General features: G+C 73.3%; 44 protein-coding genes (1 of these 44 running past the window's edge). 20 read left to right on the top strand and 24 right to left on the bottom strand.

Annotation, left to right across the window (positions count from 1 at the left end):
• A protein-coding gene (locus tag AC07DW_RS16645) for a site-2 protease family protein (RefSeq protein WP_478858379.1) crosses the window boundary here: on the bottom strand, nt 1–740 show its 5' portion. Its footprint begins 67 nt before the window's first position; 740 of the gene's 807 nt are visible here — the first part of the coding sequence; it begins with the start codon at nt 738–740; its stop codon lies beyond the left edge, outside the window.
• Nucleotides 741–832: 92 nt separating this feature from the next.
• Between AC07DW_RS16645 and AC07DW_RS16640 the strand changes: the two genes are divergently transcribed.
• A complete protein-coding gene (locus AC07DW_RS16640) occupies nt 833–4,225 on the top strand; it encodes an AfsR/SARP family transcriptional regulator (protein WP_478858378.1) in 3,393 nt (1,130 codons plus the stop codon).
• A gap of 3 nt (nt 4,226–4,228) precedes the next feature.
• Here AC07DW_RS16640 and AC07DW_RS16635 read toward each other — a convergent pair whose 3' ends face one another.
• The 4 genes from AC07DW_RS16635 to panB form a co-directional block, all read right to left on the bottom strand.
• Nucleotides 4,229–5,038: an ABC transporter permease gene (locus AC07DW_RS16635; protein WP_478858377.1), complete on the bottom strand. Its 810-nt coding sequence runs from the start codon at nt 5,036–5,038 to the stop codon at nt 4,229–4,231.
• Nucleotides 5,035–6,033 (bottom strand): ATP-binding cassette domain-containing protein, encoded by a 999-nt coding sequence (locus AC07DW_RS16630; protein ID WP_478858376.1) that lies wholly within the window; start codon nt 6,031–6,033, stop codon nt 5,035–5,037. Before AC07DW_RS16630 ends, AC07DW_RS16635 begins: the two co-directional genes overlap by 4 nt.
• Nucleotides 6,034–6,106: 73 nt before the next feature.
• A complete protein-coding gene (locus AC07DW_RS16625) occupies nt 6,107–6,484 on the bottom strand; it encodes a cupin domain-containing protein (RefSeq protein ID WP_478858375.1) in 378 nt (125 codons plus the stop codon).
• Nucleotides 6,485–6,656: 172 nt separating this feature from the next.
• Nucleotides 6,657–7,520 (bottom strand): 3-methyl-2-oxobutanoate hydroxymethyltransferase, encoded by an 864-nt coding sequence (panB, locus tag AC07DW_RS16620; RefSeq protein ID WP_478858374.1) that lies wholly within the window; start codon nt 7,518–7,520, stop codon nt 6,657–6,659.
• 291 nt (nt 7,521–7,811) lie between these two features.
• Here panB and AC07DW_RS16615 point away from each other — a divergent pair, with 291 nt between their 5' ends.
• Entirely contained in the window at nt 7,812–8,837 is a 1,026-nt protein-coding gene (locus AC07DW_RS16615; protein ID WP_478858373.1) for an endonuclease/exonuclease/phosphatase family protein, read from the top strand.
• A 116-nt stretch (nt 8,838–8,953) separates the two neighbouring features.
• Nucleotides 8,954–10,180 (top strand): MFS transporter, encoded by a 1,227-nt coding sequence (locus tag AC07DW_RS16610; protein WP_478858372.1) that lies wholly within the window; start codon nt 8,954–8,956, stop codon nt 10,178–10,180.
• Here AC07DW_RS16610 and AC07DW_RS16605 read toward each other — a convergent pair.
• Nucleotides 10,146–11,906 (bottom strand): NAD+ synthase, encoded by a 1,761-nt coding sequence (locus AC07DW_RS16605; protein WP_478858371.1) that lies wholly within the window; start codon nt 11,904–11,906, stop codon nt 10,146–10,148. The two genes, AC07DW_RS16610 and AC07DW_RS16605, sit on opposite strands and share 35 nt — an antisense overlap.
• Nucleotides 11,907–12,010: 104 nt before the next feature.
• On the opposite strand from AC07DW_RS16605, the gene AC07DW_RS16600 reads away from it, so the two are divergent.
• Nucleotides 12,011–12,847, top strand: coding sequence for an alpha/beta fold hydrolase (locus tag AC07DW_RS16600; protein WP_478858370.1), 837 nt, complete (start codon nt 12,011–12,013; stop codon nt 12,845–12,847).
• Nucleotides 12,848–12,939: 92 nt separating this feature from the next.
• Here AC07DW_RS16600 and AC07DW_RS16595 read toward each other — a convergent pair whose 3' ends face one another.
• The 5 genes from AC07DW_RS16595 to AC07DW_RS16575 form a co-directional block, all read right to left on the bottom strand.
• A complete protein-coding gene (locus AC07DW_RS16595; protein WP_336318290.1) occupies nt 12,940–13,362 on the bottom strand; it encodes a CBS domain-containing protein in 423 nt (140 codons plus the stop codon).
• 154 nt (nt 13,363–13,516) lie between these two features.
• On the bottom strand, nt 13,517–14,149 hold the full coding sequence (locus tag AC07DW_RS16590; RefSeq protein WP_478858369.1) for a DUF305 domain-containing protein: 633 nt from the start codon (nt 14,147–14,149) through the stop codon (nt 13,517–13,519).
• Nucleotides 14,146–14,796: a DUF3105 domain-containing protein gene (locus AC07DW_RS16585; protein ID WP_478858368.1), complete on the bottom strand. Its 651-nt coding sequence runs from the start codon at nt 14,794–14,796 to the stop codon at nt 14,146–14,148. The genes AC07DW_RS16590 and AC07DW_RS16585 overlap by 4 nt, the downstream gene beginning before the upstream one ends.
• A gap of 64 nt (nt 14,797–14,860) precedes the next feature.
• Nucleotides 14,861–15,304: a hypothetical protein gene (locus tag AC07DW_RS16580; protein WP_478858367.1), complete on the bottom strand. Its 444-nt coding sequence runs from the start codon at nt 15,302–15,304 to the stop codon at nt 14,861–14,863.
• A gap of 31 nt (nt 15,305–15,335) precedes the next feature.
• Nucleotides 15,336–16,415, bottom strand: a complete 1,080-nt coding sequence (locus tag AC07DW_RS16575) for a PP2C family protein-serine/threonine phosphatase (RefSeq protein ID WP_478858366.1) — start codon at nt 16,413–16,415, stop codon at nt 15,336–15,338.
• Between the two features lie 119 nt (nt 16,416–16,534).
• Here AC07DW_RS16575 and AC07DW_RS16570 point away from each other — a divergent pair, with 119 nt between their 5' ends.
• Nucleotides 16,535–17,896 (top strand): glutamine synthetase family protein, encoded by a 1,362-nt coding sequence (locus AC07DW_RS16570; protein ID WP_064070183.1) that lies wholly within the window; start codon nt 16,535–16,537, stop codon nt 17,894–17,896.
• Between the two features lie 94 nt (nt 17,897–17,990).
• Here AC07DW_RS16570 and AC07DW_RS16565 read toward each other — a convergent pair whose 3' ends face one another.
• The 3 genes from AC07DW_RS16565 to AC07DW_RS16555 all read right to left on the bottom strand — a co-directional run bounded on the left by AC07DW_RS16565 (nt 17,991) and on the right by AC07DW_RS16555 (nt 19,914).
• A complete protein-coding gene (locus AC07DW_RS16565) occupies nt 17,991–18,776 on the bottom strand; it encodes an alpha/beta fold hydrolase (protein WP_478858365.1) in 786 nt (261 codons plus the stop codon).
• A gap of 71 nt (nt 18,777–18,847) precedes the next feature.
• Entirely contained in the window at nt 18,848–19,249 is a 402-nt protein-coding gene (locus AC07DW_RS16560; RefSeq protein ID WP_478858364.1) for a DUF4234 domain-containing protein, read from the bottom strand.
• A gap of 68 nt (nt 19,250–19,317) precedes the next feature.
• Nucleotides 19,318–19,914: a helix-turn-helix domain-containing protein gene (locus AC07DW_RS16555; protein ID WP_478858363.1), complete on the bottom strand. Its 597-nt coding sequence runs from the start codon at nt 19,912–19,914 to the stop codon at nt 19,318–19,320.
• Between the two features lie 99 nt (nt 19,915–20,013).
• Between AC07DW_RS16555 and AC07DW_RS16550 the strand changes: the two genes are divergently transcribed.
• The gene (locus AC07DW_RS16550; protein ID WP_478858362.1) at nt 20,014–21,435 is read left to right on the top strand and encodes an MFS transporter; all 1,422 of its coding nucleotides are present in this window, start codon (nt 20,014–20,016) and stop codon (nt 21,433–21,435) included.
• Between the two features lie 11 nt (nt 21,436–21,446).
• Complete coding sequence (locus tag AC07DW_RS16545) at nt 21,447–21,971, top strand: DinB family protein (RefSeq protein WP_478858361.1); 525 nt, start codon at nt 21,447–21,449, stop codon at nt 21,969–21,971.
• 85 nt (nt 21,972–22,056) lie between these two features.
• Here the strand turns inward: AC07DW_RS16545 and AC07DW_RS16540 are convergent, their stop codons facing one another.
• The gene (locus AC07DW_RS16540) at nt 22,057–22,488 is read right to left on the bottom strand and encodes a VOC family protein (RefSeq protein WP_478858360.1); all 432 of its coding nucleotides are present in this window, start codon (nt 22,486–22,488) and stop codon (nt 22,057–22,059) included.
• Between the two features lie 68 nt (nt 22,489–22,556).
• Nucleotides 22,557–24,560, bottom strand: a complete 2,004-nt coding sequence (locus tag AC07DW_RS16535; protein WP_478858359.1) for a PIG-L family deacetylase — start codon at nt 24,558–24,560, stop codon at nt 22,557–22,559.
• A gap of 321 nt (nt 24,561–24,881) precedes the next feature.
• Here AC07DW_RS16535 and AC07DW_RS16530 point away from each other — a divergent pair, with 321 nt between their 5' ends.
• Nucleotides 24,882–27,866, top strand: a complete 2,985-nt coding sequence (locus AC07DW_RS16530) for a bifunctional [glutamine synthetase] adenylyltransferase/[glutamine synthetase]-adenylyl-L-tyrosine phosphorylase (protein WP_478858358.1) — start codon at nt 24,882–24,884, stop codon at nt 27,864–27,866.
• A 97-nt stretch (nt 27,867–27,963) separates the two neighbouring features.
• On the opposite strand, the gene AC07DW_RS16525 is transcribed toward AC07DW_RS16530, so the two are convergent.
• Genes AC07DW_RS16525 through AC07DW_RS16515 form a run of 3 tightly spaced genes read right to left on the bottom strand, consistent with a single transcriptional unit; the run spans nt 27,964 to nt 31,885 of the window.
• Nucleotides 27,964–28,872 (bottom strand): phosphatase PAP2 family protein, encoded by a 909-nt coding sequence (locus AC07DW_RS16525; protein ID WP_478858357.1) that lies wholly within the window; start codon nt 28,870–28,872, stop codon nt 27,964–27,966.
• Nucleotides 28,873–28,908: 36 nt separating this feature from the next.
• Nucleotides 28,909–29,979 (bottom strand): LacI family DNA-binding transcriptional regulator, encoded by a 1,071-nt coding sequence (locus AC07DW_RS16520; RefSeq protein ID WP_478858356.1) that lies wholly within the window; start codon nt 29,977–29,979, stop codon nt 28,909–28,911.
• A 25-nt stretch (nt 29,980–30,004) separates the two neighbouring features.
• Entirely contained in the window at nt 30,005–31,885 is a 1,881-nt protein-coding gene (locus AC07DW_RS16515; protein WP_478858355.1) for a glycoside hydrolase family 13 protein, read from the bottom strand.
• A gap of 349 nt (nt 31,886–32,234) precedes the next feature.
• On the opposite strand from AC07DW_RS16515, the gene AC07DW_RS16510 reads away from it, so the two are divergent.
• The 8 genes from AC07DW_RS16510 to AC07DW_RS16475 all read left to right on the top strand — a co-directional run bounded on the left by AC07DW_RS16510 (nt 32,235) and on the right by AC07DW_RS16475 (nt 46,478).
• Nucleotides 32,235–33,509 (top strand): extracellular solute-binding protein, encoded by a 1,275-nt coding sequence (locus tag AC07DW_RS16510; RefSeq protein ID WP_478858354.1) that lies wholly within the window; start codon nt 32,235–32,237, stop codon nt 33,507–33,509.
• Between the two features lie 24 nt (nt 33,510–33,533).
• Nucleotides 33,534–34,559, top strand: coding sequence for a carbohydrate ABC transporter permease (locus tag AC07DW_RS16505; RefSeq protein ID WP_478858353.1), 1,026 nt, complete (start codon nt 33,534–33,536; stop codon nt 34,557–34,559).
• A complete protein-coding gene (locus AC07DW_RS16500; RefSeq protein ID WP_478858352.1) occupies nt 34,556–35,425 on the top strand; it encodes a sugar ABC transporter permease in 870 nt (289 codons plus the stop codon). The genes AC07DW_RS16505 and AC07DW_RS16500 overlap by 4 nt, the downstream gene beginning before the upstream one ends.
• Nucleotides 35,426–35,600: 175 nt before the next feature.
• Nucleotides 35,601–37,253: a glycoside hydrolase family 13 protein gene (locus tag AC07DW_RS16495; RefSeq protein ID WP_478858351.1), complete on the top strand. Its 1,653-nt coding sequence runs from the start codon at nt 35,601–35,603 to the stop codon at nt 37,251–37,253.
• A complete protein-coding gene (locus AC07DW_RS16490; RefSeq protein WP_478858350.1) occupies nt 37,241–38,323 on the top strand; it encodes a LacI family DNA-binding transcriptional regulator in 1,083 nt (360 codons plus the stop codon). The genes AC07DW_RS16495 and AC07DW_RS16490 overlap by 13 nt, the downstream gene beginning before the upstream one ends.
• 452 nt (nt 38,324–38,775) lie before the next feature.
• A complete protein-coding gene (locus AC07DW_RS16485) occupies nt 38,776–40,479 on the top strand; it encodes a carbohydrate-binding module family 20 domain-containing protein (RefSeq protein WP_478858349.1) in 1,704 nt (567 codons plus the stop codon).
• A 168-nt stretch (nt 40,480–40,647) separates the two neighbouring features.
• Entirely contained in the window at nt 40,648–46,011 is a 5,364-nt protein-coding gene (gene pulA, locus AC07DW_RS16480) for a pullulanase-type alpha-1,6-glucosidase (protein WP_478858348.1), read from the top strand.
• A gap of 116 nt (nt 46,012–46,127) precedes the next feature.
• Entirely contained in the window at nt 46,128–46,478 is a 351-nt protein-coding gene (locus tag AC07DW_RS16475) for a 5-carboxymethyl-2-hydroxymuconate Delta-isomerase (protein ID WP_478858347.1), read from the top strand.
• Nucleotides 46,479–46,500: 22 nt separating this feature from the next.
• Here AC07DW_RS16475 and AC07DW_RS16470 read toward each other — a convergent pair whose 3' ends face one another.
• Nucleotides 46,501–47,223, bottom strand: a complete 723-nt coding sequence (locus AC07DW_RS16470) for a TetR/AcrR family transcriptional regulator (protein WP_478858346.1) — start codon at nt 47,221–47,223, stop codon at nt 46,501–46,503.
• A 73-nt stretch (nt 47,224–47,296) separates the two neighbouring features.
• Between AC07DW_RS16470 and AC07DW_RS16465 the strand changes: the two genes are divergently transcribed.
• Nucleotides 47,297–47,590, top strand: a complete 294-nt coding sequence (locus tag AC07DW_RS16465; protein ID WP_478858345.1) for a hypothetical protein — start codon at nt 47,297–47,299, stop codon at nt 47,588–47,590.
• Between the two features lie 72 nt (nt 47,591–47,662).
• Complete coding sequence (locus tag AC07DW_RS16460; RefSeq protein WP_478858344.1) at nt 47,663–48,139, top strand: hypothetical protein; 477 nt, start codon at nt 47,663–47,665, stop codon at nt 48,137–48,139.
• 96 nt (nt 48,140–48,235) lie between these two features.
• Here AC07DW_RS16460 and AC07DW_RS16455 read toward each other — a convergent pair whose 3' ends face one another.
• Both AC07DW_RS16455 and AC07DW_RS16450 read right to left on the bottom strand, forming a co-directional pair.
• Nucleotides 48,236–50,197 carry a hypothetical protein gene (locus AC07DW_RS16455; RefSeq protein ID WP_478858467.1) on the bottom strand — a complete coding sequence of 654 codons (1,962 nt, stop codon included), beginning with the start codon at nt 50,195–50,197 and terminating at the stop codon, nt 48,236–48,238.
• 21 nt (nt 50,198–50,218) lie between these two features.
• The gene (locus AC07DW_RS16450; RefSeq protein WP_478858343.1) at nt 50,219–53,293 is read right to left on the bottom strand and encodes an alpha-N-acetylglucosaminidase; all 3,075 of its coding nucleotides are present in this window, start codon (nt 53,291–53,293) and stop codon (nt 50,219–50,221) included.
• A gap of 103 nt (nt 53,294–53,396) precedes the next feature.
• Here AC07DW_RS16450 and AC07DW_RS16445 point away from each other — a divergent pair, with 103 nt between their 5' ends.
• Nucleotides 53,397–53,873: a hypothetical protein gene (locus AC07DW_RS16445; protein ID WP_478858342.1), complete on the top strand. Its 477-nt coding sequence runs from the start codon at nt 53,397–53,399 to the stop codon at nt 53,871–53,873.
• Between the two features lie 127 nt (nt 53,874–54,000).
• On the opposite strand, the gene AC07DW_RS16440 is transcribed toward AC07DW_RS16445, so the two are convergent.
• Nucleotides 54,001–55,548 carry a DUF1996 domain-containing protein gene (locus AC07DW_RS16440; RefSeq protein ID WP_478858341.1) on the bottom strand — a complete coding sequence of 516 codons (1,548 nt, stop codon included), beginning with the start codon at nt 55,546–55,548 and terminating at the stop codon, nt 54,001–54,003.
• A 128-nt stretch (nt 55,549–55,676) separates the two neighbouring features.
• Nucleotides 55,677–56,663: an NAD-dependent epimerase/dehydratase family protein gene (locus AC07DW_RS16435; RefSeq protein ID WP_478858340.1), complete on the bottom strand. Its 987-nt coding sequence runs from the start codon at nt 56,661–56,663 to the stop codon at nt 55,677–55,679.
• A 194-nt stretch (nt 56,664–56,857) separates the two neighbouring features.
• Between AC07DW_RS16435 and AC07DW_RS16430 the strand changes: the two genes are divergently transcribed.
• Entirely contained in the window at nt 56,858–57,478 is a 621-nt protein-coding gene (locus tag AC07DW_RS16430; protein WP_478858339.1) for a hypothetical protein, read from the top strand.
• The last annotated feature ends 193 nt before the right edge of the window (nt 57,479–57,671 follow it).

Raw genomic sequence — 57,671 nt, 5'->3', positions numbered from 1 at the left:
CAGTACGTCTCGGCGTCCTGCACCCCCAGCGCGTGGAGCACCGAGTCGACCAGCCCGAAGAAGGCGTGGTTGACCTCCGGGACGAACAGCAGCGCGAACACCGCGAGCAGCCCGAACGGGGCGAACGGCTCCACCTGGCGGCGCACCTTGTACGACAGCCACGGCTCGACCACGCCGTAACCGTCCAGGCCCGGCACCGGGAGGAAGTTCAGGATCGCGGCCGTCACCTGGAGCAGCGCCAGGAACGCCAGGGCGAACCGGAAGCCGAACGGCACGCCGTCCAGCGCGTCCAGCCAGAACGGGGCGGTGCACACGACGGCGAACAGGACGTTCGTCAGCGGCCCGGCCGCCGAGACCAGGCTGTGCTTCCACCGGCCCCGGATGCGGTCGCGCTCGATGAACACGGCACCGCCGGGCAGGCCGATGCCGCCCATGATCACGAACACCACCGGGAGCACGATGCTCAGCAGCGCGTGCGTGTACTTCAGCGGGTTGAGGGTCAGGTAGCCCTTCGCGCCGATGCTGATGTCGCCGCCGTGCAGGGCGGTACGGGCGTGCGCGTACTCGTGGAGGCAGAGCGACACGATCCACCCGGACGTCACGAACAGGAAGACGGCGAGGCCCAGGTCGGCCGAGAAGCCCGTCCACACCGCCCATCCGGTGACCGCCATGACGGCGGCGATCCCGAGGAAGACGGGACTGATCCTCCGGTCGGCGGTGCGGGAGGTGGCGGTGGCCATGGGCTGGGCTCCTGGTGGGTCGGGCGGGCGGGTGCGGACCGGTCGACCGTACCGGACGCGGCGTGAGCGGCGGGGGGAAGGAGAATGGGGCGGTGCGCATCTCCGTACTCGGTCCCACGCAGGTCCACCGCGCGGACGGCTCCGCCGTACCGGTGGGCGGGGCGCGGCTGCGCGCGCTGCTCACCGTGCTGGCGCTGCGCGCCGGGCGGACCGTGCCGACCGGGCTCCTGATCGACGAGGTGTGGCGGGGTACCCCGCCCGCCGACGCCCACGCCGCCCTGCAGGCCCTGGTGGGCCGGCTGCGCCGGGCGCTCGGGCCGGACGCGGTGGTGTCGGCGCCCGGCGGCTACCGGCTCGGCGCCGGCGCCGACGACGTGGACCTGCACCGCTTCGCACGGCTCGCCACCGAGGGCGCGCGGGCCCGGGAGAAGGGCGACCCGGCCGCGGCGGTGACCGCCCTGGACGGCGCCCTGGCGCTGTGGCGGGGCGCGCCGCTCGCTGACCTGCCCGACCGGGCGGCCGAGGCGGCCCGCTGGGAGGCCCGGCGCCTGGAGGCCCGCCGGGACCGGCTCACCGCCCTGTTGGACCTGGGCCGCCCGCAGGAGACGCTGCCGGAACTGGCGGCCCTGTGCGGAGAGTCACCGCTGGACGAGCAGCTCCAGGCGCTGCGCGTGCGCGCCCTGCGGGCGGCCGGCCGCGCGGCCGAGGCGCTCGCGGCGTACGAGGCGGTACGCCGGCACCTCGCCACCCGGCTCGGTACCGACCCGGGCCCCGAGCTGCGGTCCCTCCACGCCGAACTGCTCGCCGGAGCGTCCCTCCCGGTTTCCGCGCCCGCCGCGCGCCCGGCCCCCGCGCCCGCCGCCCCCGCCCCCGCGCCCGCCGCCCCCGGGCACGGGAACGCCTGGACCGGGACCGGGGCCGGGAACGCCGGGGCCGGGACCCGGGCGAGGCCGGCGCGGCCCGGCAACCTGCGCGCGCGACTGACCAGCTTCGTGGGGCGGGAGGAGGACATCGGGACCGTTCTCGACGACCTCGCACGGGCCCGGCTGGTGACGCTCCTCGGACCCGGCGGCGCGGGCAAGACCCGGCTGTCGCAGGAGGCCGCCGAACGCGGCTGCGAGGCGTGGCCCGACGGCGTCTGGCTGGCCGAGCTCGCCCCGGTCGACGACCCCGACGCCGTACCGGACGCCGTGCTCACCGCCCTCGGGGCGCGCCAGACCGTCATGCGCGGCGCGGGCGCCGAGGAGCTGCGGGCGGCCGAACGGCACGGGGAGGACGCCGACGCCCTGGTACGGCTCGCCGAGCACTGCTCCGGGCGCCGCATGCTGCTGCTGCTCGACAACTGCGAGCACGTCGTGGCCGCCGCCGCCGCGCTCGCCGAGCGGCTCCTGGGGGAGTGCCCCGGGCTCACGGTCCTGGCCACCAGCCGCGAACCCCTCGGCGTCCCCGGCGAGACGGTACGCCCCGTCGACCCGCTGCCCGACCCGATGGCGCTGCGGCTGCTCGCCGAGCGCGGCGCGGCGGCCCGGCCGGACTTCGACGTGGCCGCCGACCCCGGGGCGTGCGCCGAGATCTGCCGCCGCCTCGACGGCCTGCCCCTGGCCATCGAGCTGGCCGCCGCCCGCCTCCGTACCCTCACCCCGCGGCAGATCGCCGACCGGCTCGACGACCGCTTCCGGCTCCTCACCAGCGGCAGCCGCACCGTGCTGCCGCGCCAGCAGACGCTGCGGGCGGTCGTCGACTGGTCGTGGGACCTGCTCGACGGGCCCGAGCGGGCGGTGCTGCGACGGCTGTCGGTGTTCTCCGGCGGCTGCGACCTGGACGCCGCCGAGGCCGTCTGCGGCGGACCGGAGACCCCCGACGTCCTGGACGCCCTCGCCTCCCTGGTCGACAAGTCGCTCGTCGTCGCCGCCCCCACCCCCGACGGCGACATGCGCTACCGGCTCCTCGAGACGGTCGGCGAGTACGCCGCCGAGCGCCTCGACGAGGCCGGGGACCGGCCGGGCGCCGAACGCCGCCACCTCGTCCACTACCGCGAGCTCGCCCGTACCGGCGACCCCGAGCTGCGCGGCCCCGGCCAGCGCGCCGCGCTCGCCCGCTTCCAGCTGGAGTACGAGAACCTCCGCACCGCGCTGCGCCGCGCCGTCGCCGCCCGCGACGAGCAGGAGGCGCTGTGCCTCGTGCTGTCGCTCGTCTGGTACTGGAGCATGCGCGACCTGCGCACCGACGCCCTGCACTGGGCCGACGCCGCTGCCGCGCTCGGCCCCGACCCGTTCGCCCCGCCCGTCGTCCCCGCCCCTCCGCTCACCGAGCGCTGCACCGACGCCCCGCCACCGATGAGCGACGACCAGCTCATGGAGGCCCGCCGCGGGGTGCGCCTGGTGCAACTGGCCAGCATGGACCACCGGACGGCCAGCTGGACGAGCCCGGAGGGCCTGGAGCTGGCGCGCCGGATCAGGAGCGCCTACCGCCCGGGACTGCCGCAGACGTGCCGCATGCCCGGCACCCTGTGGTGGTACGCCGTGCTGCTCACCGGCGACGCCGACGACCTGCGCGGCCTGCTGGACGACACCGTCGAGGCGTGCCGGGAATACGGCTACGAGTGGGAGCTGGCCAATGTCCTGCAGATGAGGGCCAACGTGCTGGCCAACCGGAGCGAGTGGGCGGGGGACGCGAGCCGCGACGCCGACGAGAGCCTGAAGGTCTTCCGCCGCCTCGGCGACACCTGGGGCGCGGCCGAGGCGCTGTCCGCGCGCGGTGAGGCCCGCGAACGCCAGGGGGACTGCACGGGTGCCGCCGAGGACTACGCGGCGGCCGTCGAGCACGCCGAACGCCTCGGCGCCCAGGCCCAGATGGCGCTGCTGCGCGTCCGGTACGCCGAGGCCCTGAACCAGACCGGCCGGGGCGTGGAGGGCGAGCGGATCCTTCGCGAGGTACTCGCGCGGGGCCGCGCCGCCGGCCACGAGGCGGTGCCCGCGGCCCGGCTGTTCCTCGCCCTCTGGCTGGGCCGCACCGGCCGAACCGGCGAGGCCCGAGAGCAACTCGACGAGCTGTCCGAGGAGTTCCGCCCCGGCGCCCTGTCCCTCTTCCAGGGCTTCACGCACGGTGTCCACGCCTGGCTCGACACCCTGGACGGCCACTACGGCGCGGCCCTCGCCCGGGTGAGACGGGCCCTGGCGCACTCCCAGGAGCCGCTGTCGAGGATGATCGCCCCGCACATGCCCGCGATCCACCTGGTCACCGCCGCCCGCGCGCTGGTCGGCCCCGGCTGCCCGGACGGGGCGCGCACGGCGGCGCTCCTGCTGGGGGCGCACGCCGCCGCGTTGCCGACCGGGTACGTACGGACCCCGATGGAGCGGGAGAGTTTGAGGGACGCCGAGGCGGCTGCCCGCGCGGCCCTGGGGGACACCGCCTTCGACGCCGGGTGGGCCGAGGGCGGCGCCCTCACCGTCGAGGAGGCCGCGGCCCTGCTGGACGGGCGGTGACGGTCAGGTCTTCCTGCGGAACCGGGCCACCGCGAGCGGCGCGGTGACGAGCGTGATGCCCGCCGCCCAGGCCAGCGTCATCCACACCGAGTGGGCGACCGGCCCGCCGTTGATCAGGTTGCGGGCGGCGTCGGCCAGGTTGGACAGCGGGTTGTAGTCGGTGAACGTCTTCAGCCAGCCGGGCATCGACGTCGGCGGGGCGAAGATCGAGGAACCGAACTGCAGCGGCATCAGCACGAGCATGGCGACCCCCTGGACGGCCTGCGCGGTCTTCATGGTGAGTCCCAGCAGGATGAAGATCCACATCAGGGAGGCGCCGAAGACCACCGACAGACCGACCGCCGCCAGCAGGTCCAGCACCGAGGTCTTGATCTCCATGCCGAGCAGGAAGCCCATGCCGAGCAGGATCGTGGTGGCGATCAGCATCCGGCCGACCTCGACGACGATCTTCGCGAGGAGGACGGACGACCGGGCGATCGGCATCGTCCGGAACCGGTCCATCACGCCCTTCTTGAAGTCGTCGTTGACGCCGGTCCCGACGGCCATGGCGATGTTGATGCCCATCATCGCCATCAGGCCCGGGGTGACGTAGTTGACGTAGTCCTCCTGGTTGCCCCTGCCGGCGATGGCGCCGCCGAAGACGTACACGAACAGCAGGATGAAGATGACCGGCATCAGGACCGCGTCGAACATCGACTCCGGATCCTGCTTGATCTGGAGGGCGTTGCGGCGCACCAGGGCGCCGATGTGGCGGGCGTTGGCCCGCGGGCCGATGCGCCCCTCGGAGGGCGCCGTCGTCGTCACCGTGCTCATGCGGCGACCTCCTCGGGGATCGTGTCGGAACCGGCGGAGGACGTCCTCTCGCCGGTGATGGCCAGGAACACCTCGTCCAGGCTGGGCAGGTGGGTGTCGATGTGCGCGATGCCGAAGCCCCGCGCGGCCAGCACCCCGACGACGGCGGTGAGTTGCTCGTCGCTGAGGATCGGTACGTTCAGCAGACCCTCGTCCGGGACGACCGTCGCCCCCGCGGGGCCGGTCAGTCCGCTGTCGTCCAGCGCCCGGGCCATCGCGGGCAGGTGGCCGGGATCGACCGGCCGGACCCTGAGGGTGCGGCCGCCGACCTTCGCCTTGAGCTCGTCGACGCGGCCGCCGGCGATGACGCGCCCCCGGTCGATCACGGTGAGCTCGTGCGCCAGCCGCTCGGCCTCCTCCATGTACTGGGTGGTGAGCAGGACGGTCACGCCCTCGGTGACCATCCGCTGGACCTCGTCCCAGACCTCGTTGCGGGTCCGCGGGTCCAGACCGGTGGTCGGCTCGTCCAGGTAGAGGACGGCGGGGCGGCCGATCATGGAGGCGGCCAGGTCGAGGCGGCGGCGCATACCGCCGGAGTACGTCATGGCTGCGCGCTTGGCCGCCTCGGTCAGCGAGAACCGCTCCAGCATCTCGTCGGCGCGGCGCCGCGCGTCCTCGCGGGACAGGTCGAGCAGCCGCCCGATCATGTACAGGTTCTCCCAGCCGGACAGCTTCTCGTCGACGGAGGCGTACTGTCCGGTGAGCCCTATGGTGCGGCGCAGTTGGCGGGGCTGGCGTACGACGTCGTAGCCGGCCACCGTGGCGGTCCCGGCGTCCGGGACGATCAGGGTGGACAGGCAGCGGACCAGGGTGGTCTTGCCGGCGCCGTTCGGGCCGAGCACGCCGAGGACGGTGCCCTGGCGTACGTCGAGGTCCACCCCGTCCACTGCCTTGGTGGCGCCGTAGTGCTTGACGAGGCCTCGTACCTCGACGGCGTTGGTGTCGGATCGTGTCATGCCCTCATGGCACCAGCCGCCACCGACATCTCACCGACACCGGGCGGGGGACCGCCGACGGATCGCCTACGGGTCAGGAGGAGGACCCGGCGGGTACGGCGTAGTTGCCGAAGCCGACCCAGTCGACGACGACGCACGGCTCGTCGCCGATGACCCAGGCGTCGTGGCCGGGCTCGACGGCGAAGAAGTCACCGGGGCCTGCCTCGTCCTCCGTGCCGTCGTTCATGACGATCTTCAGTCGGCCGCTGATGACGTAGCAGGCGTGTGACGCCTCGCAGCTGTCGGTGCCGGCGATGGGCTTGACGTGCTTGGTCCACTGCCAGCCCGGCTCGAAGACGGCCCGGCCGACCGGGCCCTTGTCCGTGTTGACCAGGTCGAGCCGGCCCGTGCCGTCCTCGAACGGCCGGGTCTCGTCCGCGGAGTCGAAGTTCTTGCGCACGATTCCGGGCATGTCTACCGCCTCCCGGCGGGGTGCGAGCGGGATCCCCGAGTCCACTTCCAGCGTACGCCCGGCTCCCCGCGCCGACAGCCCGCACACGGGCGGGTCGCCCTTGCCTGCGGCCGGAACGCCGACGGCCCGCCGATGGGGGATGTCGGCGGGCCGTCGTCCGTACCGGGAGTGGCTAGTGGAAGGTGTGCTCCTCCTGCGGGAACGTTCCGCCGACCACCTCGCCGGCGAACGCGCGCGCCGCGTCACCGAGCGTCTGCCGCAGGTCGGCGTACTGCTTGGTGAACCGCGGCACCTTGCCGCCGGTCAGGCCGGCCATGTCGGTCCACACGAGGACCTGCGCGTCGGTGTCGGGCCCCGCGCCGATGCCGATGGTCGGGATGTGCAGGGACCGGGTGACCTCGGCGGCCAGTTCGGCCGGGACGAGCTCCAGCACCACCGCGAAGGCACCCGCGTCCTGCGCGGCCTTGGCGTCGCGCAGCAGCCGGTGCGCGGCCTCGTCGCCGCGGCCCTGCACCCGGTAGCCCATGGTGTTGACGGACTGCGGGGTGAGGCCCAGGTGCGACATCACCGGGATGCCGGCCTGGACCAGCGTCTCGGTCTGCGGCAGCGAGCGCTCGCCGCCCTCCAGCTTGATCGCGCCGACGCCCGCCTCCTTGACCAGACGGGTGGCCGAGCGCAGGGCCTGCACGGGGCCCTCCTGGTACGAGCCGAACGGCAGGTCGCCGACGACCAGGGCACGCCTGGTGCCCCGTACGACGGCGGCGGACAGCAGGGTCATCTCGTCCATCGTGACGGGCACGGTGGTGTCGTAGCCGAGGTGGCAGTTGCCCATCGAGTCGCCGACCAGGATCACCGGGATACCGGCCTCGTCGAAGACGGAGGCGGTCATCGCGTCGTAGGCGGTGAGCATCGGCCACTTCTCGCCGCGCTCCTTGGCGGCGGCGAGGTCGAGCACGGTGATGCGGCGGGTTCCCTTGCCGCCGTACAGCGCCTTGGCGCTGTCGGCGGGCTGCTTCGGGGCAGCCTGAAGCGTCATTGAAACGGCTCCTTCGTCATCTCGAGGCGCCCTCACGGCGTCCCCGGACCACGTCCATGGTGGCACTTCGTGCCGTGTGGGGGGAAGTGGGGCGGCGGCCATCTCCGGCGGCGCGGCGGCCGGGCCCGTTTGTGCGCGTTCTGTCACAGCTCGCGCTCCGGCCGCAACCCCCGGAACCCGCGGCGGCGCCTCTTCGTCCTCGTGGCAGTACGGCCGTCCCGTGATCCCCTAGGGTCGGACGGGGCGGGACGTACGACGGAGCACGACGAGCAAGGCAGTGAGGACGGCGGCATGGCGCGGGTGGACGTGACGGAGACGGGGAACGGCGGCGCGCGGGAGCAACGGCGCACCGGATCCCGGGTCCGGTCGGTGCTCGACCGCTGGCGCCACGATCCCGGTGTCTGGCGCCGGGGCACGTTCCTCGCGGTCTGCGCCGTGCTCCTCGCGCTGCTGATGGTCTTCCACGCCCAGATCCCGAACAAGATCGGCAACCTGGGCAGCCTGACGGAGACGTTCCTGCCGTGGCTCGGGGTCTTCGTCCCGGTGATCGCCGTGGCCGCGGTGGTGCGGCGTTCGGCCACCGCGCTGATCGCCGCCCTGCTGCCGGGGGTGCTGTGGCTCCACTTCTTCGGCGGGCTGGCCACCGACAAGTCGGGCGCCGGCGGCGACCTCATGGTCGTCTCGCACAACGTCAACGCCGACAACCCCGACCCCGAGGGCACCGCCCGCCGGATCGCCGGGTCCGGGGCGGACGTCGTGGCCCTGGAGGAGCTCAAGCCCGGCATGGTCCCGGTGTACGAGCAGGCGCTCGCCGACACGTACCCGTACCACTCCGTCCAGGGCACGGTGGGCCTGTGGAGCAAGCACCCGATGGCCGACAGCCGCCCCGTGGACATCCGGCTGGGCTGGACGCGGGCGATGCGCGCCACCGTCACCGCGCCGCAGGGCGAGGTCGCCGTCTACGTCGCCCACCTGCCGTCCGTGCGGGTCAAGCTGAACGCGGGGTTCACCGCCAACCAGCGCGACGACAGCGCCGACGCGCTGGGCGAGGCGATCGTCCGCGAGAAGCTGGGCAGGGTGATCCTGCTCGGGGACCTCAACGGCACGATGAACGACCGGTCGCTGAACGCCGTCACCTCCCAGATGCGTTCCACGCAGGGCGCAGCCGGGGACGGCATGGGCTTCAGCTGGCCGGCCGCCTTCCCGCTGGCGCGGATCGACCAGATCATGGTGAAGGGCGTCGAGCCGGTGGCGTCGTGGACGCTCCCGGCGACGGACAGCGACCACCTGCCGATCGCGGCGCGCGTCACGCTCTGACCACCGGCCTCCGACACGGGGCGGCAATGCCGCGTTCACTTCGGGGAACAAACGGCGTGAGAGCATTTGTTCCGATAGGGAACTTAATCGCCTCGCGTCACGAAAGGCACCGCTCCATGCCCCTGGCGTTGCTCGCCCTGGCCATAGCCGCCTTCGGCATCGGCACCACCGAGTTCGTGATGATGGGCCTGCTGCCCAACGTCGCGGACGACCTGCACACCTCCGTCCCCACCGCCGGGTACCTGGTCTCGGCGTACGCGATCGGCGTCGTCGTCGGCGCCCCGCTGCTCACCGCCCTCGGCTCCCGGATCCCGCGCAAGCGGATGCTCCTGCTGCTGATGGCGCTGTTCACCGTCGGCAACCTCGCCTCCGCCCTCGCGCCCGGCTTCGGCACCCTCCTCGGCGCGCGCGTCCTGGCCGGGCTGCCGCACGGCGCGTTCTTCGGCGTCGGCGCGGTCGTCGCCGCCCGCCTGGTGCGCGAGGGCCGGCAGGCGCGCGCGGTCGCCACGATGTTTCTCGGCCTGACCGTCGCCAACATCGTGGGCGTACCCGCCGCGACCCTGCTCGGCCAGCACCTCGGCTGGCGCGCCACCTTCCTGGTCGTCACGGCGATCGGCCTGGCCGCCATGGCCGCGCTCGCCCGGCTCGTCCCGCACGTACCCGTCGACGAGCGCCAGAGCCTGGGCCGCGAGCTGCGGGCGCTGGGCGACCGGCAGGTGCTGCTGGGGCTGCTGACGGCCGTCTTCGGCTTCGCGGGCGTCTTCGCCGTCTACTCGTACCTCGCCTCGATGACCACCGAGGTCATGGGCTTCGGCGAGTCGGCCGTCACCCTGGTCCTCGCCCTCTTCGGCATCGGGATGACCCTCGGCGCCCTCGTGGCCGGCCCGCTCACCGACCGGGCCCTGCGGCCCACGCTGTACGGGTCGCTCGCCGCGCTCGCGCTCGTCCTGGTCGCGTTCCGCCTCACCATGCACATCCCGTGGGCCGCCCCGGTCCTGGTCGTCCTGCTCGGCGCGGTCGGCTTCATGACCACCACCCCGCTCCAGATGCTGGTCATGGACAAGGCCCGGCACGCCCCCACCCTGGCGTCCGCCTCCAACCACTCGGCGTTCAACCTCGCCAACGCGGGCGGCGCCTGGCTCGGCGGCACGGCCATCGCCGCCGGCTGGGGCTGGACCTCGCCGACGCTGGTCGGCGCGGCCCTGGCGGTGGCCGGCCTGGCGATCGCCGTCACGGCCGGGCTCCTGGACCGTACGGCGAAGGGGGCCTCCCGCGTCGTCGCGGGAAGCCCCCTCACCGGGCCGGGTGTCAGTTCGCCGTCGTCTCGCGCCAGCGGTTCGTGATCGGCAGGCGCCGGTCCTTGCCGAAGCCCTTGGCCGAGATCTTGGTGCCCGGCGGGTACTGGCGCCGCTTGTACTCCGCCGTGTCCACCAGCCGCAGCGTCCGCGTCACCAGCTCCTCGTCGAACCCGGCGGCGACGATCGCGTCCTTCCCCTGGTCGCGGTCGACGTACAGCTCCAGGATCCGGTCCAGGACGTCGTAGTCCGGCAGCGAGTCGGTGTCGACCTGGCCGGGGCGCAGCTCGGCGCTCGGCGGCTTGGAGATGGAGCTCTCCGGGATCGGCGGGGTCTGGCCCCGCTCCTCGGCCGCCCGGTTGCGCCACCGCGCGAGGCGGAAGACCGTCGTCTTGTACACGTCCTTGATCGGCCCGTACGCGCCGACCGAGTCGCCGTACAGCGTCGAGTAGCCCACCGCCAGCTCGGACTTGTTGCCCGGCGCGAGCACGATGTGGCCCTCCTGGTTGGAGATCGCCATCAGCATCGTGCCGCGCAACCGCGACTGGAGGTTCTCCTCCGCGAGCCCCGTCAGACCCAGCGAGCCCATGTACGCGTCGAACATCGGCTCGATCGGCACGGTACGGAAGTTCAGCCCCGTGCGGCGGGCCAGCTCCGCCGCGTCGCCCTTGGAGTGGTCGGAGCTGTACTTGGACGGCATCGACACGCCGTACACGTTCCGCGCGCCCAGCGCGTCACAGGCGATCGCCGCGACCAGCGCCGAGTCGATACCGCCGGACAGACCGATCAGCACCGAGCGGAAACCGTTCTTCGCGGCGTACGCGCGCAGCCCCACCACCAGCGCGGTGTAGACCTCCTCGTCGTCGTCCAGCCGCTCCGCGTACCCGCCGGTCAGCTCCGGCTCGTACGCCGGCAGCGGCTCCTCCGACAGGACCACCCGGTGGATGGTCAGCCCGTCGTCGACCACGCCCGTCGGCGCGTCGGCGGAGGCGGCCGGCAGGTCGAGGTCCAGCACCACGCTGCCCTCGGCGAACTGCGGCGCCCGCGCGACGACCTCACCGTCCTTGTCCACCACGATCGAGTCGCCGTCGAAGACCAGCTCGTCCTGACCGCCGATCATCGCCAGGTAGGCCAGGGTGCACCCGGCCTCCTGGGCGCGCTTGCGCACCAGCTCCAGGCGGACGTCGTCCTTGTTCCGCTCGTACGGCGAGGCGTTGATCGACACCAGCAGGCCCGCGTGCGCGCTGCGGGCGGCCGGGACGCGGCCCCCCTCCTGCCACAGGTCCTCGCAGATGGCGAGCGCGACATCCACCCCGCGGACCCGGACGACCGGCAGCGTGTCACCGGGCACGAAGTACCGGAACTCGTCGAAGACCCCGTAGTTCGGCAGGTGGTGCTTGGCGAACGACAGCACCACCTCACCGCCGTACAGCACCGCGGCGGCGTTGCGCGGCGCGCCGGCGGGCTGGCCGTACCGGGGCTGGGCCTTCTCCGAGCGGTCCAGGTAGCCGACGATCACCGGGAGCTGACCGAAGCCCTCCTCGGCGAGGCGCGCGGCCAGCGCCCGCAGCGCGTCGCGGGACGCCTCGACGAAGGACGACCGCAGGGCCAGGTCCTCGACGGGGTAGCCGGTCAGCACCATCTCGGGGAACGCGACCAGGTGCGCTCCCTGCTCGGCGGAGTGCCGGGTCCAGTGGACGACCGCCTCGGCGTTCGCGGCGAGATCGCCGACGGTCGAGTCGATCTGATTCAGGGCGAGACGTAGTTGAGGCACCCGGCCAGTGTAATCGTCAGAGCGACGCGATGCCCCTGAGGTGTGCCGCACACCGGTCGTGACAGGCTGGCGCCCCGAGGACCGCGACGGCGAGGGGAACACGGATGGGCTTCGCGCGGCCGGACTTCGTACGCGTCGGGACGGTCCCCCACCACGTGGTCGTCGAGGGCGACGGCCCGGTGTGCGTACTCAGCGCCGGGCTCGCCATGAGCTGGTTCGACTGGGACCCCGTCGTCCCGCTGCTGGCCCCGCACCGCACGGTCGTCCGCTTCGACCGGCCCGGCCACGGCCTGAGCGGCCCCGCCGCCGCGGCGCCGACCGCGGCCGGCGAGGCGCACCGGATCGCGGGCCTCCTCGACGCGCTCGGGCTCCACGGGCCCGCGACCGTCGTCGGGCACTCCATCGCCGGGTTCCACGCCGAGGCGTTCGCCCGGCTCCACCCGGAGCGCGCCGCCGGTGTCGTCCTGGCCGACGCGTCCGTCGAGGAGGGCGCCAGGCCGCCCGCCGCCCCCGCCGTCCGCACCGCCCTCGCGCACGCCGCCGCCGCCGCGCTCCGCGCCACCGGGGCGCCCGCCGCGCTCGGTCCGCTCACCCGCCGCGCCGCGGTCCGCCTCTCCCGCCCGGGGTGCGCCCCGGACCCCGCCCCCGCCGCGCTGGTGCGCCGCTGCTACGCGACCTCCCGGGTACTGCGGGGCGCCCTCCTGGAGAACGCCCACTACCTGGCCGTCGCCGCCGGACTCCTCGCCCTCCGCGAGCGCCGGCCCCTCCCGCGGGGCCTCCCGGTCACCGTGCTCGCCGCGCCCGCGTCCCGGCGGTGGACGGACCGCCAGCGGGCCCTCGCCGACCTGCTCGGCGGCCGGTTCCGATCCGTCCCCGGCACCGGCCACCTGATGATGCTGGACGCCCCGGAGGCCCTCGCCGCCGCGATCCTGGACCCGTAGGCGCCCGGGGGCGGGCGCGGTGCACCCGGTACGCGCGAGGGGCGCGACGCGGCGTACGCGTCACGCCCCCGGCACACCGGAAGAAGCGGCGGTCAGCGCCGGTGCTCGTAGACCTTCTCCGCCCAGCCGGCGACCTGCGCGTCCGACAGGTGGCGGGCCAGGTCGGCCTCGCTGATCATGCCGACCAGCCGCTTGTTCTCGATGACCGGGATCCGGCGGATCCGGTGGTTCTTCATCTCGCGCAGCACTTCCTCCACGTCCGCGTTCGCTTCGATCCAGCGCGGCGTGCCCTTCGCCATGTCACCCGCCGTGACCCGCGACGGGTCGTGGCCCTGGGCCACACAGCCGACGACGATGTCGCGGTCGGTGAGGATGCCGCAGAGACGTTCGTTCTCGTCCGCGATGGGCAGCGCGCCCACATCGAGGTCGCGCATCATCTGCGCGGCACGGTCGAGGGTCTCGTGTGCGGGGAGCCACTCGGCTCCGGGGTGCATGATGTCCTTGGCGGTGGTCATGGGGTTCGTTGCCTCCGGAAACGCCATAGAGCGCCGTACGTCGGTCCCCGAGCGCCTCCATTCTCATCGCGCCCCCGCCACCCCGCGACCGCTGCACCCCCGTACGGCCGCCCGGGACGTCCCGGGCGGCCGTACGCGGCACCGGCGGTGACCGCTACGGCGTGGCGCCGCGCGCCTTCAGCAGGTCGGCCATCAGCAGGATCTCCGACTCCTGGGCGTCGACCATCCCCTGCGCCAGGTCCCGCTGCACACCGGGCCGGCAGGCGTCGACGCAGCCCCGCGCCATGTGCACCCCGCCCCTGTGGTGCTCGGTCATCAGGCGCAGGTACAGGACCTCCGCCTGCCGCCCGTCCGCCGCCCGCAGCCGGTCCAGCTGGGCCGCCGTGGCCATGCCCGGCATCAGCGCGCCGGAGTGGCCCGAGCCGTGGGACGGCATGCCCATCCAGGCCATCGGCTCGATGCCCGGCGCCACCTTCGGCAGGCCCCACATGTCCAGCCAGCCCAGCATCATGCCGCGCTGGTTGGCCTGGGTGTTGGCGATGTCGTACGCCAGCCGGCGCACCTCCTCGTCCTTCGTGCGGTCCCGCACGATGAACGACATCTCCACCGCCTGCTGATGGTGAACCGACATGTCCCGCGCGAACCCGGCGTCCGCGGAGTCCACCGCAGGCGCGGAGGCGGCGCCACCGGCCGCCTCCCCGGGGCCCGCCGACGCGACGGTCGCCGCCCCGGCGAAGAGCAGCGCGAGCACCACCGCGGTGACCGCCGCCCACTGCGTACGCGTCACTGCGCGGCCAGCCCGTTGGTGCACGCCGCGCCCGGCTCGGGCGTCTGCGGACCCTGCACGTACTTGCTGAAGAAGGCGTCCACCCGCGGGTCGTCGGCCCCGTCGACGGTGACCTGCTTGCCCCAGGCGCTCAGCATGATGGCGCCCGACTGCTCCTTGACCGGGCTCATGAAGGAGTACGAGGTCTTGCCGACCTTCTCCTCCAGCTTCTTCACGTCACCGGCGGGAGCCTTGTCGTTGTACGTCACCCACACCGCGCCGTGCTCCAGCGAGTGCACCGCGTTCCGCTCGGGAACCGGCTTCTTGTAGACGTTCCGGTCGCAGTTCAGCCACACCTGGTCGTGGTCACCGCCGACCGGGGGCTTCATCGGGTACGTCACGGGCTTGGTCACGTGGTTGCGGCCCAGCTTCTTGGCGTCCCAGGACTTCTCGTCCGTGATGGGCGCCTTGGCCGCCGCCTGCCGCTGCTCCTGCTCCTTGTTCTCCTTGTTCAGCACGTATCCGCCGAAGCCCACGAGGCCGGCGACGACGAGGGCGCTGACGGAGATGGTGATGACGCGGTTGCGGCGCTCGCGCGCCTGCTCCGCGCGCCGCATCTGCTCTATTCGGGCACGGCGGTCGGCGGTGGACGATCGGTTGGCAGCCATGGTGGTCTTCCTTCGTGGGGGAGCGGAGGTGGTGTGGTCGCTTCTCGGAACTGCGGCGGGCCGCCTAGGTCCGCAGCACCTGGAGGACGTGGAGGTCCGGCGCGCGCGGTCGCGGCGCGGCGGTGGCGGGCGGGCCGGCCCGGTGGTGCGGTGCCACCCGCGCGAGGTCGCCCGCCTGGGGCGGCGGGTCGAGGGGCGGGGCGGTGAGGACGGCGGGGGTCAGGTACGGGAAGAGCCCGCAGTCGCCCCGGTCGTACGGACACACGTACGCGGTGACCATGTGCCCGGCGGCTGTGTGCCCGGCCACCACGTGCCTCTCGACCGGGGGCCCGGCCACCATGTGCCCGTCAGCCGTGTGCCCGGCCGCCACCGCCCGCGGGTGGCCGCCGTCCCGGGCGTCCCCGGCGCCGTGCGGGGCGAGGCATACGAAGAGCACGGCGAGCAGCGTCGCCACGGCGCCGACCAGCGCCGTGGGACGCGCGATGCGTATGAGCCCGTGGCCCCCCATGGGCGCTGATGGTAATGGGCGGACCGCCCGGTCAGCCACGGTCGTCGGACGTACTGAGCGCCAGCAGCGCCACGTCGTCGGCGACCTCGCCCGCGTACGACGACATGTCGCGCCACACCGCCCGCACCAGCTCCACCGGCGAGACGGGCCGCGTCCCCGCCCGCAACCGGTCCACCAGCGGGTAGAAGGTGCCCGCCGCGTCCCGTGCCTCGGTCACCCCGTCCGTGTGCGCGAGCAGCAGGTCCGCCGGCCGCAACGGCACCGTCACCGCCTCCGGCGCCCGGAACTCCATCAGCCCCAGCCCCAGCGGAGCACCCGGCACCAGCCGCACCTCCCGCGCCCCGTCGCCGTCCACCACCAGCGGCGCCGGGTGGCCGCAGCTGAGCACCCGCACCACCGCGCCGCCCGGCGGGAACTCCACCAGCACCGCCGTCGCGAACACCTCCGTCTCCCCGCGCCCCGCGGAATCCACCACCAGGCGCCGGTCCAGCCGCGCCGCCACCCCGGCCAGCTCCGGCTCGTCGAGCACCGCCTCCCGGAACGTCCCCAGCAGCGCCGACACCGTCCCGACCGCCGCCAGGCCGTGCCCCTTCACATCGGCGACGATCGCCCGCACCCCGAACGGCCCGTCCTGTACGTCGTACAGATCGCCGCCCACCAGCGTGCCGCGCTCCGCCGCCCGGTACAGCGCCCCGCACCGCACCGGCCCCACCCGCTCCGGCATCGGCGGCAGCACGGCCAGCTGGGCCGCCTCCGCGACCGTGCGCACCGACACGAGCTGCGCGTCCCGCCGTACCCGCACCCCCGCCAGCACGACGCTGACCGCCCCGATCAGCCCGAACGCCAGCAGGTCGCCGTAGGTGACGTCGTCGGCCCGGATCGAGGGCATCAGGAGCAGCACGAACATGGTGCCCGCCACCATGGCGGTGCCGAACATGCCGTACAGGAGCGTCGTCAGCGGCGGCACCACGGCGAACGCGAAGCCGAGCTGCACGCTGCGGGGCGTGGTCAGCTGCACGACGACCAACAGCGCCATCGTCAGCCACGGCAGCAGGCGCAGCCAGACCGGTGGTTCGCCGGCGCCGGGCAGCTGCTGTGTGCCACGGTCCATGGCACCAGTCTGCGAGGCCTCCGTTACCTGCGCCACAGAGCTCCAGGCACTATGGGTTCGCAACGTGCACGAAACCGTGTGGTGGCATGCTGGCCTGATCAGCGAGGATGGGTGTGGAAATGGACAAGCAGCAGGAATTCGTACTCCGTACGCTCGAGGAGCGCGACATCCGGTTCGTGCGCCTGTGGTTCACGGACGTGCTCGGCTTCCTGAAGTCCGTCGCCGTGGCCCCCGCCGAGCTCGAGCAGGCCTTCGACGAGGGCATCGGCTTCGACGGCTCGGCGATCGAGGGCTTCGCCCGGGTGTACGAGTCGGACATGATCGCCAAGCCCGACCCGGGCACCTTCCAGATCCTGCCGTGGCGCGCGGAGGCGCCGGGGACCGCCCGGATGTTCTGCGACATCCTCATGCCCGACGGCTCGCCGTCCTTCGCGGACCCCCGCTACGTCCTCAAGCGGATCCTCGCCAAGACCTCCGACCTCGGGTTCACCTTCTACACCCACCCCGAGATCGAGTTCTTCCTGCTGAAGGACAAGCCGCTGGACGGCTCCCGCCCCACCCCGGCGGACAACTCCGGCTACTTCGACCACACCCCGCAGAACGTCGGCATGGACTTCCGCCGCCAGGCGATCACCATGCTCGAGTCGATGGGCATCTCGGTCGAGTTCAGCCACCACGAGGGCGCCCCCGGCCAGCAGGAGATCGACCTCCGCTACGCCGACGCCCTGTCGACCGCCGACAACATCATGACGTTCCGCCTGGTCATGAAGCAGGTCGCGCTGGAACAGGGCGTGCAGGCCACCTTCATGCCGAAGCCGTTCTCGGAGTACCCCGGCTCCGGCATGCACACCCACCTCTCCCTCTTCGAGGGCGACCGCAACGCCTTCTACGAGTCGGGTGCCGAGTACCAGCTGTCGAAGGTGGGGCGTTCCTTCATCGCGGGCCTGCTGCGCCACGCGGCGGAGATCTCGGCCGTCACCAACCAGTGGGTCAACTCCTACAAGCGCATCTGGGGCGGCTCCACCCGCACCGCCGGCTCGGGCGGCGAGGCCCCGTCGTACATCTGCTGGGGCCACAACAACCGCTCCGCCCTGATCCGCGTCCCCATGTACAAGCCGGGCAAGACCGGCTCGGCCCGCGTGGAGGTCCGTTCCATCGACTCGGGCGCCAACCCGTACCTGACGTACGCGGTCCTGCTGGCGGCCGGTCTGAAGGGCATCGAGGAGGGCTACGAACTCCCCGCCGGCGCGGACGACGACGTGTGGGCCCTGTCCGACGCGGAACGCCGCGCCATGGGCATCGAGCCGCTCCCCCAGAACCTGGGCGAGGCGATCTCCCTGATGGAGCGCAGCGAACTGGTCGCCGAGACCCTCGGCGAGCACGTCTTCGACTTCTTCCTCCGCAACAAGAAGCAGGAGTGGGAGGAGTACCGCTCCGAGGTCACCGCCTTCGAGCTGCGGAAGAACCTGCCGGTGCTGTAAGCGCAGGTCAGCGCCGGTCCCGCCGCCGCACACCACTCCGGGCCGACGGTCACCGACCGCCGGCCCGGAGCCGTCTCAGCCGCCCGGGGCCGTGTCAGCGGGCGAGGAACGGGGCGAGGACCGCCAGCAGTTCGGTGGGCGCGTCCAGCGGAATGAGGTGGGCCGACGAGCCGAACTCGACCAGGGCGGCACCGGGGATCCCGGCGGCGTACCGGCGGGCGATGTCCTGGAAGTCGGCGATGTCGAGCCGGCCGGTCCCCACCAGTACGGGGACGGCGATCGAGGCGAGGTCGCCGGTCGCGGGGCCCTGGGAGTGCCCGCCCACGACGCCCTGGTTCTCCAGCGACGTCCGCAGCGGGCCGCGCAGCTGGTCGGCCAGGGACGCGTCGACGTCCTCCCAGCCGCGCGCCGGTCCGCGCAGCCACATGTCCAGGTTCACGCGCACGGCCTCGTCGAGGTCGCCCGCGGCCAGCGCCGCGGTCTCGGCCGCGTCGTACGCGATCATCTCGGCGGACCAGGGGTACCTCGGCCACGGCGGGGACAGCACCACCAGGGAGTGCACCCGCTCCGGGTGGGTGAGCGTGAGGTCCACGGCCACCCGGCCGCCCCAGGAGGCGCCGACCAGCCGGACGCGCTCGTGGCCGAGGTGGTCCAGCAGGCGGCACAGGTCGTCGGTCTCGCGGAACGGGCCCGCCGGCAGGGCGGACTCGCCGAAGCCGCGCAGGTCGTACCGGACGACCGTGTGCCGTTGCGCGAGCGCGGGCACCACCGCGTCCCACATCCGGTGGTCGGCGACGCCGGCGTGCACCAGGACCAGGGGCGGTCCGTCGCCGGTGACGGTGTACGAGAGGTGGCCGAGAGCGTCGGCGAGAAGAGGCATCCGGCAGATACTGGCAGGCCGGCCCGGCCGGTGGCCACCGGATTGACCAGGACCGCGCTCCTGGGAAGCGGTCAGACGGCCAGCGGGACGTCGTCACCCTCCGCGCGGTGGCCGTACAGGGCCCAGACGCGGTTCAACTCCTGCTGGTAGTACAGCGGGTGCAGACTGAGGACGAACACGAGGACGAGGCCGATCCACGGGTTGCAGGTCGGCTGCATCCCGGCCGCCCGCTGCATCCGCGCGATGCGCTCACCCGTGTTGTACACCGAGACGAACGGCGGCACGATCAGGATCCAGCCCAGGGCGATGGCCACCACCGCCATGCCCGGGCTGACGTCGATGCGCCGGTCGAAGTCGCGCGCCTCGCGGTTCACCTTGTAGTACCAGACCAGGTGGTAGATCCCCAGGGTGATCAGCGGCCAGACCAGCCACACGAGGAAGATGTTCCGGGTCCTGCCGACGCGGCCGGTCATGCGGCACCTCCGCTGTGTCCTGCGTCCGTCCTCCGTCCAGTGCAGCACGGCGGGCTCCGGGGCGCGCGTCAGGCGGAATCCGGGGCGGACGGCTTCGCGCGGACGACGGCCTGGTCGCCCCGGGGCCCGAACAGGTGCAGGATCTCCACCGCGTCGGTGTCCGCCGGACCGAACCAGTGCGGCTGTGCGGTGTCGAACTCGGCCACCTCGCCGGGGCGCAGGACGTACTCCCGCTCCCCGAGGACGAGCCGCAGCTCGCCGGCGAGGACGTACAGCCACTCGTAGCCGTTGTGCGTCACCAGCTTGCGCTCGCGGGGGAACAGCACCTGTTTGAAGACCTGCACCCGACCCGGGTACTGCGTCAGGGGCACCAGGACGTTGCCGTGGCCCTTGTGCAGCGGCCTGAGGTGCACGCGGGGGTCGCCGGTGGCCGGGGCGGCGACCAGCTGGTCGAGGGCCACGCGGTGTGCGCGGGCGAGCGGGATCAGCAACTCCAGCGTGGGTCGCCGTTTGCCCGACTCCAGCCGGGACAGGGTGCTCACGGAGATCCCGGTGGCCGCCGCGAGCGCCTCCAGGGTCAGCCCGCGGTCGCGGCGCAGCGCGCGCAGCCGGGGTCCGATGGCGTCGATCGTCCGCCGCACGTCCGTGTCCGTCTCCGGGTCCATGGCCCCATTTTTGCAGTTCCCGCAAAGTTCCTGGGTGCCGGTCCTCGCGCGGCCGGAGCATGGCCGAGCCGGACGCTCGACGACCATGAGAGGCGGACCGTGACCGCGACGACGACCGATACCCCCCTGCTCCAGCCCGCACTGAGCGCGCGGAGGCGCTGGACGGTGCTCGCCGTCTGCTGCCTGAGCATGTTCCTGGTGGGCCTGGACACCACCATCGTCAACGTGGGCCTGCCGGAGATCGGGCGCGGCCTGGGCATCGGGGCCCTCGGGCTCGCCTGGACCGTGGACGCGTACACCCTGGTCCTGGCCGGGCTGCTGATCTCCTCCGGCGCGCTGGCCGACCGGTTCGGCCGCCGGCGGGTGTTCCGGACCGGGCTGGCCGTCTTCGGCGCGGCCTCGCTGCTGTGCGCGCTCGCCCCGACGGCGGGCGCGCTCGTCGCGGCCCGCGCCCTTCAGGGCGTCGGCGCCTCGATGCTCAGCCCGGTGGCGCTCGCCATCGTGGTGAACGCCATGCCCGACGCGAAGGAGCGGGCACGGGCGATCGGCGTCTGGGCGTCGGTCTTCGGCCTCAGCATGGCCGCCGGACCGGTGACCGGCGGCGCCCTCGTCGCCGCCCTCGGCTGGCGGTCGCTGTTCTGGATCAACGCACCGGTCGTCCTCGCCGCCCTGGTGCTCACCGCCCTGTTCGTACCGGAGTCCCGCGCCCCACGGGCCCAGCGCCTCGATCTGCCGGGGCAGGCCCTGCTCACCGTGGTCATCGGGGTGTCGGTCGGCGTCCTCATCGAAGGCCCCCGCATCGGCTGGACGTCACTCCCGGCGCTGGGCGCCTACGCGGTCGCCGTCGCGGCGGCGGTCGCCTTCGTACGGGTCGAGTCCCGCCGCGCGGAGCCGCTGATGGACCCGCGGCTCTACCGCAGCCCCGCCTTCACCGGCGCGGTCCTGGGCGCGGTGGCGGTCTTCGTCGCGCTGAACGTGACGCTGCTGCTCACCACCTTCTACCTCCAGCACGCCCGGGGCTGGACGCCGCTCGCGGCCGGGCTGGCCACCCTGCCCATGGCCCTCGGGGCGACCGTGTGCGCGCCCCTGTCCGGCCGGCTGACCGGCCGCGGCGGACCGCGCCTGCCGCTCGTCCTGGCCGGCGGCTTCCTCACGGCCGGCGGGCTCTGCCTGGTCGGGCTCGACCAGCGCACCGGCGTTCCCCTCCTCCTGCTCGCCTACGCGCTGATCGGCACCGGATTCGGCTTCGCCAACGCCCCGATCACCAGCACCGCCGTGAGCGGGCTGCCCCCCGCCCGCGCCGGCGTGGCCGGGGCGATCACCTCCACCGCGCGCCAGTTCGGCGCCGCGCTCGGCATCGCCCTCGCCGGCGGGCTGGTCGCGGGCACCGCCCCCGAGGAGCTGGCCCGGGCGTCCCGCCCCGGCTGGTTCCTGGTCGCCGGCTGCGGACTGCTCCTGTTCCTCGTGGCCCACGCCTCGCGCCGGGAAAAGCGGGTGCGCCCGCAGGGGCCGCCGCGCTAGCCTCCGCGCGCATGACCGGTTCCCGTGGCATCCCCCGTGACAGGCCCCCCTTCGAGGCGGACGAGCGCACCCAGCTCGTCGGATGGCTCGGCCTGCAACGCTCCATCGTCCGGTGGAAGTGCGAGGGGCTGACCGAGGAGGACGCGCACCGGGCCGTCCTGCCCCGGTCACCCGACATGACGGTGGCGGGTGTCGTGTCCCACCTGCGGTGGGTGGAGAACACCTGGTTCGAGGTGCTCTTCCTCGGCGGTCCCGCCGTCGGGCCGCAGTTCGACGAGGACGACGACGACCGTGACATGAAGGTCCCGGGCGTGCCGCTCGTACAGCTCCTGGAGGAGTACGAGCGGCAGTGCGCGATCTCCGACGGGATCATCGCGGCACACGCCCTGGACGAGACCGGGCGCCATCCGGACTTCCGGTCCGCCCGGGCGAGCCTGCGGTGGATGCTGATCCACATGATCGAGGAGACCGCGCGGCACGCCGGGCACCTGGACGCGATGCGCGAACTGCTCGACGGGCGGAAGGGCTACTACTGAGCCGCGCTCGGCCCGGACACGACCTGGGGGTGTCTTGCCGATCTTGCCGGGCTCGCGGCGTCCGGCCTGATCGGCAAGACACCCCCTAGCGCTCCGACAGCTCGGAGGGGGCCTCCTGGACCGTCCAGCCGTTGCCGTCCGGGTCCTTGAAGAACAGGAACGAGTTCCACGTCTCGCCCTTGCCGTCCGTCCAGCCGGCCGGGCCCACGTGCCGGACCGGGCTCACCTCCACGCCCCCGGCCGTCAGCCGCTCACGGGCCGCGTCGATGTCGGTCACGCACAGCTGGAGGCCGTGCAGGGAACCGGGCGCCATGACCTCCTCGCCCGGCGCCGGGGGCATACCGCTCTGCAGGGCGATCGAACAGCGGGAGCCGGGCGGGGTCAGCTGGATGATGCGGATCCCCGGGGCGACCTCGGTGTCCAGGTCGACCGTGAAGCCGCACGCGGTGGCGTAGAAGTCCTTCGCCCGGTCCAGGTCGGCGACCGGGACGAGGACGACTTCGAGCGTCCAGTTCATGGGTTCTCCTCCATCGACGCGTCGGTTGGGTAAGGCCATCAAACCCGGACTCCCCGCGCGACGGGGGCTCACCGCTCCCAGGGCGACCAGTTCAGCCGGCCGTCCAGGCCCAGCGTGGCGAAGCCCGCCGGCCCGGCCGCCGGGGCGCCGGCGAACAGCCCCCGCCCGGTCACCCACGGCCCGCCGGCCGAAGCCGCCACCGCGCCGGAGCCCGCGCGCACGGCCAGCCGGCCGCCCGACGCGGCCACCGCGCCGTGGCCCGCCACCCCGCCCGGCGCGGCGGCCGGCACCGGCGAGGCGTGGCCGCTCCCGGCGAAGCGGGCCGAGCGGACGTCGCCCGAGGCCGGCCGGCGCCACCACAGCCGGACCCCGTCGGCACCGTCCGGAACGGCGCTCAGCGCCACCGTGGTCGCCGGCAGACCGGTCGCCACCGGCCCGGCCACCGGCCCGCCCGCGGCGGGCCGCGTCCAGGCCAGTACCGTCCTCGGCGTGGCCGCGAACACGTACCCCCGGCCCGCCGCGTCCGTCACCGCCACCGGGTCGCCCCGCAGGTCCCGCCCGCCGGCCGGCCGCCACGGTCCGAAGCCGCCGTCCGCCCGCTGGGCGCTCACGCTCATGGCGTGGCCGCCGTCGCGCACGTACACCGTCATCAGGCCCGCCCGGTCCACCAGCACCGCCGGCAGGCCGATGTCGGACGTCGCGTCCTCGTCGTCCCGCTCCGGCGTCCCCAGCGAACGCCACGCGCCGAACTCCCCGCCCGGCGCCGACTGCGCCGACGTCACCACCTCGCGGCGGTACTCCCCGTCCAGTTCGGTGCGCGTGCCGAACACCGCGATCCGGCCGTCCGGCAGCCGCACCGAGGTCACCCCCGCGTCCAGGCCGGCACCCGGCCGCAGGACCGGCCCCGTCCACGCGGCGGCGCCCTCCTTGTGCCACACCGCCAGCCGGCCGTCCAGCACGGCGAACGCGTACAGCTCGCCCTTCCCCGCGCCTTGCTGCACCCAGGACGCCGAACCGCCCCGGGCGTAGCGCACCGACTGCGCCCAGCCGTGCCCGGCGGGGCGGGCGGCCACCTTGCGGTCGCCGCAGCCGGCCGGGTCCTCGCAGTAGTCGGTGTGGTCCCACCACGCGTACGTCTTCAGCGTCCGCAGCTTCGCCCCGGTGGCGCGCGGGTCCAGCACGTGCGGCAGGCCGCCGGTCGAGTAGCCGAGGTAGTTCTGCACGGCGAAGGCCGGGTGTCCGGGCCGTTCCGCGTACCGGGCGAGCGCCGCCTGCGCGAACCGCGCGCCGTACATGTGGTCCTGGTGGTCGGAGAGCTTGCCGGTCCTGTCGTTCAGGCCCGGCGTCGGGTCCATCATCCGGACGAAGGTGGGCCTGAAGCGCTCCAGGACACCGGTGAGCGTCTCGACGGTCCCGTCCTTGGTGTACGCGAAGCCGTCGCGGACCGGGGAGCCCGCGGCGAGCTGCGACTCCAGGCGCTCCACCCGGCCGTCCCACAGGCCGTGCAGGCTGTGCGGCCGGTCGCCGGTGATGCTGCCCGCCTCGCGCAGCTGGAGCCAGACCAGGCTGATCCTGGGGTGGGCCCGCAGTGTGTCCAGCTCGGCCCGGCCGCCGCCGGCCGTGGCGATCGAGGTGCGGTCCCAGGGGCTGGTGCGGTTGCCGGTGGCCATCTCCGCGTACGCGGCGCGGATGCCGTTCTGCCGGGCCTCCGCGTACGCCGCCTTGTCGGCGCGCGGCTTGGGGTCCTGGCGGCGGGCGTTGCGGCCGTCGGACTCGCCGGCGGTGAGGTAGACGGAGGTGAGGCTGTGGCCCGAGGCGATGGACTGGGCGGTGTCCGGGTTCATGAAGAACAGGTCGTCGTCCGGGTGGGCCATGATCTGCACGACCGCCTCCCCGTCCGTGCGGACCGGCTTGACCGCGTGCGCCTCGGGTATGCCCCGGCTCGGTACGTCGGAGGCGTCCGACGACCCGGTGGTGACCGCCAGCGTCCCGCCCGTGATGCCGACGAGCACGGCGATCGGCGCGGCCAGGAGCAGGCCGCGGCGGAAGGAGAACAGGGCGGGGCGAGGCATGGGCGGCGCTTTCGTCACACGGGAGGGGGGCGGACCGGCAAGGAAGAGGGACCTCGCCGCCCTCCGGTTCGCCGGCCCCGGTGTGCGCTGCCTCACGCCCCGCCGCCCGCCCGCGGCCGGTGCCCCCGGGGCCTGACGGTGCGATCGGGGTACGGGCCGATAGGCTCGGGAGGACGCGAAGGCGAGTGAGCCGAAGGGGCGCGCGGTGCGTCGAGAGGGAGAACGCGCGGAGGCCGGGAGGTACGAGCGGCCGAGCACGATCGACCGTCGACGGACGCGACCGGCGCCCCGGAGGTGAACCGAGCCTCAGGAAGGGGATCCATGACCGGGCCGGGACGCAGGAGCAGCACCTTCACCCGACTGCTGCGGCACGGCTTCACCGACCCCTCCGCCGCCGAGCGACTCCTCGACCTGCCCGTGCTGTCCGCCGTGCGCGGCGACCCGGTCCTCCTCGACGCGCTCGGCGCCACCGCCGACCCGGACACCGCGCTGCGCGGGCTCGTCCGGCTGGCCGAGGCGCAGGACGACGACGGCCGGCAGCTGCTCGGCACCGTCCTGAGCGCCAAGCCGCTGCGCGACCGGCTGCTCGGCGTGCTCGGCGCCTCCGAGGCGCTGGCCGACCACCTGGCCCGGCACCCGCGCGACTGGGAGGCGCTCGTCACCTACGAGTCGACCGACCTGCACCCGGGTGTCGCGGACTTCGAGCGGGGCCTGGCCGGGGCGACCGATCCCGTGTCGCTCCGCGTGGCCTACCGCCGCTGCCTGCTCGCCATAGCGGCCCGTGACGTGTGCGGCACCACCGATGTCGCGGAGACCGCCGCCGAGCTGGCCGACCTCGCCACGGCCACCCTCCGCAAGGCCATCGCCCTGGCGAGCGCGGCCGCCCCGGAGGACGCGGCGCAGTGCCGGCTCGCGGTGATCGCGATGGGCAAGTGCGGCGGCAACGAGCTGAACTACGTGTCGGACGTGGACGTCATCTTCGTGGGCGAGCCCGTCGACGGCGCCGACGAGGGCAAGGCGCTCCAGGCCGCGACCCGGCTGGCCTCGCACCTGATGCGCATCTGCTCCGAGCAGACGGTGGAGGGCACCATCTGGCCGGTCGACGCCAACCTGCGGCCCGAGGGCAGGAACGGCCCCCTGGTGCGCAGCCTGTCGAGCCACCTCGCCTACTACCAGCGCTGGGCCAAGACGTGGGAGTTCCAGGCACTCCTCAAGGCCCGCCCGGTGGCCGGCGACGAGCGGCTGGGCGCCGCCTACGTCGAGGCCGTCTCACCGCTGGTGTGGCAGGCCGCCGAGCGGGAGAACTTCGTCGCCGACGTACAGAAGATGCGCCGGCGCGTGGTGGACAACATCCCCGTCGCGCACGTCGACCGGGAGCTGAAGCTCGGGCCCGGCGGGCTCAGAGACGTGGAGTTCGCGGTACAGCTGCTCCAGTTGGTGCACGGGCGCAGCGACGCGACCCTGCACAGCGGCACCACTCTCGACGCCCTCAAGGCGCTGGCGGCGGGCGGCTACGTGGGGCGGGCCGACGCCGCGCAGCTCGACGAGGCGTACCGCTTCCTGCGGGCGATGGAGCACCGCATCCAGCTGTTCCGGCTGCGGCGCACGCACCTCGTCCCGGAGGCCGAGGAGGACCTGCGGCGGCTGGGCCGGTCCATGGGGCTGCGCACCGACCCGGTCGCCGCCCTGAACCGGGAGTGGCGGCGGCACGCGGCGGTGGTGCGGCGGCTGCACGAGAAGCTGTTCTACCGGCCGCTGCTGGACGCCGTCGCGCAGCTCACGCCGGGGGAGACCCGGCTGAGCGCCAAGGCCGCCGGGCAGCGGCTGGAGGCGCTGGGGTACGCCGACCCGGCCGCCGCCCTGCGGCATCTGGAGGCCCTGTCGTCGGGCGTCACCCGGAAGGCGGCGATCCAGCGGACGCTGCTGCCGGTGCTGCTCGGCTGGTTCGCCGACTCGGCGGACCCGGACGCGGGCCTGCTGGGCTTCCGCAAGGTGTCGGACGCGCTGGGGAAGACGCCCTGGTACCTGCGGCTGCTGCGGGACGAGGGCGCGGCTGCGGAGAACCTGGCCAGGGTGCTGTCCGCCGGGCGCCTCGCCCCGGACCTGCTGCTGCGCGCCCCGGAGGCGGTCGCCATCCTCGGCGCCCCGGAGGGCCTGCGGCCACGTGGCCGCGACCACCTGGAGCCGGAGATCCTCGCGGCGGTCGGCCGCGCGGCGGACGCCGAACTGGCGGTCGCCGTGGCCCGTGGCGTACGGCGCCGGGAGCTGTTCCGCACCGCCGCCGCCGACATCATCGGCTCGTACGGCACCGAGGACAGCCCCGCCGAGGCCGACCCCGGCGCCCTGGTGGACCGGGTCGGCCAGGCGGTCACGGACCTGAACGCGGCGACCATCGCGGGCGCCCTGCGGGCCGCCGTGCGCGACCAGTGGGGCGACACCCTGCCCACCCGGTTCGCCGTCATCGGCATGGGCCGCTTCGGCGGCCACGAGCAGGGGTACGGTTCCGACGCCGACGTGCTGTTCGTCCACGAGCCGCGCGAGGACGTCGACGAGCAGGAGGCCGCGCGGGCCGCCAACGCGGTGGTCGCCGAGATGCGCCGGCTGCTCCAGCTGCCCACCGCCGACCCGCCGCTGCTCATCGACGCGGACCTGCGCCCCGAGGGCAAGAGCGGCCCGTTGACGCGCACCCTCAAGTCGTACGCGGCCTACTACCGCCGCTGGTCGCTCGGCTGGGAGAGCCAGGCGCTGCTGCGCGCCGAGCCGATGGCCGGCGACCCGGACCTCGGCCGCCGGTTCATCGAACTGGTCGACCCGCTGCGCTACCCCGAGAAGGGCCTGGACGAGGCCGCCGTGCGCGAGATCCGGCGCCTGAAGGCGCGTATGGAGACCGAGCGCCTCCCGCGCGGCGCCGACCCGGCCCTGCACACCAAGCTGGGGCGCGGCGGCCTGTCGGACGTCGAGTGGACCGTCCAGCTCCTCCAGATGCGCCACGGCCACGACGTGCCGGGCCTGCGCACCACCCGCACCCGCCAGGCCCTGACCGCCGCCCGCGACGCGGGTCTGATCGCCGAGCAGGACGCCCGGACGCTGGACGAGGCGTGGGTGCTGGCGACCCGGGTCCGCAACGGCGTGATGCTGGTCCGGGGCCGGGCCGGCGACACCTTCCCGTCCGACGCCCGCGAGCTGGCGGCCGTCGGACGGTACCTGGGGTACGGCCCCGGTCACGTCGGCGAGATGGTCGAGGACTACCGGCGCACGACCCGGCGGGCGCGGGCGGTGGTGGAGGAGCTGTTCTACGGCGGCTGAGGAAGCGGCGCCGTACCGACGGCGCCGTACCCGACGGGCCGTACCCGCCGGGCGCGGCCCCCGGACCGCCGGGCGGGGCCCGGCGGCACGGCAGCGGTCAGCGTCGCGTGGCCGCCGGGACCGGGGTGCCGGTCTCCGTGCCGGGGGCTTCGACGGCTCGCGGTGCCACATGGCGGGCCAGCCGGTGCGGCAGCCTGCCGTACCAGGCGTACGCCAGGGTGTAGCCGAAGGCCAGGCAGATCATGCCGCCCACCGCGTCCAGCCAGAAGTGGTTGGCGGTGGCGACGATGACGACGAGGGTCGCGGTCGGGTAGAGCAGGCCGAGGATCCTCGCCCAGGGCGCCTTGGCCAGGGCGAAGATGGTCAGGCCGCACCACAGCGACCACCCGATGTGCATGGACGGCATCGCGGCGTACTGGTTGGACATGTTCTTCAGGTCGCCGGACGCCATGGAGCCCCACGTCTGGTGCACCAGCACGGTGTCGATGAACTTCTCGGAGGTCATCAGGCGCGGCGGCGCCAGCGGGTACAGGTAGTAGCCGAGCAGGGCGATGCCGGTGGTGGAGAACAGCACCAGGCGGGTGGCGGCGTACCGCCCCGGATGCCACCGGTACAGCCACACCAGGACACCGATGGTGACGATGAAGTGCAGCGTGGCGTAGTAGTAGTTCATGCCCACGATCAGCCACGTCACCGAGTCGACGGCGTGGTTCACGGTCTTCTCGACCGCGATGCCGAGGGAGTGCTCCGCCCGCCAGATCCAGTCGGCGTTGCGCAGCGCCTCGGCCTTCTGCTCCGGCACGGCGTTGCGGATCAGCGAGTACGTCCAGTAGCTCACCGCGATGAGCAGGATCTCGAACCGGATGCGGGGGCGGCGCGGAGCGCGCACCCGCTGCCACACGGTCCGGCTGTCCGCCACGCGGGCCGGACCCTGTTCGATGGGTGATTCCACCGGTGGTGCCGGGGCCTCACGGCCTTCCAGTGTCCTCACAGTCGTGTCACCCATGGGCCAAGAGTCTGCCAGATAGGTCTACTCGGTCGATCATCCGTCAGTCCCGTCCTCATCGCCATCGCTACGCCTTTCGGAGGACCGCTGACCCTGAGGTCCCGAGGCGGTGGAACCGCGGACGACCAGCTCGGGCATGAAGACGAACTCGCTGTGCGGGGCGGGGGTGCCGCCCACCTCCTCCAGCAGGGCCCGCACCGCCGCCTGCCCCATCGCCTGGACGGGCTGGCGGATGGTGGTCAGCGGCGGGTCGGTGAAGGCTATGAGGGGGGAGTCGTCGAAGCCGACGACGGAGACGTCGCGCGGGACGTGCAGGCCCTTCCGGCGGGCGGCCCGGATGGCACCCAGCGCCATCATGTCGCTGGCGCACACGACGGCGGTGCAGCCCCGCTCGATCAGCGCCGTCGCGGCGGCCTGGCCGCCCTCCAGCGTGTACAGCGAGTGCTGGACGAGTTCCTCGCACTGCTCGGGGTCCAGTCCCAGCCGGGCCTGCATGCCGAGCCGGAAGCCCTCGATCTTGCGCAGCACGGGCACGAACCGCTTCGGGCCGACCGCCAGGCCGATCCGGGTGTGCCCGAGGGAGGCGAGGTGGGTGACGGCGAGCTGCATCGCGGCCCGGTCGTCCGGGGACACGAACGGCGCCTGCACCTTGGGGGAGAAACCGTTGATCAGGACGTACGGGACGCCCTGGCCGCGCAGCTGGTCGTAGCGCGTCATGTCGGCGGTGGTGTCGGCGTGCAGTCCGGACACGAAGATGATGCCGGCGACGCCCCGCTCGACGAGCATTTCGGTGAGCTCGTCCTCGGTGGAGCCGCCGGGCGTCTGGGTGGCGAGGACGGGGGTGTACCCCTGGCGGGTCAGCGCCTGGCCGATGACCTGGGCGAGCGCCGGGAAGATGGGGTTGTCCAGTTCGGGGGTTATCAGCCCGACCAGTCCGGCGCTGCGCTGGCGCAGGCGGACCGGGCGTTCGTAGCCCAGGACGTCGAGGGCGGCCAGCACGGACTGGCGGGTGGCCGCCGCCACACCCGGTTTGCCGTTGAGCACGCGGCTGACTGTGGCTTCGCTGACCCCCGCCTGGGCTGCGATGTCGGCTAGCCGCGCGGTCATGGGATGCGACTGTACCGGCCGCACGTCAGCTTGCCCACCAGACGCAGGACTCGGGGGCGAGCAGGACGGTCGGCGCACCGTCGCCGGGGTCCGCCGCGACCGCCGACTCCCGTGCGGGCGGCGGGACTTTGGCCCCGGCGGCGGCGCCCCCGCCGGGCCGGCCGGCGCCGTCGTGGGCGGCGTCCCCGGCCGCTCCGGCACCCCCGGGCACGGCGGCGTCCGGGCCGGTGTCGATGCCGGTGTCGATGCCCGTGCCGGGGCCGGCGGGCGGCGGGACGGTCACCGTGCTCCCGTCACCCGCCGGGGGCACCGGCGTGCTCGCCAGCAGCACCCGGCTGCCCGGGGCGCGCAGGGCCACCGGCCGGTCGGTGAGGTTGACCGTGCACACCAGGTCACCCTGCCACGGGCCGGTGCCCGCGCCCTCCGCGCGCCGGCGGAAGGCCAGCACCCCGTCCGGCGCGGGCAGCCACTCCACCGCGTCGCCCGCGCCGAGCGCCGGGTGGTCGCGGCGCAGCTCCAGCGCGCTGCGGTACAGCTCCAGCGTCGAGTCCGGGTCGCCGGTCTGGGCCTCCACCGACAGCTCGCGCCACGCCGGGGGCTGCGGGAGCCAGCTGCCCCCGGGGCCGAAGCCGTACGAGGGGCCCTCCGCCGTCCACGGGATCGGAACCCGGCACCCGTCGCGCAGTCCGTCCTGGCCGTCGCCCCGCAGGAAGGCCGGGTCCCGGCGCGCCTCGTCGGGCAGCTCCGTGACCTCGGGCAGCCCCAGCTCCTCGCCCTGGTAGACGTACGCCGACCCGGGCAGCGCCAGCATCAGCAGCGCCGCCGCCCGCGCCCGGCGCAGCCCGGTGGCGCCCTCGCCGTACCGGGTGGTGTGGCGGACCACGTCGTGGTTGGACAGCACCCACGTGGTGGGCGCGCCCACGGACGCGGTGGCCCGCAGCGAGTCGTCGATGACCCGCCGCAGCGACGCCGCGTCCCAGGGGCAGTTCAGGAACTGGAAGTTGAACGCCTGGTGCAGCTCGTCGGGGCGTACGTACAGCGCCAGCCGCTCCGCCGACGGCGCCCACGCCTCGGCGACGGCGATGCGCTCGCCCGCATAGGTGTCCAGGAGCCGCCGCCAGGCGCGGTGGATCTCGTGGACGCCGTCCTGGTCGAAGAAGGGAAGCTGCTGGGTGCCGATCAGCCGCGCCTGCTCCCCGTGCCCGATGTCGGGCATCCCGGGCGCCTTGACCATGCCGTGCGCGACGTCGACGCGGAACCCGTCGACCCCGAGGTCCAGCCAGAACCGGAGCACGGAGTCGAACTCGGCCCTGACCTCCTCGTTGTCCCAGTTCAGGTCCGGCTGCTCGGGTGCGAACAGGTGCAGGTACCAGTCGCCGTCCGCCGCGCGGGTCCAGGCCGGGCCGCCGAAGACGGACTCCCAGTCGTTGGGCGGCAGCGCCCCGTCCGGCCCCTTGCCGGGGCGGAAGTGGTAGCGCTCGCGCCCCGTGCCGGCGAGCGCCTCGCGGAACCAGGGGTGCTGGTCGGAGGTGTGGTTGGGCACGATGTCGACGATCACCCGCAGCCCCAGCCCGTGGGCCGTGCGCACCAGGTCGTCCGCGTCCGCGAGGGTGCCGAAGAGCGGGTCGACGGCGCGGTAGTCGGCCACGTCGTAGCCGCCGTCGGCCTGGGGCGAGGCGTAGAAGGGGGTGAGCCACACCGCGTCCGCGCCCAGCCGGGCCAGGTGGGGGAGCCGCTCGCGGGCCCCCCGCAGGTCGCCGACGCCGTCGCCGTCGCTGTCGGCGAAGGACCGGACGTACACCTGGTAGATGACGGCGTCGCGCCACCACCCCGGACGGTCGCCGGAAGAGCTTGCACGGCGCAGATCCTCCGGCGCCTGGACGGACGAGGTCAGCTCGTGGGCCATGTGCGGTGTCCCTCTCGGTGGGCCGGGATGGGGGCTACGTACATCTAACGAGGTGGCAGCGGCGTTGAAACGGTCCTGCAAGGGCTTACGAAAAGGCTTGCAGAGGTCGCCGGGGCCGCGCAAGCCCGCCCCACACCGCCTGTCAAGCGATCCGTCGGCAACTGTAGGGACACATGGATGTAACGATCAGCCCGCCTTGCAGAAATTTGCCGCAAGGTCTTTCGGCGCGTTTTCATCCCTGTTACGTTCCTGGCAACCCGGCGCGCCGCGAGGGAGCGGTCTGCAGGAGGCACGCGATCCAGTCTTGTGATCCGCCTTCGTCTTTCCGGGATCAGTTGAAGGAGTTCACATGCGGCGTGGCATAGCGGCCACCGCGCTGGTCGCGGCCCTCGGTCTGACTACGGCGGCGTGCGGAGGCGACGGCGACAACCAGGGCGGGACCAACAGCTCTGGCGAGCTGTCCGGCACCGTCACCTTCTGGGACACCTCGAACGAGGCCGAGAAGGCGACGTACCAGTCCCTGGCCGAGGGCTTCACCAAGCTGCACCCCAAGGTCAAGGTCAAGTACGTCAACGTGCCCTTCGGCGAGGCCAACGCCAAGTTCAAGAACGCGGCCGGCGGCAACTCGGGCGCCCCCGACGTGATGCGCACCGAGGTCGCCTGGGTCGCCGACTTCGCCAGCCTCGGATACCTCGCCCCGCTCGACGGCACCCGCGCCATCGAGAACCAGGGCGACTGGCTGCCGCAGGCCGCCGCGAGCACCAAGTTCGACGACAAGACCTACGCGGTCCCGCAGGTCATCGACACCATGGCCCTCTTCTACAACAAGAAGATGCTCAAGGACGCCGGTGCCGAGGTCCCCACGACCCTGGAGGCCCTGAAGGACGCGTCGGCCAAGGTCAGCAAGAAGTGGCCCGGCAAGACCGGCCTCTACCTGCGCGGCGACGACCCGTACTGGTTCCTGTCCTTCCTGTACGGCGAGGGCGGCGACATGGTCGACGCCAAGGGCAAGAAGATCACCATCGACGACCCGTCGGGCGTCAGGGCGTACAAGACCATCAAGGACCTGGTCGACTCGAAGGCGGCGATCACCGACGCCTCCGACGGCTGGAACAACATGCAGAACGCCTTCAAGTCCGGCAAGGTCGCGATGATGCTCAACGGCCCGTGGGCCATCGCCGACTCGCGCGCCGGTGCCGAGTTCAAGGACCCGAAGAACCTGGGCATCGCGCCCGTCCCGGCCGGCAGCGCCGGACAGGGCTCCCCGCAGGGCGGCTGGAACCTGTCCGTCTACGCCGGGTCCAAGAACCTCGACGCGTCCTACGAGTTCGCGAAGTACATGAGCTCCGCGAAGGTCCAGCAGACGACCACCGAGAAGCTCAGCCTGCTGCCCACCCGCCTGTCGGTGTACACCAAGCCGAGCGTGTCGGGCAACGAGATGGTCCAGTTCTTCAAGCCGGCCGTCGACAAGGCCGTCGAGCGCCCCTGGATCCCGCAGGGCAACGCCCTCTTCGAGCCGATCCGCCTCCAGATGGCCAACGTCCTGGGCGGCAAGACCACTCCGGAGAAGGCCGCCCAGGAGACGGGCGACGCCTACCGCAAGATGCTCAAGGACTACAAGTAAGCAGTGGGAAGGGCTGACCGACCAATGGCTGTCGAGACCAGCCAGTCGGTGGCGAAGGCCGCGGGCGCCAGGAGCGCCCGCGGCCGCGGCCACCGCACTGACAACACCCCCGGTTCCCCGGGGCCGGGCCGCCTGCGCCGGGCGCTGAGCACCCACTGGTACGCCTGGAGCATGGTCGCTCCGGTGGTGGCCGTGATCGGCGTGATCATCGGTTACCCGTTGGTGCGCGGCGTCTACCTGTCGCTGACGGACGCCAACGAGGCCAACGTCGAGCGCACCATCGGCATCAACCACATCCCGGCGACGTACGAGTTCGTCGGCCTGGAGAACTACAAGGCCGTCCTCACCGACAACGTCTTCTGGGACCGGCTCGGCTGGACCGTGGTCTGGACCGTCAGCTGTGTCGCCCTGTCCTTCACCCTCGGCCTGGTGCTGGCCACCATGCTCAACCGCAGGATCAAGGGCCGCACCTTCTACCGCATGGCCCTCATCCTGCCGTGGGCCGTCCCGGCCTTCGTCTCCGTCTTCACCTGGCGGCTGCTGTTCAACGAGCGCAGCGGCCTGTTCAACAAGCTCCTCACCGGCGGCGGCATCGACGCGATCTCCTGGCTGAACGACCCCACCTGGGCCAAGGTCTCCGTCATCGCCGTCAACGTCTGGCTCGGCGTGCCCTTCATGCTCGTCGCCATGCTGGGCGGCCTCCAGTCCATCCCCGGCGAGCTGTACGAGGCCGCCGAGATGGACGGCGCGACCCCCTGGCAGCGGTTCCGCCACATCACGCTGCCCGGGCTGCGCCCGGTGTCCGGCACGGTGATCCTGCTCAGCTCCATCTGGACCTTCAACATGTTCCCGGTGATCTTCCTGCTCACCCGGGGCGGGCCGGGCGACGCCACCGAGATCCTGGTGACGTACGCCTACAAGCTCTCGTTCGTCGTCAGCCCCCGCGACTTCGCGGGATCGGCCGCCTGGGGCGTACTGATCCTGGCGCTCCTGTCGCTCTTCGCGGTGGCCTACCGCCGCGCGCTCCGCAAGCAGGGAGACATGTGGTGAGCACCCACCCGCAGACCGCACCCACGCGCAAGGTACGGGCCCGGGGCGAGCGTTCCCCGCTCGCCTCCGCGGGGCTGCACCTGACGCTGCTCGTCGCCACCCTCGTCGCGGTCTTCCCCCCGCTGTGGCTGGTGATCACGTCCTTCAAGCCGAAGACCGACGCCTTCGACACCTCGGTGATCAAGAACTTCACGCTCGGCAACTACGGCCACGTCGTCTCCGACACCCAGTTCCTGGCCTGGCTCGGCAACTCGCTGGTCGTGGTCGGCATCACCACCGTCGTCGGCGTCTTCATCTCCGCCACCACCGGCTACGCCGTCAGCCGCTTCCGCTTCCCGGGCCTGCGGCCCCTGATGTGGCTGCTGCTGATCACCCAGATGTTCCCGGTCGCGGTCCTGATCGTGCCGCTGTACAACCTGCTGGCCTCGCTGGGCATGCTCAACCAGCCGGTCGGCCTGGTCATCACGTACCTCACCGTCGCCGTGCCGTTCTGCGCCTGGATGATGAAGGGGTACTTCGACGGGATCCCCGCCGAGATCGACGAGGCGGGGCGGGTCGACGGCCTCAGCCCGTTCGGCACCTTCTGGCGGCTGATCATGCCGCTGGCCAAGCCCGGACTGGCCGTCACCGCGTTCTACACGTTCATCACCGGCTGGGGCGAGGTCGCCTACGCGTCCGCGTTCATGACGGGCGAGGAGAACCTCACCCTCGCCGGCGGTCTGCAGACCTTCGTGAACCAGTACACGGCCGACTGGGGTTCGCTGACCGCCGCGGCCGTACTGATCGCCGCGCCCGCCGCGGTCGTCTTCGGCCTCGTCCAGCGCCACCTGGTCTCCGGCCTGACGGCCGGTGCCACCAAGTCGTAGGGAACACGGCGGACGACGCGTGTCACGCCCACCCCGCGCCCGGACACGTCCCGCGCGGGGGCGGGCCGCACGCCGTCCCGACGCCCGCTCCCGCCACCCGGTCCGCGGCGCCTGCCCGGCCCGACGCTCGCGTCGGGGACAGGCGGCCGCTCCACTCCTCCACTCCAGGGAAGACATGACCCAGCACCTCGCTGCCCCCGCCGCCCCCGCCACCGGCACGCACACGGGCTGGTGGAGAGACGCGGTGATCTACCAGGTCTATCCGCGCAGCTTCGCCGACGGCAACGGCGACGGCATGGGCGACCTGGAAGGCATCCGCAGCCGGCTGCCGTACCTGAAGGACCTCGGCGTCGACGCCGTCTGGCTCAGCCCCTTCTACGCCTCCCCGCAGGCCGACGCCGGGTACGACGTCGCCGACTACCGCGCCATCGACCCCATGTTCGGCAACCTGCTCGACGCCGACGCGCTGATCCGCGAGGCCCACGAGCTGGGCCTGCGCATCATCGTCGACCTGGTGCCCAACCACTCCTCCGACCAGCACGAGTGGTTCCAGCGCGCGCTGCGCGAGGGCCCCGGCTCACCGCTGCGCGAGCGCTACCACTTCCGCCCCGGCCGCGGCGCCGACGGCTCCGAGCCCCCGAACGACTGGGAGTCCATCTTCGGCGGCCCGGCGTGGACCCGCGTCGAGGACGGCGAGTGGTACCTGCACCTGTTCGCGCCCGAGCAGCCCGACTTCAACTGGGAACACCCCGCCGTACGCGACGAGTTCCGCTCCATCCTGCGCTTCTGGCTGGACATGGGCGTCGACGGCTTCCGCGTGGACGTCGCCCACGGTCTGGTCAAGGCGGCCGGACTGCCCGACATCGGCGCCCACGACCAGCTCAAGCTGCTCGGAAACGATGTCATGCCGTTCTTCGACCAGGACGGCGTCCACGAGATCTACCGCAGCTGGCGCCGGGTACTGGAGGAGTACGACGGGGAACGCGTCCTCGTCGCCGAGGCCTGGACCCCGACCGTGGAGCGCACCGCGAACTACGTGCGCCCCGACGAGATGCACCAGGCGTTCAACTTCCAGTACCTCGGCACCCACTGGGACGCCGCCGAGCTGCGCCGGGTCATCGACGCGTCGCTGGCGGCGATGCGCCCCGTCGGCGCCCCCACCACCTGGGTGCTGTCCAACCACGACGTGACCCGGCACGCCACCCGGTTCGCCAACCCGCCCGGTCTCGGCACCCAGCTGCGCACCCCCGGCGACCGCGAGCTCGGGCTGCGCCGGGCGCGGGCGGCCACGCTGCTGATGCTGGCGCTGCCCGGCTCCGCGTACGTCTACCAGGGCGAGGAGCTCGGCCTGCCGGACGTCACCGACCTGCCCGACGAGGTGCGCCAGGACCCGTCGTTCTTCCGGGCGACCGGCCAGGACGGCTTCCGCGACGGCTGCCGGGTGCCGATCCCGTGGACGGTGGAGGGCTCCTCGTACGGCTTCGGCAGCGGCGGCAGCTGGCTGCCCCAGCCGGCCTCCTGGGGGCCCTTGAGCGTCGAGGCCCAGACCGGCGACCCGGGCTCCACGCTGGAGCTGTACCGCAGCGCGTTGGCCGTGCGCCGCGAGCAGCCCGGGCTGGGCGCGGGCGACGGCGTGGAGTGGCTGGACGCGCCCGAGGGCGTGCTGGCCTTCCGGCGCGGCGCCTTCGTGTGCCACGCCAACACCACGGGCCGCGCCGTGCGGATGGCGGTGCCCGGCCGGATGCTGCTCGCCAGCGCGCAGGTGCGCACCAGCGTGGACGGCACCGCCGAGTTGCCCGCCGACTCCACCGTCTGGTGGGCGGTGTGACGATCCTGTCGCCCCGCGGCGACGCACGGACCGAGCCGCGGGGCGACGGAGGAGGGGGCGCCCCGCGGCTCGCGGACATCGCCGCGCAGGCCGGCGTCAGCGAGGCCACGGTCAGCCGGGTCCTGAACGGCAAGGCGGGCGTCGCCGGGCCGACCAGGACCCGGGTGCTGGCCGCCCTGGACGTGCTCGGTTACGAGCGGCCGGTGCGGCTCAAACGGCGCAGCGCCGGCCTGGTGGGCCTGGTCATCCCGGAGCTGACCAACCCCATCTTCCCGGCGTTCGCCCAGGTCATCGAGCAGGTGCTGGCGGGGCACGGCTATACGCCCGTGCTGTGCACCCAGATGCCGGGCGGCGCCACCGAGGACGAGCTGGTCGAGCAGCTGGAGGAGCGCGGCGTCACCGGCATCGTGTTCCTCTCGGGGCTGCACGCCGACACCAGCGCCGACCCGTCCCGGTACGTCGGACTGGCGAGCCGGGGCGTGCCGTTCGTCCTGATCAACGGCTACAACGAGCACATCGACGCCCACTTCGTCTCGCCCGACGACCGGTCGGCCGCCCGCATGGCGGTGCGGCACCTCGTCGAGCTGGGGCACGAGCGGATCGGGCTGGCCATCGGGCCGACCCGGTACGTTCCCTCGCGGCGCAAGGCCGAGGGGTTCACGGCCGCGCTGCGCACCCTGCTCGGGGTCGGCCCCGAGGAGGCGCGACGGCGCGTCCAGCAGACCCTCTTCGGGGTCGAGGGCGGGCACGCGGCGGCCGGGGTGCTGCTGGACCAGGGCTGCACGGGGATCGTGTGCGCCAGCGACCTGATGGCGCTGGGCGCCATCCGGGCGGTGCGCGGGCGGGGGCTCGACGTGCCGCGTGACGTGTCGGTGGTCGGCTTCGACGACTCGCCGCTGATCGCGTTCACGGACCCGCCGCTGACGACGGTGCGCCAGCCGGTGCAGGCCATGGCCACGGCGGCGGTGGACGCGTTGCTGGAGGAGATCGACGGCAACCCGGTGCAGCGAACGGAGTTCGTCTTCCAGCCGGAGCTGGTGGTGCGCGGCTCCACCGCCCAGCGCAGGTGAACGTCCCCGGGGTGCGCGGGCCGAACGGGTGAGGGGGCCCGGGGCCTGCCCGTGATCGGGCGCGGCGGGGTCTTCATCGGCCCCGGGCCTCCCGGCTTGCGACGCCGTCCGGTCCCGGTCGGGAACCGGACGGCGTGCCCGGTCCGGCCGGCCGGGCGCGTGGGGCCCGGGGTTACGGGACCCCCGGCCGACCGGACCGGAGTCGTGGCTGAACGTAACACCACTGCAAGTGCTTGCGAAAGGTCTTGCAGTTGTGGGGTCCAACGGATTTCGCCCGTGTGAACCGCGTGTGTCCAAGGGGTTGACCGCGTCGCGGGGGACTCGTACGGTCACGACCGAAAACTGTTGCTGCTCTCTTGCAGCAAGAAGATTCACAGGGCCTTGCGGGCATGGCGCGTTGCCGCACGAGGCTGCACCGTCGCAACCGCACCTCCCATTCCCCAGGAGGAAACATGGCCAGAAAGATCGTGGCCGCCGCACTCGCCCTCGCGGCGGGAGCCGCGATGGCCGTCACGGCGCCCCCCACGCCCGCCCGGGCCGCCGCGCCCGGCGACAAGGACGTCACCGCCGTGATGTTCGAGTGGACCTTCGCCTCGGTGGCCAAGGCGTGCACCGGCACCCTCGGCCCGGCCGGGTACGGATACGTCCAGGTGTCCCCGCCGCAGGAGCACATCCAGGGCGCCCAGTGGTGGACCTCGTACCAGCCCGTCAGCTACCGCATCGCCGGCCGCCTGGGCGACCGGGCGGCCTTCCAGTCCATGGTGAACACCTGCCACGGCGCGGGCGTCAAGGTCGTCGTCGACACCGTCATCAACCACATGGCGGCGGGCAACGGCACCGGGACCGGCGGCTCGTCGTACACCAAGTACGGCTACCCCGGCCTGTACTCCTCGCCCGACATGAACGACTGCACCGCGCAGATCACCAACTACCAGGACCGCGCCAACGTCCAGAACTGCGAACTCGTCGGCCTCGCCGACCTGGACACCGGCGAGGAGTACGTCCGCACCAGGATCGCCGGCTATATGAACGACCTGCTGACGCTCGGTGTCGACGGCTTCCGCATCGACGCCGCCAAGCACATGCCGGCCGGTGACCTCGCCGCCATCAAGGCCAAGCTCACCAACCCTGGCGTGTACTGGAAGCAGGAGGCGATACACGGAGCCGGTGAGGCCGTCTCGCCCGGCGAGTACCTCGGCAACGGCGACGTCCAGGAGTTCCGCTACGCCCGCGACCTCAAGCGCGTCTTCCTCGGTGAGAACCTCGCCCACCTCAAGAACTTCGGCGAGGCGTGGGGCTACATGGAGTCCGGCAAGTCCGGCGTCTTCGTCGACAACCACGACACCGAGCGCGGCGGCGACACCCTGAACTACAAGAACGGCTCCGCCTACACGCTGGCCAACGTCTTCATGCTGGCCTGGCCGTACGGCTCCCCGGACGTCCACTCCGGCTACGAGTGGACCGACAAGGACGCCGGGCCGCCCAGCGGCGGGAACGTGAGCGCCTGCTACAGCGACGGCTGGAAGTGCCAGCACGCCTGGCGCGAGATCGCCTCCATGGTCGCCCTCCGGAACGTGGCCCGCGGTCAGGGTGTCACGAACTGGTGGGACAACGGCGGCGACCAGATCGCCTTCGGGCGCGGCACCAAGGCGTACGTCGCCCTCAACCACGAGACGTCCGCGCTCACCCGCACGTTCCAGACGTCGCTGCCCGCCGGTGACTACTGCGACGTCCAGAACAACCGGCCCGTCACGGTCGACGGCTCCGGCCGGTTCACGGCGACGCTGGGCGCCGGTACGGCCGTGGCGCTGCACGCCGGGGCACGCACGTGCGGTGCCGGGTCCACGACGCCGCCGCCCGCCGCCACCGGCGCGTCCTTCGCGGTCAACGCCACCACCGCCCCCGGCGAGAACATCCACGTGACCGGGAACCAGGCCGCCCTGGGCAACTGGAACCCGGCCGGCGCGCCCAAGCTGGATCCGGCGGCCTACCCGGTGTGGAAGCTCGACGTGACGCTCCCCGCCGGAACGTCCTTCGAGTACAAGTACGTCCGCAAGGACGCCGCCGGGAACGTGACCTGGGAATCCGGTGCGAACCGCACCGCCACCGTCCCGGCCTCCGGGACGGTCACCCTGAACGACACCTTCCGCCCCTGACCCCGGGCGTCCCTCCCGCGGCCGGCAACCGCCGAGCCGCGGGAACCCCGGCCCGGCCCCCGGCACCAGCGACCCCCCCGACCGTCCGCCCCACCGGCCGCCCCGCGCCCACCCGGGCCCGGGGCGGCACGCACCCCGTCCGCGTCACCCTCATCGAGGAGATCCGCCTTGATACGCCCCCGCTCCCTGCCGCGCGCCCCGCGCGCCCCGCGCAGAACCGCGGCCGCCCTCGCGGCGGCGACGGTCGCGGCACTCGTCCCGGCCCTGCCGGCGACCGCCGCGCCCGCGCCACCCGCCCCGCCGTCCGACAGGGCGCTCGCGGGCGAGCCCGCCCGGCACGACCTGACCCGCGAGCAGTTCTACTTCGTCCTGCCCGACCGGTTCGCCAACGGCGACCCCCGCAACGACCGCGGCGGACTGACCGGGTCCCGTCTCACCACCGGCCACGACCCCGCCGACAAGGGCTTCTACCAGGGCGGCGACCTCAAGGGGCTCACCGAGAGGCTCGACTACATCAAGGGCCTGGGCACCACCGCCATTTGGATGGCGCCCATCTTCAAGAACCAGCCCGTCCAGGGCGAGGGCAAGGACGCCTCGGCCGGCTACCACGGCTACTGGATCACCGACTTCACCCAGGTCGACCCGCACTTCGGCACCAACGCCGACCTGGAGAAGCTCATCGACAAGGCCCACGCCAAGGGCATGAAGGTCTTCTTCGACGTCATCACCAACCACACCGCCGACGTCGTCGACTACGAGGAAAAGTCCTACGGCTACCTCTCCAAGGGCGCCTTCCCGTACCTCACCGAGGACGGCGCCCCGTTCGACGACGCCGACCACGCCGACGGCACCAAGCCGTTCCCCCGGACCGACCGCGACTCCTTCCCGCGCACACCGGTCGTTCCCGAGGCCAAGAAGAACCTCAAGGTCCCCTCCTGGCTCAACGACCCGACGATGTACCACAACCGGGGCGACTCGACCTTCGCCGGGGAGTCCTCCACCCAGGGCGACTTCGCCGGCCTGGACGACCTGTGGACCGAGCGCCCCGAGGTCGTCGAGGGCATGGAGAAGATCTACCAGCGCTGGGTGCGCGACTTCGACATCGACGGCTTCCGCATCGACACCGTCAAGCACGTCAACGCGGAGTTCTGGACGCAGTGGGCCACCGCCCTCGACGCGTACGCCGCCAAGCACGGCCGTGACGACTTCTTCATGTTCGGCGAGGTGTACTCCGCCGACCCGGCCGTCACCGCCCCCTACGTCACCGAGGGCCGCCTCGACGCCACCCTCGACTTCCCCTTCCAGGACGCCGCCCGCCGATACGCCTCCCAGGGCGGCCCCGCCGGGAAGCTCTCCGAACTGTTCGCCCAGGACTACCGCTACACCACCGACAAGGCTAACGCCTACGAGTCGGTGCCCTTCCTCGGCAACCACGACATGGGCCGCTTCGGCACCTTCCTGAAGCAGGACAACGCCGGGGCCGGCGACCAGGAACTCCTGAACCGCTACCGGCTCGCCAACGAGCTGATGTTCCTCACCCGCGGCAATCCGGTCGTCTACTACGGCGACGAGCAGGGCTTCACCGGCGCCGGCGGCGACAAGGACGCCCGGCAGACCCTGTTCGCGTCGAAGACCCCCGACTACCTCGACGACGACCAGCTCGGCACCGACCGCACGCACGCCACCGACGCGTACGACACCGGCCACCCCCTCTACCGCTCCATCGCGGCCCTCTCCCGGCTCACCAAGGCCCACCCGGCCCTCCGAGACGGCGTCCAGACCGAGCGGCACGCCGACGACGGCCAGGGCGTGTACGCCTTCTCCCGTACGGACGCGAAGACGCGCACCGAGTACGTCGTCGCCGTCAACAACGCCGCCGCCCCGAAGACCGTGGAACTCGCCACCGACTCCCCGGACACCGCCTTCACCACCCTGTACGGCGGCAAGGGCACCGTCACCAGCACCGCCGACCGGCTGAAGGTGACCGTCCCCGCCCTGTCCTCCGTCGTCCTCAAGGCCGGCAAGCCCGTCCCGGCCCCGGCCTCCGCGCCCACCATCACCCTCAGGGCCCCGGCCGCCGGCGCCACCGGCACCGTCGAGATCACCGCGGACGTCGACGGCGGCAGCCTGAACCGCGTCGTCTTCGCCGCCCAGACCGGCAACGGGAAGTGGCAGACCCTCGGCTCGGCCGACCACGCCCCGTACAAGGTCACCCACACCGTCACCGCCCCCCGGGGAACGGCCCTGCGCTACAAGGCCGTCGTCGTCGACAGCGCCGGCCGCACCGCCGCCGCCCTCGCCGCCACCACCGCCGGACAGGCACCGAAACCCGGCAGGCCCAGCGCCGTCGACCGCGACCACGCCGTCGTCCACTACCAGCGGCCCGACGGCGACTACGACGGCTGGCAGCTGAGGACCGGGGCGACGACCGCCGCCTTCACCGGCCGTGACGCGTACGGCGCCTTCGCCTGGGTCAAGGTCGAGGACGGCGCCACGTCGCTCCCGTACACCGTCGAGAAGAGCGGGACCGCCGACGGCCCGCAGCGCACCATCGACCTGACCGCCACCGGCGAGGTGTGGATCAAGCAGGGCGCGGACGGCCAGCAGAACAAGGCCCCCGACGGCGCCTACCCGCCGCAGGACCAGGGCAAGGCCCTCATCCACTACCACCGCCCCGACGGGAACTACGACGGCTGGGGCCTGCACACCTGGACCGGCGCCGCCGCCCCCACCGACTGGTCCAAGCCGCTCCAGCCGGTGAGGAAGGACGCCTTCGGCCTCACCTTCGAAGTGCCGCTCGCCCCCGGGGCCACGTCCCTCTCCTACATCGTCCACAAGGGCGACGAGAAGGACATCCCCGCCGACCGGTCCCTCGACTTCGGCACCCACGGCAAGGAGGTCTTCCTCCTCACCGGTGACAGCGCCTACCTGCTGCCCACCACGGGCGCCGCACCCACGCTCGACCTCACCAAGGCCGAGGCCCAGTGGATCGACGCCGGCACCGTGGTCTGGAAGGTGAAGGCCGCGCCCGGCAGCAGCACCCAGCTCGTGTACGACGAGGACGGCTCCATCACCGCACCCGACGGCGCCCTGTCCGACGAGGGCCGCTGGCTGCGCCTGAACCCCGCCGCCCTCACCGACGCCCAGAAGGCGACGTACCCGCACCTCAAGGACCACCCCGCCTTCAACGTCGACCCGCGCGACCGCGACCGCGTGCGGACCGCCCTGCGCGGTCAGCTCATCGCCACCCACCGCGCCCCCAACGGCGCCCTGCTCGCCGCCACCGGCGTCCAGATCCCGGGCGTCCTCGACGACCTGTACGGCACCAAGGCGCAAGCCAGGGCCCTCGGCCCGGTGTTCCGCAAGGGCACGCCCACCCTCTCCGTCTGGGCACCCACCGCCCAGAACGTCGCCCTCGAACTCGACGGCCGGCGCGTGGCCATGAAGCGCGACGCGGCCACCGGCGTCTGGTCGGTCACCGGCGGCAAGAGCTGGCGGAACAAGCCGTACCGGTACGAGGTGAAGGTCTGGGCGCCCACCGTCCAGAAGGTGGTCACCAACAAGGTCACCGACCCCTACTCCACCGCTCTCACCGCCGACTCCGCCCGGAGCCTGGTCACCGACCTCACCGACCCGAAGCTCGCCCCGGCGGGCTGGACGACGCTGAAGAAGCCCGCCGCCACCCCGCTGCGGAACGCCCAGATCCAGGAACTGCACGTCCGCGACTTCTCGATCGCCGACCCCACCTCCAAGCACCCCGGCGGCTACCTCGCCTTCACCGACACCGCGTCGGACGGCATGAAGCACCTGAGGAAGCTGGCCGGCAGCGGCACCTCCTACGTCCACCTGCTGCCCGTCTTCGACATCGGCACCGTCCCCGAGCAGAAGTCCGGCCAGGCCACCCCCGACTGCGACCTCAAGGCGTACGCGCCCGACTCCGACGAACAGCAGGCGTGCGTCGCCCGGGCCGCCGCCAAGGACGCCTTCAACTGGGGCTACGACCCGCTGCACTACACCGTCCCGGAGGGCTCCTACGCCTCCGACCCCCACGGCACCCGCCGCACCGTGGAGTTCCGCCGCATGGTGCAGGGCCTGAACAAGGCCGGGCTGCGCACCGTCATGGACGTGGTCTACAACCACACCGTGGCGAGCGGCCAGGCCGACAAATCGGTCCTCGACAGGATCGTCCCCGGCTACTACCAGCGGCTGCTCGCCGACGGCACCGTCGCCACCTCCACCTGCTGCGCCAACACGGCGCCCGAGAACACGATGATGGGCAAGCTCGTCGTCGACTCCGTGGTCACCTGGGCCAAGGACTACAAGGTCGACGGCTTCCGCTTCGACCTGATGGGTCACCACCCCAAGGCCAACATCCTGGCCGTCCGCAAGGCCCTCGACGGGCTCACCGTCGCGAAGGACGGCGTCGACGGCAAGAAGATCATCCTGTACGGCGAGGGCTGGAACTTCGGCGAGATCGCCGACGACGCCCGCTTCGTCCAGGCGACCCAGAAGAACATGGCCGGCACCGGCATCGCCACCTTCTCCGACCGGGCCCGCGACGCCGTGCGCGGCGGTGGCCCCTTCGACGCCGACCCCGGCGTCCAGGGCTTCGCCTCCGGCCTGTTCACCGACCCGAACGCGTCCACGGCCAACGGCAACCCGGCCGAGCAGAAGGCCCGCCTCCTGCACTACCAGGACCTGATCAAGGTCGGCCTGTCCGGCAACCTCGCCGCCTACACCTTCACCGACACCTCGGGCCGGAAGGTCAAGGGCTCCGACGTCGACTACAACGGCGCCCCCGCCGGCTACGCCGCCGCCCCCGGCGACGCCCTCGCCTACGCGGACGCCCACGACAACGAGACCCTGTACGACGCGCTCGCCTTCAAGCTCCCGGCGGCCACGTCCCCCGACGACCGGGCCAGGACGCAGGTCCTCGCCATGGCGACCGCCGCGCTGTCCCAGGGCCCGGCGCTCTCCCAGGCGGGCACCGACCTGCTCCGCTCCAAGTCGCTGGACCGCAACTCCTACGACAGCGGTGACTGGTTCAACGTCCTCAACTGGGACTGCCGGGCCGGCAACGGCTTCGGGCGCGGCCTGCCGCCGGCGCCCGACAACAAGGACAAGTGGTCGTTCGGCAAGCCGCTGCTGACCTCCCCGTCCCTCACGGTCGGCTGCCCGCAGATCACCGGGGCCTCCGCCGCCTACCGCGACCTGCTGAAGATCCGTACGACGGAGAAGGACTTCAGCCTGGCCACGGCCGACGCGGTGCAGACCGTGCTCTCCTTCCCGCTCTCCGGCACGCGGGAGACCCCCGGCGTGATCACCATGCGCCTCGGGAAGCTCGTCGTGGTCTTCAACGCCACGCCGAAGGAGCGGGCGCAGACCGTCCCCGCCCTGTCCGGCGAGGGCTACGCCCTCCACCCGGTCCAGGCGAACGGCTCCGACACCACCGTCAAGGAGTCCTCGTACGCGGCGGCCACCGGCACCTTCACGGTCCCGGCCCGCACGGTGGCGGTGTTCACCCGGCGCTAGGTCGTGTCCGCACTCCCCGGCCACCGGCGGGGTGCCACGGTCCGGACACCTGTTCCCGGCCGTGGCGCCCCGCTCTATCGTGGCCCGGAGACCCGCCACGACCAGGAGCCGCAGCCATGCCGCAGATCACCGTCGACTACTCCGCCTCCCTCGACGAGGACTTCGACCGCCGGGGCTTCGCCCTGGCCCTCCACCCCCTCGTCGTCGAGACGGTCGGCGCCCGGCTCGCCGCCTGCAAGACGCGCACCCGCCGGGCCGAGGACACCGTGGTCGGGGACGGCGCGGCCGACGACGCCCTGGTGCACGTCGGCATCGACCTGCTGGCCGGACGTGGCGACGAGGCCAAGACGCGGCTGACGGAAGCCGTCCTCGCGCTCGTACCGCAGTTCGTCAAGCCGGCCGAGGGCCGGGCACTGCACGTCTCCGCCGAGGTCCACGACCTCGACCCCTCCTACCGCTCCCGCTGACGCCCGGCCCCCGGGTGCCGCTCTAGCCGACGCTCCGAGCCGTCCCGGCCGGCACCTTCGGCAGCAGCGTCGCCAGCCGGTCGACCAGCTCGCCGAACGGGCCGTCGACCGGCTCGTCGGCCAGCACGTGCAGCAGCAGCGAGGCCGTCTCCTCGTCGTACGCCGCGCTCACCGCCGCCAGCGCCGCGAAGTCGCGCACCAGCTGCACCTGCAACTCCTCGCGCGGTATCCGGCGCCCGTCCAGCCAGAGCAGCGCCGTCGACTCGGCGAGCGACACCCACGACCGCACGACCAGCTCCAGGCGGGCGGACGGATCCGTGACACCGAGGTGGGACACGATCTGCTCGTACGCCGCCTGGCGCACCTCGTCGATCATGGCGTTCGTCGTGCTGGAGCCGACCGCAGGCCCGCCCCGCATCAACGCCGAGAACCCCGGCCCGTGCTCCTCGACGAAGTCGAAGAACCGCTCCATGACCCGCAGCAGCCGCGCCCCCAGCGGCCCCCGGCGCGGCTCGACGAACCGGCCGACCAGCTCGTCCGCCGCGCGCCGCAGCGCCGCCTCGTACAGGCTCTGCTTGCCGGGGAAGTAGTGGTAGACCAGCGGCCGGGATATGCCCGCGGCGGCGGCGATCTCGTCGATCGACACGTCCTCGGGGGAGCGGCGGCCGAACAGCTCCAGGGCGACCCCGATCAACTGCTGCCTGCGCTCCTCGACGCCCATCCTGCGCCGCGCCCCGGTCGTCATGCGAACAGCCTAACGTCCGCGACCGACAGCCCTTCGAACAGTGGCCCCTACACAGTTCGCTACGCTGCCGGACATGACCACCTCCGACCCCGAATCCCCGGCCCCGCGCACCGGCTTCACCCCGCGCCAGGCCCGGCGCCTGCGCATCGCCGCGGCGTCCGTCCTGCTGGTGGCGATGGCGGTCGTCCTGGTGCTCCGGCTGGCCAGCCGGACCTCCGTCCTGGTGGTCGGCGTCTACGGGCTGGCCATGATCCTGTGCGGTGTGGTCATCGAACTCAGCCGCAACGGCCGCACCCGCCTGGGCACCTGGCTTCTCGCCACCGGCCTCCTCGCCGCCCTCGCCGCCGACTGGATCCTGCTGCCGTAAATGACCGGATATCTCACCGGAAGTGATCTACGCTTCGACGTATCGAACATGTGATCAAGGGGAGGGGTGTTCGTGCACAAGACGTTCAAGGGGGTCGCCGCCGGGGCGGCGTTGATCGGTGCCACCGTCCTGGGGGCGGGCACCGCGGTGGCGGCTCCCAACTGGCAGCCGGCCGCCGGGCCGTTCCGCTGCGAGAAGGCCGTCGAGCACCCGGCCGCACCAGGGGTCAGATTCCAGGGCTGCCTCGTCGTCAGCGACCTGGGCAAGGCCCAGGTCGTCCTCGTGGCCAACAACTTCTCCGGCAAGCCCGTCACGATGAGCGGCGGCATCACCAGTGACTTCGGTGACGCTGTGTGCAACGAGAAGACGCTGCCCACGGGGATGAACCACGCCTGTTACGGTCCGACCGACGTCGTCGAGGACTGCTGGTTGGGGCACGCCACCACGGGCGGGCCGTACGGCGGTTATGTCACGCTCACCGTCAAGGGTGTCCCGCACCGGGTGAAGTCGCACACGGTGTGCGACGACTGGGTCGAGCCGCCGTTCTGACGGGTTGGGCGGTGGGGCACCGGCCGCCGGTGCCCCACCGCCTCACAGATCCGGCACCAGCCGCCCGACCGGTGCTCGACATCCTCCGCCGGGGGGTCAGCGCAGGGACGTGATCTGCGTGCCGTCCTCCAGCCGCCCGGTCAACTCGACCTGCCGGCCCGGCTTGCCCGGGACCTCCACGGCGAGCAGCCGGTCGCCGTCCACGCCGCCCGTCGCCCCGCCCGACACGGCGACCGACGTCACCTGCGGACTGCCGGCCGCCAGCATCCACCACCGCCCGTCCGCTGACCGCCACAGGGCACCCGCCAGGACACGGGGCTCCCGCGTCCCGCACGCCGGGGACCCCTGCGCTCTCGCCACTACCGCGCCCGCCTTCGCGGACGGCGCCTGGAACTGGGCCAGCACCGAACCTCCCGTACCGCGCCAGGTCTCCATCCGCGTGCACACCCAGGCGGCGGTGCCCGCCGCACCGGCCGCGCCCGGGAGCTCCTGCTCGGCGAACCGCCAGGAGTTCACCGCCCGCACGCCCTTGGAGCGGACCGCCGGCAGCAGACACGCCGTCCGCGCCCACTCCGCACGCGCCCCGGCCCCCGCGTCCGCCAGGTCGGCGGGCGCGGACGGCGGGCCCGACGTCAGCCGCGCCGGGGCCAGCTCCCCGAGATCGGTCAGGGTCCGGGTCGCCGAGCCGTCGCGCGCCTCCAGCACGTCCCACGCCCGGCACTCGCTCGGCGCCACCGGGCTGAGCAGCGCGCCCGTCACCCCGTGCGCGTCCCGCTCCAGCGGGCGCGCCCCGCCCGACGGGTCCAGCAGGTCGCGCGCCGACACCTCCCGTACCCACGGCGCCGTCAGATACCGCACATTGGCGTGTGTACGCCCCACCACCAGGGCGGTGGCCGACGCCGTGTCCGCGCCGTCCGTCCGGGCGAAGTCCAGCGCCGCGCCCTCCGTGCCGTCCCTCGGCTCCGCGTACCGCACCGCCCGCAGCCCGTCGTGGAACAGCACCACCCGCGCCTGGTCGACCTCACCGGCGAACAGCAGCTGCGGCGGCCCCATCGGCGGCCCCGGCGGGGTGCCGGGCGTCGCCGACGCCTGCACGGTGGCACCCGGCCGCGCCCACACCGCCAGCGCCCGCCGCAGCAGCGCCCGGTCGTCGACGAGGCTGCCGCGCGCCGGCCACACCGAGAAGTCCATGCGCTCCGAGCGCTGCCAGGCGGCCGGGGCGACCCGCCGCAGATTGCCCGGGTCGAGAGCCGCCTCGGACACCGGATTGCGCGCGTACGCCGGGGCGGCCGCCCCGTCCGGCCCCCACCCGTCGCCCGGCAGCCCCAGCAGCGCCCCGCACACCACGGCCGCCGCGAGCGCCGCGAGCGCCGCCTTGCCGTGCTGGCGCCGCCGCATCAGGTCCGTGGGCCGGGCCTGCAACGAGCAGGGGTCGAACTCGGGCGACTCCAGCAGCCCGGCGGCGCCGACCCCGCCCGGCTCCGCCACCGCGTCCGCCTCGGCCAGCGCCGCCTTGGGGTCCGCCACCCCGGCGGCCGCCAGGACCCGCCGCACCTCGGCGTCGCCCTGCCGCTCCAGCCCGCGCAGCACGTACGCCGCGCGGCCCGGCCCCGACAGGTCCGACAACCGCTGGTCCAGCGCCAGTTCGTCCGCGCCACCGGCCCGCGGGAACAGCCGCAGCCCCCACACCTGGGGCAGCAGCGGCGGCAGCTGCGCCCGCTTGGGCCACGCCTTCCACCGCAGCGGCAGCCCCGCGTCCAGGGCATGGCGCAGCACCCGGACGCGCACGAACGCGTACCCCGGGTCGACCGCGTCCTCGGCCCGCCGCTGCCCCGGCATCCCGCCCTCGTCGCCCGAGGCCCGGCGCCGCGGCAGCGAGCGCTGCACCACGGAGTGCGCGGTCAGCACACGGCGGTTGCGCCCGAGGGCGGGCGGCAGCACCAGATAGGCGATCCGCACCAGCCTGGGGTAGTGCTCGACGAGGGCCGCCTCGGCCTGGTCGACGTCGACGGGCGCGGGGGCGGGGGCGGCGAGTTCCTGGGTGCTCACGTTCAGCAGAACGAGCGAATCCGGGGATGGTCACCCGCCGGGCGTGTCCCCCCAGCCGCCCACCGAGCTGAACACGGCCGTCCCGCGCACCCCCGCACCACCGTGCATGGCGGTCATGAACAGGCCCGCGTCCTGCACGGCCGCCGCGCCCGGCACCCGGACGGTGGCGACCGTACGCCAGGTGGCGCCGCCGTCCGTCGAGCAGGACCCGGTGACGCCGTCCGCCGCGCGGGACAGCCGCAGCAGCACCGGCGCCCGCACCCCGGTGATCCTCCGGTAGGTGTCGAGGGTGCCGTCGCCGTTCGCGTCGTAGGACAGGACCACGCCGTTGAGCGGGGTCACCGCCAGGTTGAGGAAGCCGGGCGCCCCGGGGGTCGCCAGGGAGTTCCGTACGACGATCCCGGCACGGGCCCAGGGGCCGGTCGCGTCCTGCGCGTCCACCCGGACGGTCAGGACCGTGCCGTCGCGGAGAACCCCCTCCTCGTAGAGGGTGCCGAACTCGGCGGTGGCCTTCCACAGGTCCTGGCCGCCGCCGTTGACGGCGTACCGGCCTCCCGCCTGCCCGAAGACGGCCCCGTTGTTGGCGTAGGTGCGCCATCGCCGGTCCAGGGGCCCGGCCAGGTACAGGTCCCCCCGGTGCACGGTGGTGACCGGGGTCTCGCCCTCGGGGCCGTAGGTGGCGAGCACCTCGCAGGGGAGCGGTTCGACGGGGGTGGCGAGCGGGCCGGCCGGGGCGCGGACGCCCCAGGAGACGGTGCCCGTGCCGGCCGCCGGGACGGACGGGAGCCTCAGCGGCGGCTGGTCCCCGAAGCCCGTGAGGACCAGGCTCACGGGACCCGTGGCGCGCAGGCCGTTGACGTTCCGGAAGGTGGCGGTGACCTCGGCGGCGGCGCCCGGGGGGAGGGCCGCGGGGGTGGCGGTGATGGTGACGGCGCCCTGGAAGGGGGCGCGGGCGAGGGTCTCGTGGACGCGCCGGGCGGTGCGGTACGGGTCGTGCCGGGGCCGGAGAGGGTAGGTCTTCGTCTCGTACGTCCAGGGCTCCTCGATCGCGTACCAGTCGAAGGCCCTGGGCGCGCGGCCCTGCGCGAGGGCGTCCTCCAGCTCGTCGAGGTACGCCCGCCAGTGGGGGAGGTGGAAGTCGGCGATCAGGCCGGACCAGTCGCGGTTGGCGTAGTTGGCGAGGTGCCCCGCGTCGGCGGTCGGGCGGTCGCCCCAGGTGGTGACGAGCACGCGGGCGGTGCGCTCCAGGCCCTCGCGGCGGGCGTCCGCGAGCCAGGGGCCGAGGAGGAAGGCGTGGTGCGAGCCGGTCATGTCGTCGCTCAGCCGCATCAGCCGCAGCCACAACCGGGACAGCGCGCGGAAGGTGTCCAGGTCCTCGCGCGCGAACGCCGCTCTCAGCTGACCGATCAGCTGCCAGGAGCGGTTGGCCAGCACCTGGCGGCCCAGGTCGGTGAGGTCGTGGCGGTACGCGTCCGAGCGGCGCAGCGGCTCCCGTACGCCGAGCAGCGCGGCGAACGCCCGGTCGAAGCGGGCGGAGTCGAACGCCGGGGTGTGGGTGGCGTAGTGGGCGCCCGAGGAGGCGGTGAGGCTGGGGCGGGCGGCGAAGACCGAGTCGTGGGGGCGGCCGTCGCGGCTGGTGATCCGGTACGCGGTGTCCCGCAGGACGGCGAAGGCCTCACGCGCGTGTGCGTCCCGGCCGCCGTAGCGCAGGTCGGCGTACCGCTCGAACCAGCGGGTGCGGTCCACCGGCTCGCGTCGCCAGGCCAGCTCGGAGAACAGTTCGAAGGCGGCCGGGTCCCGCTCGGCTGCCTCCGGCATGTAGGCCGTCCCGACGAGGGCGGAGCCGGGCTTGTCGCGCCAGGCGGTGAAGCGCTCGGCCCACAGGTGGGTCTTGGCTCCGATGGTGGTCCGGCCGCCGAAGTTGGGAATGGTGCCGAAGGCGTACGGGACGCCGCCCCAGTCCCGCTCCCGGTCGGTGACGGCCTCCAGGTCGGACAGCCCGTCGACGACGAGGAGCCCGGCCGGGTCGAGCGCGTCGAGCAGGTCCCGCCGCGGGTTGGCCTGCCAGCCGAGGATCACCCAGGTGGCGCCGGGACGGGCGGCGCGGAGCGCGGCCTCCACGGCGCGGGCGGCCTCGGGGACGGGCACGTCACCGGCCGAGCCGCCCTCGTGGAGCAGGTCCATCTTGAAGTGCCGCACGTCGCCGAACAGGTCCTCCTGGTGGCGGTAGAAGGCCGCCGCCACGCGCGCGAAGGACCCGGTGCGCGGGTCGAGCCAGTCGGGGCGCTCCAGACCCGCCCAGACGCCCTGCGGGATCGTCCGGGCGCCGGGGTTGCGGGCCGCGAAACCGCCCGGGACGGTGCCGAAGTAGCCGGGCAGGACGGGGCGCATCCCGAGCTCGCGCATCCGGTCCGTGACGCGGCGGCCCAGCGCCGCCCGGCGGGCGATCAGCTCCGCGCTGAGGGGGCCGCCGTACGCGCTCATGTTCTGCAACAGCCACCAGGGCTGGTGGGAGGGCGCGGGCAGCCAGGCGCGGGCCTCGGCGTCCGTGTAGCCGAAGTCCCGCAGGAGGCGGTGGTAGACGGCCTCCTGCCCGGTGGTGACGAGGACCTCGTTGCAGCCGTGCAGGGCGAGGACGTCGATCAGCCGCTCCCAGCGCGCCCAGTCGGCGTACGGCGCGGTGTACCCGTCGTGCGTGTCGTTGAACGCGAACCGGTGCGCGACGGTGGCCTCGCGGGCGAGCGGCTCGCGGGGCGCGGGCAGGCGGGCCGGCAGGTCCGTCTGCGTGCCGGACCAGGAGATGTGCGCCCCGCACCGGTACTTCAGGTACCAGTGGACGCCCGTCAGGGCCGTGCCGGGGCCGGTGGCGGCGACCTCGACGCGGCCGGTGGAACCCGTGACCCGGAAGCGGTCCGGTCCGCCGTGGAGCGGGGTGAGCCGGATCTGGTCCGCGTGGCCGGGCAGCAGCCGTTCGAGGGCGGCGCGGGCCGGACCCATGCGGTCCTCCTCCGGGCGGGCGGGCGGTCTCGCCGCTCCGGTGAGCGTGGTGCCCACGCCGATCGCGCCGGCGGCCCCCAGCAGCGTTCGTCTCGACAGGTCGGTCACGGCGCGCTCCTCCACGATGCTGACGGAACATCAGGTGCGGACGTGTCGCACGTTACTCGGCGTTCGCCCCCTGGGCCGGGGTACGAACCGGCACGATGGCCGGATGCGTACGGAGCGAACTCGTTTGGCGTTGGTGACGGCCGCCCTGGTGGCCCTGGCTCTGCCCGCGGCGGCGTGCGGCGCGGGCGGGGAGGAGTCCGACGCCGAGCCGCGGACGGCGACGGGCACCCTGGAGGAGCTGGCGGCGAAGGTCGCCTGCGACCCGAACATTCAGACGGACGCGGAGGAGATCCGCCAGGCCAACTGCACGACGAAGGACGGCGCGTACGTGCTGGCCACCTTCGCCACCGACCGGGGTCAGCGCGAGTGGATCAACGAGGCGAACGACTACGGGGGCTCGTACCTGGTCGGCCGCAAGTGGGTGGCCGTCGGCGAGGAGAAGGTGGTCACGGCGCTGCGCGACCGGCTCGGCGGGGAGGTCGAGGCCGGCTCCTCGCACCACTCCGGGAGCGGTGGCGGTCACGGTGGCGGGAAGGGCGAGGAAGGCCACGACGGCCACACGGGGCAGCACGGAAGCTGACCGCGCGAGCGGCGAGGGGCCGGACCACCAGGTGGTGGTCCGGCCCCTCGCCGTGTGCCGGTCCGGCGGCGCGGTCAGGCCATGACCGGGCGCCGGCCGGGTCCCGGCCGGGCCCGTCCGGCTCCGGTCAGGCGCACCGGCGCCCGCCGTTGATGCAGTTCACCATCTGCTGCATCAGCCGGTTGTTGAAGACGTTGATGAAGTCCCCGTGGTCGGTGACCGGCTTGTGGAGCTGCTCGGGGAACGAGTCCACCGCGAACACGGCCCCCTGCGGGACGTCGTAGACGATCCGCTGGACGAGCTGCGGAATGGCCCGGAACCCGTTGGGACAACGCCCGTTCCCGTCGGCGAAGGCCACATGCGTGCGGTGGTTGGCGCTGTCGGTGTTCCGGCCGTCCCAGCAGCTCTGGAACTTGAAGGACCGGACGACCTGGCTGCCCTGGGGGCAGATCGGGTACTTGTCCTTCAGTTGCCGGTCCTCGAAGCCGGTGCAGCTCCAGGAGGCGTTGGCGTTCGCGACACCGTTGGTGAACGCCTTGGCGTCGCCGGTGATGATGCGGAGGAACTTCGGCATGGCCGTGACCTTGCCCACCGGGCTGCCGACGAAGTTCATCGTCACCTGGCTGGGCGTGAGGATCTCGCCGACGTTCTGGTCCTTGCCACCGCCGTCCGCGTTGGCGTCGTTCTCGTTCTGGCCGTTCTGCAGGCGCAGGACCGGCCAGAAGTAAGTGGACTTGTCGCCCTGGTTGCGGCAGGTCGTCTGTCCGTTGGCGAGGTCGTCGTCGCTGGCGAAGGCGTCGTTGGCCTGGTTGCCCACATAGTCGTGCATGTGGTGGGCGCCGTTGCTCACGCCGGGCGCGACGATCACGTTGTCCGGGTTGAACTTGCCGTTCTGGTTCGTTCCGCAACTGGTGGTGAAGGTTCCCCGCGAGGCACCTCGCAGCTTGCGCGGGTTGCGGACGTTGGGCTGGACGCTCTGGATGTCGGTGAAGTCGCCCGCCACCGGCCCGTTGCCCGCCTGTCCCTGTCCCTGTCCCTGGCCTTGACCTTGTCCCTGGCCTTGACCTTGGCCGCCCTGGTCCTGACCGCCCTGGTCCTGGTCACCGCCGTTCTCGCCGTCCCCGTTCTGATCACCGCCGTTCTGGTTGCCGCCGTTCTGGCCGACGTCGCCGTTCTGGTCCTTCACCTGGTTGGCGTCGTCCGCGCGCAGGGCGCACGGGGCCAGGCTCTGCAGACCCTCCGGACGCTGCGCGATGCGGTCGATGGCGATCACGATCCGCTCGATGGCGGCAACCCGCTTGTCCTTCAACGGATTCAGGATCGCGTTCTGGGCAAAAGCGGGATCCTGCTGCACCTGTTGCCTTTGATCGGCGAACCGCTGGTACGCCTCGGTGATCTGGGTGTCCATGTTCGCCAGTTCCCGGTCCACCTCGGCGCGCGCCCGCTCGGGCACCGCCGGAAGGCCGTTGGCGACCTCGGGGCAGTCGATGGTGGACATCCCCTGTCCGGCGTTCAGCGGCCTCTGCTGCTGCTGTGAGCCGGACCAGCCGGACCAGCCCTCGCCGGCGGAAGCGTAGACGTTGGCCGCGATCAACCCGCCGCCGCCCAGTATCAGGGCAGCCGAGGCGGCGATCGCCCGGTTGGCCAGTGTCGAGCGTTTTCGTGTGCGTCGCATGGAACTCCAATCCTGGGCGGGGTGAACCGCTCCGTTCCATACGGGCGTCCTCCGGGGCTCGTTCAGCCCCCTCGGGAATTCATGGAAAAGTACGTCCCCAAAGGGGGCGAACCGCTACGCCTCGGCCCTCACCGGCCGAGCGCCCTCGCCTCCTGCTCCGGGGTGATCCCCACCGCCGGCCGGTCCGTCCGCAGGGGTGCCGCCCCGCCGAGCCCGCGCAGCCACGCCCAGGTGTCCGCGACCGTCTCGGTGACCGGGCGGCACCGCAGGCCCGCCGCCAGCGCCTTGCTCACGTCAGCACCGTGCATCGCCTCGTACAGCTCACCCGGCGGGATCCAGACCGGCAGCCCCGACCAGGGCTCGATGCCCGCGCCGAGCACCGCCTCCGGGTCCCGCCAGCGCAGTTCGGCGTCCGAGGCGGTGGCCCGCACACACGCGTCGAGCAGCTCGCCCATGGTCGCGTGGCCCGGCTCGCTCACCAGGTCGTACGGGCCGGACAACCCCGCCTCCGCGGCGTCCAGCAGCCACTCCGCCAGGTCGCGGACGTCGATGTACTGCAGGGCCAGGTCGCGCGGCCCGGGGGCGAGCACCGGCCCGCCCCGGGCGATCCGGTTCAGCCACCAGGGCAGGCGGCCGACGTTCTCCCACGGGCCGATGATCAGGCCCGCGCGGCCCGACAGCACCCGCTCCTCGCCGAACGCGCCGACCGCCGCCAGCTCACCGCCCCGCTTGGCCTGCGCGTAGGGCACCCCGGTGGCGTCCGGGGAGGCGTCGACCACCGGGCCGTCCTCGGCCAGGCCCACCGCGGGCGGCCACGCGTAGACGCTGCGGCTGGAGACGTACACATGACGCCCCACCCGGTCGGCGAGCAGCCGCGCGGAGTCCCGCACCGCGACCGGGTCCGCCGACCAGGTGTCGACCACCACGTCCCACTCGCCCCGCGCGAGCGCCGCGAGCCCGTCCGGCGCGGTGCGGTCGCCCAGCAGCGACACGACACCGGCGGGCGGCTCGTGGCGGCCGCGGTGGAAGACCGTCACCTCCCAGCCGCGGCCGAGCGCCGCCCCCACGACGGCACGTCCGGCGAACTCCGTACCACCCAGCATCAGTAGCCTCACGCGCCCACTGTGCCCCGCTTGCCACGGCTCCGACCAGCGGTTCTGCTGCCAGGAGAGCGGCCGGTCTCCCGCCGCCGCCACCGGGGTGGCAGCATGGGCCGACGATGACGAATGCCCGGTCCCCTCTGCGCGCCCTGCGTGCCGCACTCTTCGCGGCCGTATGCGTGGCGTTGGCGGCCGCGGGGCATTCGTCCATGTCTGCGCACGGTGTCCCGCCGGGCTCGCTGCTCCTCGCCTTCGCGGGCACCGGCGCCCTGGCGTGGTTCGCGGCGGCCCGCCGCCGGGGAACGGCCTTCATCGGTACGGCACTGCTCACCGCGCAGGCCGTGCTGCACCTGACGTTCACGGGTGGCGGCCGGGGGCACCACGGCCACGCGCCGCCGCCGGGCACCACGCACGCGATGCCCGGCATGGCGCACGACACCGCCCCGCCGGGCGGGCACGGCACCGCCGGGGGACCGGGGGCGCCGGCCGCATCCGGCGGTCCGGCCGACCTGCTCGCGGGCCTCGCCGACGGCGTCACCCCCGGCATGGTCGCCGTCCATCTGCTGGCCGCCGCCGTGTGCGCGCTGTGGCTGGCCCGCGGAGAGGCGGCCTTCTTCCGCCTCGCCCGCGCCATCGGCGCCCTCGCCTTCACCCCGCTGCGGCTGCTGCTCGCCGCCGTACGGCTGCCCGACGCCCCGCGCCCGCCGCGTTCCCGGGCCCGTGACCTCCGGCGCCACCACGGCGTCGTCCTCGCGCACAGCCTGTCGCGGCGCGGCCCGCCCGGGTTCCTCGTACCCCGCGCCACGGCCCTCGGAGCGACGCACGTCTGACCCCGGGGGCCGCTTCCCCGTGCAGACCCGCACCCACGCCGACTCCTAGTACTGCAATCGCACTTGTTTGTGGTTGAGTTGGGGTATGGCTGAGCTTGGGGTGGGGTTGGTTGAGGAGTGGGACGGGGTGCTGGCGGGGTTGCATGCCCGGTTCGCGTCGCGTTTCGCCAGGTCGGAGCCGCGGGGGCGGGCG

Source organism: Streptomyces sp. NPDC045701 (genome assembly GCF_056432045.1).
Note: the sequence above shows the minus strand (reverse complement) of the source record. Positions and strands in the feature narration are given on the sequence as shown.

What these genes read in the sequence shown, in the direction of transcription:
- AC07DW_RS16635 (WP_478858377.1), bottom strand. Translation starts at nt 5,038, where the DNA reads ATGAGCACGGTGACGACGACGGCGCCCTCCGAGGGGCGCATCGGCCCG.
- AC07DW_RS16630 (WP_478858376.1), bottom strand. Translation starts at nt 6,033, where the DNA reads ATGACACGATCCGACACCAACGCCGTCGAGGTACGAGGCCTCGTCAAG.
- AC07DW_RS16625 (WP_478858375.1), bottom strand. Translation starts at nt 6,484, where the DNA reads ATGCCCGGAATCGTGCGCAAGAACTTCGACTCCGCGGACGAGACCCGG.
- panB (WP_478858374.1), bottom strand. Translation starts at nt 7,520, where the DNA reads ATGACGCTTCAGGCTGCCCCGAAGCAGCCCGCCGACAGCGCCAAGGCG.
- AC07DW_RS16615 (WP_478858373.1), top strand. Translation starts at nt 7,812, where the DNA reads ATGGCGCGGGTGGACGTGACGGAGACGGGGAACGGCGGCGCGCGGGAG.
- AC07DW_RS16610 (WP_478858372.1), top strand. Translation starts at nt 8,954, where the DNA reads ATGCCCCTGGCGTTGCTCGCCCTGGCCATAGCCGCCTTCGGCATCGGC.
- AC07DW_RS16600 (WP_478858370.1), top strand. Translation starts at nt 12,011, where the DNA reads ATGGGCTTCGCGCGGCCGGACTTCGTACGCGTCGGGACGGTCCCCCAC.
- AC07DW_RS16595 (WP_336318290.1), bottom strand. Translation starts at nt 13,362, where the DNA reads ATGACCACCGCCAAGGACATCATGCACCCCGGAGCCGAGTGGCTCCCC.
- AC07DW_RS16585 (WP_478858368.1), bottom strand. Translation starts at nt 14,796, where the DNA reads ATGGCTGCCAACCGATCGTCCACCGCCGACCGCCGTGCCCGAATAGAG.
- AC07DW_RS16580 (WP_478858367.1), bottom strand. Translation starts at nt 15,304, where the DNA reads ATGGGGGGCCACGGGCTCATACGCATCGCGCGTCCCACGGCGCTGGTC.
- AC07DW_RS16575 (WP_478858366.1), bottom strand. Translation starts at nt 16,415, where the DNA reads ATGGACCGTGGCACACAGCAGCTGCCCGGCGCCGGCGAACCACCGGTC.
- AC07DW_RS16570 (WP_064070183.1), top strand. Translation starts at nt 16,535, where the DNA reads ATGGACAAGCAGCAGGAATTCGTACTCCGTACGCTCGAGGAGCGCGAC.
- AC07DW_RS16565 (WP_478858365.1), bottom strand. Translation starts at nt 18,776, where the DNA reads ATGCCTCTTCTCGCCGACGCTCTCGGCCACCTCTCGTACACCGTCACC.
- AC07DW_RS16560 (WP_478858364.1), bottom strand. Translation starts at nt 19,249, where the DNA reads ATGACCGGCCGCGTCGGCAGGACCCGGAACATCTTCCTCGTGTGGCTG.
- AC07DW_RS16555 (WP_478858363.1), bottom strand. Translation starts at nt 19,914, where the DNA reads ATGGACCCGGAGACGGACACGGACGTGCGGCGGACGATCGACGCCATC.
- AC07DW_RS16545 (WP_478858361.1), top strand. Translation starts at nt 21,447, where the DNA reads ATGACCGGTTCCCGTGGCATCCCCCGTGACAGGCCCCCCTTCGAGGCG.
- AC07DW_RS16540 (WP_478858360.1), bottom strand. Translation starts at nt 22,488, where the DNA reads ATGAACTGGACGCTCGAAGTCGTCCTCGTCCCGGTCGCCGACCTGGAC.
- AC07DW_RS16535 (WP_478858359.1), bottom strand. Translation starts at nt 24,560, where the DNA reads ATGCCTCGCCCCGCCCTGTTCTCCTTCCGCCGCGGCCTGCTCCTGGCC.
- AC07DW_RS16530 (WP_478858358.1), top strand. Translation starts at nt 24,882, where the DNA reads ATGACCGGGCCGGGACGCAGGAGCAGCACCTTCACCCGACTGCTGCGG.
- AC07DW_RS16525 (WP_478858357.1), bottom strand. Translation starts at nt 28,872, where the DNA reads ATGGGTGACACGACTGTGAGGACACTGGAAGGCCGTGAGGCCCCGGCA.
- AC07DW_RS16520 (WP_478858356.1), bottom strand. Translation starts at nt 29,979, where the DNA reads ATGACCGCGCGGCTAGCCGACATCGCAGCCCAGGCGGGGGTCAGCGAA.
- AC07DW_RS16515 (WP_478858355.1), bottom strand. Translation starts at nt 31,885, where the DNA reads ATGGCCCACGAGCTGACCTCGTCCGTCCAGGCGCCGGAGGATCTGCGC.
- AC07DW_RS16510 (WP_478858354.1), top strand. Translation starts at nt 32,235, where the DNA reads ATGCGGCGTGGCATAGCGGCCACCGCGCTGGTCGCGGCCCTCGGTCTG.
- AC07DW_RS16505 (WP_478858353.1), top strand. Translation starts at nt 33,534, where the DNA reads ATGGCTGTCGAGACCAGCCAGTCGGTGGCGAAGGCCGCGGGCGCCAGG.
- AC07DW_RS16495 (WP_478858351.1), top strand. Translation starts at nt 35,601, where the DNA reads ATGACCCAGCACCTCGCTGCCCCCGCCGCCCCCGCCACCGGCACGCAC.
- AC07DW_RS16485 (WP_478858349.1), top strand. Translation starts at nt 38,776, where the DNA reads ATGGCCAGAAAGATCGTGGCCGCCGCACTCGCCCTCGCGGCGGGAGCC.
- AC07DW_RS16475 (WP_478858347.1), top strand. Translation starts at nt 46,128, where the DNA reads ATGCCGCAGATCACCGTCGACTACTCCGCCTCCCTCGACGAGGACTTC.
- AC07DW_RS16470 (WP_478858346.1), bottom strand. Translation starts at nt 47,223, where the DNA reads ATGACGACCGGGGCGCGGCGCAGGATGGGCGTCGAGGAGCGCAGGCAG.
- AC07DW_RS16465 (WP_478858345.1), top strand. Translation starts at nt 47,297, where the DNA reads ATGACCACCTCCGACCCCGAATCCCCGGCCCCGCGCACCGGCTTCACC.
- AC07DW_RS16445 (WP_478858342.1), top strand. Translation starts at nt 53,397, where the DNA reads ATGCGTACGGAGCGAACTCGTTTGGCGTTGGTGACGGCCGCCCTGGTG.
- AC07DW_RS16440 (WP_478858341.1), bottom strand. Translation starts at nt 55,548, where the DNA reads ATGCGACGCACACGAAAACGCTCGACACTGGCCAACCGGGCGATCGCC.
- AC07DW_RS16430 (WP_478858339.1), top strand. Translation starts at nt 56,858, where the DNA reads ATGTCTGCGCACGGTGTCCCGCCGGGCTCGCTGCTCCTCGCCTTCGCG.